Genomic DNA, 57,671 nt, shown 5'->3' on the forward strand with positions numbered 1-57,671 from the left:
GGCCTTCGTAGCGGTGTCCGCCGTCTTTGTCGTCTTTGTCAAAGCGGTGTTCATGGCGGCCTTCGTAGCGGTGTCCGCCGTCTTTGTCGTCTTTGTCAAAGCGGTGTTCATGACGGCCTTCGTAGCGGCGTCCGCCGTCTTTGTCGTCTTTTTCGAAACGGCGCTCATGACGGCCGTTATAGTGATGGCCGCTGCCGTCCCGGGGGCGGTTTCTCATTTCACCGGAGCCCCGGGCAGGCATTTTTTCTGCCTGTCCTTCTTCCTGCATGGGTTTGTGGATGATGGACCCGTCGGAATTTTCTGCATTGATTAATGCGATACGGTAGTCACGGCCTGTGTTTGATACGGGGCCGGCAGGGTCCTTTGCTTCCAGAGAAGCGGCGGATGCGCCATTTCCCAGTGCGGCGCCTGCTGCGGAGAAGGAAATCAAAAGGACTGCGGCGGTGATTGTTTTTTTCAGGTTTCTCATAGGTATGTCCTCCTTTGCTGCGGGAGATGGGGATTACAGGCGGTGCCAGGTGACGCCGTCGTCATCCTCTACGTTCTTCTTTTCAGGATTTCCTTTCTTTGCATCCTGTTCTCTTGCTTCCGGATGCTGTTCATAATATTTTTCTTCCCAGGGCTTCAGTTTCCGCTGGGGGCCCTGAGCCTTTTCTTCCTTCATTTCCTGATGGTGCTTCTTGTCCTTATGAACTTTCTGCTTTCTGTTCTTTTCCACATGCTTCTTTTCCTTGTGAAGCTGCTGGCCGTTTTCCTGCTGGTATCCCTGGTGGGGGCCGTAATCAGTGGCGGAAGCGCTTTCTGCAAAGAAGAATCCGCCGGCCAGAGCCAGACCGGTGATGGATGCGATGATGAGAGCATTTAATTTTTTCATAATGGAACCTTCCTTTCAAAATTCTGGAAATTCTGTCTTCGAGGGAGCTTACCTGAAACTCCCTCATTATATTCTGGGGATATATATAAAATCAATGGCGGAGCTGGTATTCTCCAGGAAAGGGCCGATTCATTCGCTGCCTACATTTATTTTTATAAGCAGACTCTATGAATCAGTGCTTTCCGACCATGATGGACGGCTTACTTATCGGTATCAGGCGCCTGCCGGTTATCAGGCAGGTTCCTTCCCGGGCCCATGGTATTTCTGTCGTGGTGATTTCTCATGTCTTCCTGCATTCTGTCATTGGCAGGTCCGTTTTTGAAATCCTTCCTGTCCTTGGACCATCCTTTGAAATTTTCCATCATTTTGGGGCCGTTGTCCGCCATCCAGCGGTGGTAGGCGGGAAGGTCATTGATGACAAAGGAGAAGGTGCCGATCATGAGGGAGATAATGGCCAGGGCCACGGAGACGATAATTCTTTTCATTGGCTGTCACCGCCTTTGGCAGAGGAGGCTTTGAAGCTGTTTTCAATGGCCTGGCTTCCTTCCCGGGCAATGAGGTAAATGGAAAGAGCGGTAAAGAGACCGAAGCTTCCGATGGAGGCCAGGGTGAGGAAGCTGAACCGAGGCAGGGGAGCCATGCCGTGGAAGGGGGTAAGACTGGTGGAGAAGAGGCCGATGACCAGTCCGGCAGCAGCCAGTACAACGATAGCCATGATGATGCCCGCGGCATTTAAGAGCCGGGCGGTCATACGGGCGGTGGTTTCCGCCGCTCCCGGAAGTTTGGGACTCACTTCCGTCCAGGTTTTAGCAGCCCTATCCTGGGCGTCTTTTGCTATTTTCAGGGCATTGTCTTTCAGCTGGCCGGTCTTTGTCCTTTCATCCACCACCCCTTCCGACTGGTAGGAATCATAAATATCTCTGGGGCTTCCCAGCTCTTTGGCAATCTGCTCTTCCGTAAGGCCCCGCTTCTTTCCTTCCTCGAAATGGGACTCATAATCAGATAATATTTCCTTCACTTCTTCCGGCTTTCCATTGCGGAAATAGTAGCGGAGAAGATCTAAAAATTCTGTTTCATTCATGGATATCGCCTCCTTCGGTGAGTATCTTCTTTACTGCTTTTGTGAATTCTGTCCATTCTCTGAGGGATTCTTTGAATTCCTCCCGCCCGGCGTCGGTAATGCGGTAGTATTTTCGGGGAGGGCCATTGTGGGATTCAGCCAGGTAGGTATCTACCAGGCCGTCCTTCTTGAACCGGTTCAGAAGAGGGTAAATGGTTCCCTCCGACATTTCAATGTATTTTGAAATCTCCGTTACCAGTTCATAGCCATAATAGTCTTTCCGCCTGAGCATGGATAGAACCACGATTTCCATGACGCCTTTCTTCAGCTGGATATTCATGGTGCTTCCTTTCTTAAGGAATCAGAGGTTCTTCTGATGAAATCGGGGCCGGCACTTGAACCGGCAGTCAATTTCCTTGTTGATAACAATATATCACAAAGTACTTTGCAATGCAAGGTACTTTGTGAAGCAAAATGAATATTTACTAAAAGTCATGGAAGGTGCTGTGTATGCCGAATGCGCAATTTTATATTTTTCTGTTGACGGATGGAAGAAGATTAGGTATCATCATATCCATATTCAAACAAGTACATGCTGTGAACGAGAAGGAAACAGACGGGAAGCTTCAGAGAGCCGGCGTATGGTGAAAGCCGGTGCGGAAAATCTGCGGACTATCACTCGTGAGCTTCCTGGTTGAAAGAATTTTCCGTAAATCAGGACGTAAGTCCCCGTTACAGGACAGGCCTTCAGAGTATAATGCAGGGTGGTACCGCGAATTCGCCCCTGTCCCGTGGTGGACAGGGGCTTTTTGATACCCTCTTCTTATACATGGCGGCTGAGAGATAAACCGGAGTGGTACCGCGCGAAGCGCCTCTGTCTGATATGTCAGGCAGAGGCGCTTTTTGTATCAATTCCGGATAGAGTGAAGATTGCACATGTGCTATTTCATCAAAAGGAGGAAAAATGATGGATTGGAAAAAAGGACTTAAACTGGCAGGCCTTGGCCTCATGATGACAGCTGCATGTGCAGGACTTTCCGGCTGCGGCGGAAAGAGTGAAGGTGCGGGAAGCGGGAAGACGGCGAAAGTAGGCTTCATCAACGGCGTTTCCGGCGGCGTAGCTTCCTACGGCCTGGCGGAAAAGGAAGGCTTTGACATGGCGGTGGAGGAAATCAATAAGGAAGGGAAAATCCACATGGATGTGGAAATGGTGGATACCAAGGGCAATGTACAGCAGGCCGTATCCGCCGCCCAGAAACTTATCGCCGCCAAAAAGGTGATTGTGGTGGGACCCCTCATTTCCGGTGAATACAAAGCCGTGGGTCCTCTCTTCCAGCAGGCGAAGATTCCCCTTCTGGGCGTGGCCACCACGGCGGAAGGGCTCATGGATATGGGTGACTACATGTTCCGGAACTGTGTGCCGGAATCGAAGAATATCCCCCAGACCGTAGAGAAAACCCATAAGCTCCTGGGCTACAAGAGGGTGGCGGTGCTCTACTCCAATAATAACGAGCACCAGGTGTCTGCCTATAAGACCTTCAAGAAAGCACTGGAAGATGAGGGCGTGGAAATCGTGGCTACGGAAACTTTCGCCGACAAGGATACGGACTTCTCCGCCCAGCTTACGAAAATCCACAACGTAAATCCTGATGCCGTGGTGGTGGCAGGCTACTACCAGGAAGGGGGACTCATCCTGAAGAAAATGAGGGATATGGGCATGAACCAGCCGGTGCTGGGAGATAACGGTTTCATGTCGCCGGAACTTGTGAAAATCGCAGGCCCCGCCGCAGACAATGTGTACGTCTCCTCCATGTGGTCTCCGGACAGGGACTCCGAAGCAACCAGGAAATTCGTGAAGGACTTCCGGGCCAAATATAACCATGACCCCGACAACTTTGCCGCCTGCGCCTATGTGTCCGCCAAACTGGCAGCAAAGGCCATGGAAAACGCAGGCACCACCACGGACTCCAAAAAGGTGCGGGACGCCCTGGCCAGCATCAAAAACTTTGAAAGCGCCGCCGGCCCCATGACCTTCAATAACTCCGGGGACCCGGAAGTGGATCTGGTGCTGCTGAAGGTGGAAGAGGGAAAATATAAAGCGGTGAAAGTGTAAAGGCTATAAAAGGAGCAGGGAAGAAAGGACGGCTGTTTCTTCCCTGCTCCCTTTTCATGGGGACAGTGATACAATAATGATAAAGATGGAAAGAATAGGAAAGGGGAGGTCATCATGAAAAGAGAAGATATGATAGAGCTCATGAAGGAAGCCAGGAAGGCCGGTGCGGCGGATGTGAAGATGGTGGACGTGACAAAGGTGAAGCGGGGTGTGTGGCCAAGGATGAAATGCCAGTTCGGCTGTCCCCAGTACGGGAAATGCCTCTGCTGTCCGCCTTATACGCCGAATTTGTCACAGATGAATGAATTTCTCAATGAATACACCCTGGGCATCCTGGTGAAGCACACCATGCCCATCAAGCTGGAGGAGTGCAGAGACTGGCAGGAATTTGATATCCGCCTCACCAATGGTCTTCTGGATATTCTTTTGAAGGTGGAAAAGGCGGCCATGATGAAGAACTACTACAAAGCCTTCGCCCTGAAGGCAGGCCGCTGCGGCCTCTGCAAAGTGTGCAACCTGAAACACTGCATCCACCCCGAATCCGCCCGCCCCTCCCTGGAAGCCTGCGGTATCGACGTATTCGCCCTGGCCCGTGACAACGGCTTCGATACCCATGTGCTCACCGGGCCGGTGAAGGAAGTATCGGTGTACGGCATGGTGCTTTTGGAATGATAGAAGGTAAGCGGAGCTGCTGATGATTTGGCTGAAAAAATATAGCATGCCTCTGATGGAAAAAGTCCGAGAAGAAATGTGAATCATTTTTCTCGGACTTTTTCATTACTTATGCACTCTTCTGAAATTATAAGGAAGCACTGATTAATTCGCAGAATCGAATTTCATATGAATTTTTATCCAATGCTTCGGCGTAAGTCTTCTTAAATAGCTCGCTATTCGCGTCGACTTATTCCTTGCATTGAATAAAAATACAAGAATGAAATCCGATAACGATTTAATCAGCGCTTCCTTAAGATGACGGCAGGCTGCCCGCTGCTGTTCTTCGCTCAAAATGACAGAATTCCGTCTGAAGTCTGAAGTCTGATGTCTATCGTCTATCGTCTGATTGTCGGATAGAGCTTCGATTATTCCTTTGCGCCCCTTCTTCCTTTACTATTTCAAAACCATAGTCCAGAAGTTTTGCCGCTTCCGCAAACCGGCTGTCCATATCCCGGGAATGCATGACGATGACAATGAGCTCATGGTTATCCCTGACGGCAGAGGCAGCCAGGCAGCCGCCGGCGGCGCGGGTATAGCCGGTCTTGATGCCTGTGGCACCGGGATAGGTGTAGAGGAGCTCGTTGCTGTTTTGGCAGGTGAAAATTTCTGCAGGACGGATATAGCGGATCTGTTTTCTTTTGGTAGAAACGATGCGGCGGAAGGTTTTATTTTCCATGGCATACCGGGCCAGACGGGCCATGTCCTCGGCGGTGGAATAGTGATTTTCATCAGGCATGCCGTTGGCATTGACGAAATGGGTGCCCTTCATGTCGATTTCCTTTGCCTTTTCATTCATCATGTCCGCAAAGGCAGGAAGATTTCCTGCCACATTTTCCGCAATGGCGGTGGCGGCGCCGTTATCGGAAATCATCATCATCTGGTTTTCCAAATCTCCCAGGGAAAGCCATTCTCCGCCGTTTAAGGCGGTGGATTCCACGTCCGCCGCGTTTCTGCTGACAGTCACCGTTTTGTAGGGATCCCCCCTTTCTATGGCAAGAAGGCAGGTCATCATTTTTGTCATGCTGGCGGGATATTCCTTTTTGGTACCGTTCTTCTCATAGAGAAACCGGCCGCTGGAGGTATCCATAATGACCGCGGCGTCAGCGGTAACATCCGGTGCTGCTGCATGGAGGGCGGGACCGGAAGCAAAGGTCAGACAGAGGGTAAGAAGCAGGAATTTATATTTCATAGGCCTTACCCCTTTGTACCGAAAAGATTGAGAAGGATGCAGCCTGCAATAATGAGGAATATGGCCAATATTCCGGTGGCTGTCAGCTTCTCGCCGAAGAAAAACCAGGAAATCAAAGTGGTGGCCAGGATACCTACGCCGCTCCAGGTGGCGTAGGCCAGAGCCAGATTCAGGGACGTGAGAGCCCGGGAAAAGGAGAAAAAGCAGAGACCGTAGGCCGTAAGGCAGCCCAGGGTTGGCAGAAGGACAGTAAAGCCATGGGACATTTTCAGGAAAGTCGTGCCGGTAAGCTCCATGGCAATGGCAAAGAACATAAGAAAGTAAGCCATAGAGAATGCTCCTTTCAATAAAAAAACCTGCGCCTTCCGGCGCAGGCCTGGGATGATGCAATCAAAGGAAAATATATTTCAGAATGAAAATCACGGTCAGTGCCATCATGAGGACGCTTACCTTGCTCCTGTGTCCGGTGAGGAGGTTAATCAGGGTGTAGGTGATGGTGCCGAAGGAGATACCTTCCGCAATGCTGTAGGCAAAGGGCATGGCAATGATGGTGAAGTAGCAGGGGATGGCTTCGGTGGGATCATTGAAGTCAATGCCCGTGACGGCGGTGAACATGAGGAACCCTACGATAATCAGTGCCGGTGCTGTGGCAAAGGCAGGAATGGCCATGAAAATAGGAGAAAGGAACATGGAAAGGAGGAAGAGCACTGCCACGGTGACGGCGGTGAGGCCGGTGCGGCCGCCTTCGGAAACGCCGGAGGCACTTTCCACATAGGTGGTGGTGGTGGAAACGCCAAGCACGGCGCCTACGGAGGTAGCTACGGCATCAGCCATAAGGGCGCCCTTGATGTGGGGCAGCTTGTTGTTTTCATCCAGCATGTTGGCCTTGGAGGACACGCCGATAAGGGTGCCGATGGTATCGAAAATATCAACGAAGAGGAAAGCAAGAAGCACTACTACGAAATTGAAAGTGCCGATCTGGGAGAAGTCCAGCTGCATGAAAATGGGGGCGATGCTCTTTGGTTCAAAGGAAGCAAGGCCGCCGGAGAAATTAGGCAGTGTGCTGAAAGCGCCTACGGAAGGATCCGGTACGTAGAGGCCGGAGATTTCACAGAGAACCCCCAGGAGCCAGGTGAAAAGGATGCCCCAGAGAATATTGCCTCTTACCTTCTTCACCATAAGGATGGCGGTGAAAAGGACGCCGATAATGGCAATGACTACTGTAATGCCGGTGGTATGGAAGGTTCCGGCGGCCATGGCCTGCTTGAAGGAGAAGAGGGAAATCTTGGTGGCAGGATTGGCCACGATGATCTGGGCGCTGCCCAGGCCGATGAAGGCGATGAAAAGGCCGATGCCGGCGGATACTGCCTTCTTCAGATTAATGGGGATGGCGTTAAAGATGGCCTCACGAACATTGGTCAGGGAGAGAATGATGAAAATGATACCTTCCACAAATACTGCGGCCAGTGCCATTTCCCAGGAATAGCCCATCTGCTTCACCACAGTGAAGGCAAAGAAAGCATTAAGCCCCATGCCCGGTGCCAGGGCAAAGGGGTAATTGGCAAAAATGGCCATGAACATGGTACCTACGAAACCGGCCAGGGCAGTGGCGGTGAGAACGGCTCCCTTGTCCATGCCGGTGGTGCTCATGATACTGGGGTTGACGGCAAGAATATAGGCCATAGTCATAAAAGTGGTAATCCCTGCCATGATTTCGGTCTTTACGGTGGTGTGACTTTCCGAAAGATGGAAAATTCGCTCCATGAGACCTGCATTGTTTTCCATGAATAAGCTCCTTTCGCTTTGCAAAGTATTCCGGCGCCTGGAAAAAGCGCCATAGAACGTTTTTTACGCTTTTATTATATGATTTTTAACAGCTTGAATCAATGAATTTTATCTATTCATGGAATGCGGATATGTCATTCTTTTATGAGAAAAGAACACGTCTTTCCCCCTGTGTTACAATAAAAGCAATGAAGATAAAAGGAGAATCCTATGAGTATATGCAATCTATGCCCCAGGGCATGTAAAATAGAAAGAAAAATATCGGTGAAGGACAAAGGAAATGTGGGATACTGCCGGTCAGCCATGCTGCCTGTCGTTTCAAGAGCCGCCCTTCATCACTGGGAGGAACCCTGCATTGCAGGCACCAGGGGGGCAGGCACGGTGTTCTTTGCAGGCTGCAACCTGTCCTGTGTGTACTGCCAGAACTATGAAATATCGGAAATGCGAAAGGGCATAGAAGTGTCGGTGGAGCGGCTCCGGGAAATCTATTTCGAACTTATCGCCCAGGGCGCCCACAACATCGACCTGGTCACCCCGACTCACTATACCCATGCCATCTTTCAGAGCCTTCGTGAACCTCTTCCTGTGCCGGTGGTGTACAACTGCGGCGGCTACGAAAGCGTGCACACCGTAGCTTTCCTCAGGAAAAAGGTGCAGTGCTGGCTGCCGGACCTGAAATACGCTGACGGCCGAGCTGCCGCCCGCTACAGCGATGCGCCGGACTACTTCGAAAAAGCCACCGCCGCCATTGAGCAGATGTACCGCCAGACAGGACCCTATGAAATGGACAGCAGCGGCATTCTCCAAAAAGGCGTGCTCATCCGCCACCTCATCCTTCCGGGACAGGTGGAAAATACGAAAAGGGTACTGGAATACGTGGCGGAAACCTTCGCTCCCGGTGAAGTGCTCTTCAGCCTCATGCGCCAATACGTCCCTTGCGGCAGGGCGGCGGATTACCCTGAAATCAACCGTCCCATTACGGACGAAGAATACGAAGAATGCGAAAGCTATATGGAAGAACTGGGCATCGAAGACGGCTACGTCCAGCAGAAAGCCAGCTCCGACAAAATGTTCATCCCCGCCTTTGACGGCACAGGAGTGCTGAAGAGGGAATAGTGTACTAGTGGGCTGGTGGGCTGGTGGACTAGTGAGACAGTGAGACAGTGGGACAGTGGGAAGGCTATCCGCTGCCGGCTTCCGGCTGTCCGCTTCCCGCTGGGCACCCATAGGGCCCCTGCATTACAGCTCCCGGAATGATACAAAATCCTTCGGATTATCCGTCCTTTCCCCTATCATTTTTTCCATCCAGATCATGTCGTACCACCGGTGGAATTTATATCCGCAGTGATGGAAGCGGCCTGCTGTCTTAAATCCCATATGCTCATGAAAAAGAGGGCTGTCCTTTGGAAGAAAGGGGTCCTCTTTTTCCGTGAAAGCAATGCAGGCGTAGAGGTTATAGACCTGCTGTTTTTGGAGAATTTCTTTCATTCGGGCATAGAGCTTTTTTCCGATTCCCCGGTGCCGGGCACTGGGAGCGAGATAAATGGAGAGCTCCGCCGAGTGTTCATAGGCTTTTCTGGGATGGAAGGGGCCGGCGTAGGCATAGCCCAGGATACGGCCCTCCTCTTCTGCTATGAGGTAGGGGTATTTTTCCAGCGTGCCGGCGATACGGCTCTGGAATTCTTCCACAGAGGGCACTTCGTATTCAAAGGTGATGGCCGTCTTTTCCACGTAGGGGCCATAAATACGAAGAAGGGCGGCAGCGTCATGGGGAGAGGCGATGCGGATGGAAAGGGACTTACCGATTTTGGCCATTCCTTTTTTCCGCCTTTTCCATAAATTTGGCGCTGTCCACCAGGAAGCGTTCGTGGTCAGCTTCCCCGATATCCCCGTTTTCATCGGCGGCGGTAATATGGAAGGAAATTTTCTTTCCCTTTATGTCCGTCACTGTGGCGGTGACGGTGATGGTATGGCCCGGCAGGGTAGGGGCTTTATGGATAAGGGAAATGGAGCCGCCTACGGTGGTTTCCCCTTCCCCGAGGTGCGGCGCCAGTACCCTGCAGGCCGCTTCTTCCATGGCGGCGGAAAGTACGGGCGTAGCCAGCACGGGCAGGGATCCGCTCCTTACCTTTTCTGCTGTTTCATCCGGCGAAATAGTTCTTGTAAGCTGGGCAGTCATTCCTTTGATAATCATAATTTCCTCCTTTATTATCAGCCCTTCGGCATTACTGCTGAAGGGTCTTTATACAATATGATATAATATAGCATAGTCTTTTAAGGATTAGATTTCCACATTTTACTTCCCTTAAGATTTTTTGAGAGGTGCAATTTGCAAGAAGAAAAGAAAGAAAATTCCGGCGAGCCGGAAAAAGAGCCCTTTTCCTGGAAGAATCTGGGCCGCAGGGAATGGTCCGTCCTTTTTGGTATCATCGCCTTCCTTATCCTCCTTACAGCAGGCGTTTATTTCTATGCCTTTGACCGGGTGGGACTTCATGGCACCGCCCTGGTGGATGTACCCAGAAATTCCACTGGAAGGGATATTGCAGATACCCTGGAAAAGAAGGGCATCATCCGGAGCAGTACCCTGTTTCGGCTCTATTCCCGCATTTTAGGAAGCGGAAAGAGTCTTCAGAGCGGTACATATAAAATGAAACAGGGCCTTACTGTTAAGGAGGCTATGATGGAGCTTCGGTCCGGAAAGACGGAGTCCGTCCTGGTTACGGTGCCGGAGGGATACACGGTTCACCAGATTGCCTCCCTTCTGCAGGAGGCAGGGGTGAAGGGCGCCGGGGATTTTGAAGCGGAAGCCGCTTCCTACGGCCCTTTGAAATACCAGTACGGGCCGCTGCCTGTGACAGTGAAGGCGGAAGGATTCCTGTTCCCCGACACCTATAATATCCCCAAGGAGTATACAGCCCGGCAGATCTGCGATATGATGTACAAGCGTACCGACGCCATGCTGACGCCGGACATCCGCCAAAGGGCTAAAGCAAAGCACATGACCCTTCATGCCCTGGTCACCCTGGCATCCATGGTGGAAAGGGAAGCCCGGTTCAAGGAAGACCAGGTGCCCATTGCATCGGTTATGCTGAAGCGTCTTGAAATCGGCATGCCCCTCCAGATTGACGCCACCATCCAGTATGCTCTGGGAAGTCCGAAGGAAGAGCTCACCATTGCGGACACAAAGATTGATTCCCCCTACAACACCTATACCCATAAAGGCCTCCCGCCGGGACCTATCGGAAGTCCGGGACTGGATGCCATTGAAGCGGTGCTGGAGGCAAAGCCCGGGGAATACCTTTACTATGTGGCCCAGGCAGACGGGCACCATGTGTTCACCAAGTCCTACGAAGAACATCAGGCAGAGACGGAGAATATTTATGGCAAATGACCATGAAGCATTAAAAAGAGAACTGGAGCGGTATGCGGAAGAAAAGGGAGTGCCCATTATCCGGGGACCGGAAAGGGAACTTCTCCTTCAGGCAGCAGCTCTGGCAGAGCCGCTGCGCATTCTGGAAATCGGCACTGCCATCGGCTACTCCGCCCTTCTCATGGCAGAGCGGTTTCCGGCGGCGGAAATCGACACCGTGGAGCTTGATGAAGAACGCCACCGCATGGCGGAAAGGGTGATGGAAAGGGCAGGCTTTGCCGGACGGGTGCACTGTCATCTGGGAGACGCAGGAAATCTGATTTCAACCTTCTCAGGCCCCTACGATTTCCTCTTTCTTGACGGCCCCAAGGGCCAGTACCTCCGGGAACTCACGGCCATAGAGCCGCTTCTTTCTGACAGGGCTGTCATTGCGGCGGACAATGTGCTTTTCCGGGGACTGGTGGAGAGCAGGGAACCTGTGCCTCACCGCTACCGCACCCTGGTTATGAGGCTTCGGGAATATATCGATTATGTAAAAGAAAAATATGAAACCCATATCTATGTAGAAGGAGACGGCCTGGCCGTTTCGATTAGAAAGGAAAATACATGAAGAAAATGGAACTTCTCGCTCCGGCGGGAACAATGGAAAAAATGAAAATGGCCCTTCTCTACGGAGCAGACGCGGTGTACCTGGCAGGCAAGGTTTTCGGCCTTCGCGCCTACGGCGGCAATTTCTCCATGGAAGAACTGAAGGAAGCCGTTTCCTATGCCCACAGCATGGGGAAAAAGGTATATGTCACCGTCAATATCATCCCCCGGAATGAAGACCTGGAAGGACTGGATGATTACCTGAAATATCTGGAATCCATCCATGTGGATGCGGCCCTGATTTCCGACCTGGGCGTATTCGCCCTCTGCCGGGAAGTGGCGCCGAACCTTCCCATCCACGTATCCACCCAGGCCAGCTCCGCCAACTGGCGCACTGTGAAAGCCTGGAAGGACATGGGTGCCGAAAGGGTGGTGCTGGCAAGGGAAGTATCGGTGAAGGAAATGGCGGAAATCCGCAGAAAGGTGGATATCGACCTGGAAGTTTTCGGCCACGGTGCCATGTGCATTTCCTGGTCCGGCCGCTGCCTTCTGTCCAATTTCTTTACCAATGGAAAAAGACAGTCCAACCGGGGCGAATGCATCCAGGCCTGCCGCTTCCGCTACGCCGTCATGGAAGAATCCCGCCCGGGACAGTACTGGCCGGTGGAGGAAGATGAGCACGGCACCTATGTCTTCAACAGCAAGGATCTCTGCATGATCGACCATATCCCCGAACTCATCGAAGGCGGCGCAGCCTCCCTTAAAATCGAAGGCCGCATGAAGAGCGTATACTACGTGGCCGCCGTGGTGGCAGCCTACCGGAAGGCCATCGACGCCTACTACGCCGAAGGCGGCGCCTACAAAGTACGGCCCGAATGGAGAGAGGAACTGGAAAAAGTATCCCATCGTCCCTACACCACTGCCTTTGCCTTCCAGAATCCTGACCACAGCGCCCAGGAATACGTGAAATCCCAGCCGGAGCAGCCCTACGACTTCGTAGGCCTCATCCTTCCGGCCCATAAGGAAGAAGGCACGAACCTTGTGCAGCAGAGGAACCATTTCAAGGTAGGGGAAATCCTGGAATACCTCACCCCGAAGGGGGAAGTGGGCCTGGTCAAGATTATGAAACTGGTGAACGGTGAAGGAGAAGAAGTGGACAAGGCACCCCATCCGCTGGAAGAACTGACCATGACCGGCGATGTAGTCCTGCCTGCCTACTCCATTCTGAGGAGGCGCGCAAAGAAATGACAGAAGATACAAGGGTATACATTGAAATCCCGCCGGAAGAAGTCAACTACATCAACCGCATTATCGAAGGCTACGAATACCTGGGCGTCCTGACCACACTGAATGCCAAAAGGGCCACCTGCCAGATTAACTCCACCAAAGATACCAGGGACATTGTCATCGACGTCCTCACCCACCTGCCGGACGTGAAAGTGAAAATCCTTCCGGACAGGGAAGAAGCGCTGCGGAAAGAGTAGAGAATTTCCCCTCCTTTTCCGACTATATAAACAGAGAAGCGAAGAAACAGGGAATCCTGCTCAGCCATTCCGCCGGGGCCCATCCATGGAAAGCGGAAGAGCAGGGACTGTCTTTTCCTTCTCCATCAGCCGGCTGAAAAATAAAAAACTTCCTGAAATCCTTAAAGGCAATGCAAAGGCAAAGCCTGAAGCGGTATTGACGCGCCCCGCTTTTGGATTTCGGGAAGTTTTTTGCGTGGGGGGATGTTAGTGAGCTGGTGGGCTGGTGTACTAGTGGGCTGGTGGGCTGGTGTACTAGTGGGTTGGTGTACTAGTGGACTGGTGGGCTGGTGGGACAGGGAACGGCTGTCCGCTGCTCCACAGAGGGGGCACTGCCATTGGTGCTATTTGCTGCACGTACCAAGATTCTTCGCTCCGCTCAGAATGACGCGTCCGGAATGGTGAAATATATGTTCTGTAGTTCCCATTCCCCATTCCCCAGTCCCCAATCCCCATCTTGCTTCCTGCCTGCATGAAGATTCCGGTTTAATTTCACTCATGACCTGTGATATGATACAGAAAAAGCTATTCCATTTGTCTTCATCAACCTCCTTTGCACTGGATTGTTAACTACTTATGATGCAAATGAGGGTGAAGACTATGGAATGGCTCTTTTATTGCGCAAGAAGGGTGCCCACCTCCCATGAGCACATCGAACACAACCCTTCTACACAACCTTCCGCCGGCAGGCGGACACAACCTTCGGGGCGAAGCCCCGTCAAACTTTAGAACCTTTCGCACCCAAAGGGGGCGAAACCCTTTCCATTCCCTCTCCCTGCGTGTACAATAATGATAATGAAGTAAAACCAAATGAACGGAGGATTAATGATGGATTCTGTGAAGCTGGTACTGGAATATCTAAGGGAATGCGAAGTGTTTTATATGGCCACCGTGGACGGTATGGCGCCGCGGGTGCGGCCTATGAGCGGAGTGTGCGAGGTGGAGGGAAAGCTCTGTTTCCTTCTGGACCGGTCGTCTCATCTGTATCATGAAATCACGGTGAACCGCCATGTGGAAATCAGTGCGGTGCATCCTGACAAGTCCTGGATTTCCATCCGGGGCTGGCTGAAGGTGGAAGAGGAAAGGGAGACGAGAGACCGCATGCTGAAGGCCTGCCGGGATGACATTGGGGACATGGGCCTGGTGGATGAAAAGGACATGGTTGTCTGCAGCCTTCATGGAGGCAGTGTGTATCTCAGGGACCGGAATGAGGGAAGAGAGAAAGAAATCGCCCTGGGATAGAGTTATCTGCGGCGCCGGTATTTCCGGACTTGCAAAATGCGATTTAATGCGCCGCTAACAGCATAAAGTGGTATAATGAATTCAATCTACCCATTGTCTTGACAATGGAAATATCAGGAAGCGTTGATTCATAGAGACTGCTTTTATAAGGATTTTTATGCACTGCTTCGTTGTGAGGTTCCTTACATAGTGCACTGTTCGCAGCGCCTCATGCCTTGCATTGCAAAAATGAAAGCAGGGAGTGAATGAATCAGCGCTTCCATAAAGGGGGATATTATGGCATCCAATGGACTTGTAACTGATTTGTATCAGCTCACTATGACCAATGCTCTTTTCAAGAAGGGCATGCATGAAAGAAAGGTTGTTTTTGACCGTTTTTACCGGGTGAATCCCTTCAATGGCGGTTACACCGTAGTGGCAGGACTGTCCCACCTGGTGGATTTCGTAAAGAATTTTACCTACAGCGATGAAGATATCGAATATCTGCGGAGTCTTCACATTTTTTATCCTGAATTTCTGGACTACCTGTCTCATTTCCATTTCACCGGAAATATTTATGCCATGCCCGAAGGCACGGTGGCTTTTCCGGGAGAACTGCTTCTCCGGTTTGAGGGCACTACCACAGAAGCCATGCTGCTGGAGACAGGACTTTCCATGATTATGAACCATGAAAGCCTTATTGCCACCAAGTGCCGAAGGGTGCGGACGGTGGCGCCGAAGGACGCGCTCATGGAGTTCGGCCTGCGCCGGGCCCAGGGCCATTCAGCCGGCCTCTGGGGCGCCAGGGCGTCCATGATCGGCGGCTTTAACGGCACCTCCAATGTGGAGGCAGGAAAGCTTTTCGGTATTCCCGTACTGGGCACCATGGCCCACAGCTGGGTTATGAGCTTTGATACGGAGCTGGAGGCCTTCGAGGAATATGTGAAGCAGTACCATGATAACCTCATCCTTCTGGCGGATACCTACAATGTACTGGAGATGGGCGTGCCCCATGCCATTCAGATTTTCAAGGAACTGAAGGCAAAGGGACAGCTTCCGAAGAAATACGGTATCCGCATCGACAGCGGGGATCTGGGGTATCTCTCCCAGGAGGCATCCCGCATGTTCCGGGAAGCCGGTTTCCCGGATGCCATCATTTCCGGCTCCAATGATTTGGACGAGTATCTTATCCAGTCCCTGAAGGAACAGGGCTGCACCGTCACCAGCTGGGGGGTCGGCACGAAAATCATTACTGCCGACGGCACATCCGCCCTGGGCGGGGTCTTCAAGATGAGCGCCCGGGAGAAGAACGGCGATTTTGAACCGGTGATGAAGATTTCCAATGATGTAAGCAAGATGACCAACCCCGGCATCAAGGATGTACGCCGTTTCTACAAGAAGGGCACCGGCAAAATGATTACGGATCTGGTATGCCTGGCAGACGAACCCTTCCCGGACGGCGGCGATTTCACCCTGGTAACGGAGTCCGCCAAATGGCGCAAGAAGGAACTGAAGGCCGGCACCTATACCTGCGTGGATATGTTACAGCCTGTCATCCTTCACGGAGAGGCTGCGCCGCTTCCGAGCCTTGATGAAACCATTGCCTATGCCAACAGACAGATGGAAACCCTTTGGCCGGAATACACCAGGCTCCTGAATCCGAACATTATGGAAGTGAACCTGTCGGACAAGTTGCAGGACCTGAAGAGCCGCATTATTGATGAGGATTTAAAAAAGATATAAGGAAATGGAAATGCCCTTCTTCGGAGGGGCATTTTTTATGTTCACGGGAGTATGTTTCTTCTTAGCCGCCGAAAGCAGTATTTACCCGTAAAATATATGAATTGACTTTAAATGTCTTTAGGTATACATTATGTACCAGTAAAAGCTTACAAATTTAGAATGATTATGATTTGATTTCTGGAATCAGGAAATAGAATTGGCTGGGATAGAGTGAAAAACAGGATGGAACACAGGATATCTTTCATGCAGGCACTGAGTGACCATTTCCCCGGCGGTGTCATGGCATACCGGGATGATGAGAAAAAGGAAATTGTATATGGAAATCAAGAACTTTACTGTATCCTTGGCTGCAGGAATGAAGAGGAATTTCTAACGCTTACCGGCGGAAGACTGCCAGGGCTTCTTAAAAAGGATGATGCGGCGGTGGAAAAGGATATGGCGGACCAGATGCGTGTGTCCGGCGGACGGTTCAGCCTGACCTGTTCTCTTTCCGCAGGAGATGGAAGCCGGCGGCAGGTGGATATGGTGGGCCAGAGGGGAAGGGACGAGGCAGGAAATCCGCTGGTCTTCCTTTTTGTGACGGCGCTGGATGAACGGCTGCCGGCCTATGAGATGGACCACATCACCGGATTTCCCGGCATGCGGCGCTTCCTGGCGGAGGCGGAGAGGATTGTAAAGGACAGCGGCCATCCGGAAAGGTATGCCCTCTTGTTTTTCGATGTGGTTCATTTCAAGCTTTTCAATGTGACCTACGGCATTCCGGAGGGGGACGCATTCCTTCAGCAGATTGGCCATTGCCTCCAGGAAGTGTTTTCGGGCCATGTGATTTCCCGCATTGATGTGGATCATTTCATGGTGCTGGCGGAGAACCGGAATCTGGAGGAAAAAATCAGGGAAGCCCACAGCCGTATCCTCTCCATCCGTCCTTCCGCCAAGGTGGACTGCAAGGCGGGCATTTACCAGCTTGGCCGCTGGGGAGCCGACCCCAGCCAGGCAGTGACCAGGGTGAAGATTGCCTGTGACAGCATCCACGACAGCGCTGACCGTTTCATGGCCTATTACACCGCCGACCTGGACAAGAAGGTGGAGCTGAAGGATTATGTGTCCCGTCATATGGACGAGGCCGTGGAAAAAGGATATATCAAAGCCTATTACCAGCCCATTGTGAGGACCGTTTCCGGCGCCCTCTGCGGTATGGAGGCCCTGGCCCGGTGGGAGGATCCGGAGAAGGGATTTCTCCAGCCGGCGGATTTCATTTCCGCCCTGGAGGACAGCCGGCAGATTCATAAGCTGGATTTGGAAATCATACGGCAGGTGTGTGTGAATTTTGCCCGCTGCATGGATGAGGGACGTCCGGTGGTGCCGGTATCGGTGAACCTGTCCCGCCTGGATTTCCTGCAGTGCGATATTTTCCAGGAAGTGGAGAACCGGGTGCTGGAGTACAATGTGCCCCGGGATATGATTCATATTGAAATCACGGAGAGACTGCTCACTGCCAGGGACGCCCACATACGGCAGGGCCTCCGGCGGTTCCGTGAGGCGGGCTATGAAATCTGGATGGATGATTTCGGCAGCGGCTATTCTTCCCTGAACCTCTTGAAGGACTATTCCTTTGATGTGCTGAAAATCGACATGGCCTTTCTGGGAAGCTCCAGCGAAAGGGCCAGAAACATTATCAGCTCCATCATATCCATGGATAAGAAAATCGGCACCCGCAGTCTGGCGGAGGGGGTGGAGACGAAGGAACAGTTTGAGTTTCTGAAGAACAACGGCTGCGAAAAGGTGCAGGGCTATTTCTTCGGAAAACCCATGCCCTACGAGGAAAGCCTGGACCACTGCATGAAGGAGGGACTGAAGATTGAGACCAGGGCCTGGAAGAGATACTACGATACCATCGGACAGGTCGATTTCCAGACCGATGAAACCATGGCGCTCTTGGCCTATGACGGCCATACCATCCGGTATCTCTTCGCCAATGAAGCCTACCTTGCCATGATCCGCTCCCTGGGGGACCACGACCTGAAGGAGGCGGAGCAGTATATCAATGATCCCACCCTGGAGCTTTCCGCCTCGTTTCGGAAGTGTCTGGACAAATGCGTGGCCGACGGAAAGATGCATGAGATTGTCTACCTTGTGCGGAATCAGTTCATGAAGGCCGCTGGCCGCTGTATTGCCCAGTGCAACGGCGAAGCCTGCGTGAAAATCAGGATGTCCGACATTACCGGAAGCATGACCCATGAAGAGCAGCAGCGGGTGTACCATGTACTTCATAATGTGTATGCCGTGTATGACGGCATTTTCCTCCAGGACCGGGACAAGGACACCCTGGAGCCTCTGGCTGTGAGCGACGGAGACTGGTCGGAGCATGAGAAAATATCCCATGCCCGCCTTTATGACCGCCATTTTGCCCTTAGCTCCATTTATGCCGACGACTATGAAAGGTATCTGGCCTTCATGGATATGGATACCCTGGAAAAGCGTATCCGCCAGGCAAAGACCGGCTTCCTTTCCGGCTTCTTCCGCACCCGGGTGGAGGACGGACGGTTCATCTGGATGATTCACACATTGATTCCCATTCCCCGAACCCATTACGGCCAGGTGCTCCACTGCATTCACCGGATTTCCGGAAATAAGTCCGATTTCCCTGAAGAACTTTGCGGCTCTGCAGTGGAAGAAAGCAGAGGGGAGAAGGATGGTTTCCAGGCAAGGGACCTTTGGGAGGCCGTCATTAACGGCACCAGAAGAGCCTATTTCTGGAAGGACCGGGAAGGCCGCTACCAGGGCGCTAACCGGGCCTTCCTGCAGTATGCCGGCCTTTCCTCCTTGACCGCAGTGAAGGGGAAGACGCCCCAGCAGTTGGGATGGCTCATGGACAGCCACGGCACGGAGGAAATGGAAAAACACGTCCTTTCCGGCGGCGTGGTGGCCAATCAGCCTACGGACCTCATCGTGAAGGGCACAGTAAAAAATGTGGTCTATGGCAAGGCTCCCATTTACAGGGACGGGGAAATCATTGGCACCCTGGGCTGGTTTGAGGATGCGGAACAGCTGGAAAAGGAGACCGGCCGCCAGCCGGTGACGGTGACGGATAAGGTGACCGGCGTCATGAACAGCCGGGGCGTCATTGAGTCCCTCATCGGCTGCCAGGAGGCTTATCGCAGCTTCGGCAGCGACTATGCCATGCTTTTCCTGGCCATTCCCCAGTATCGGCGGATCCTTCACACCTACGGAGAAAAGACGGCCAACGGCCTTTTGAAAGCATCGGCTGATAAAATCCGCGGCATCATGGGCACCAGAGGCACCGTAGGACGCCTGGACGGCGCCGGTTTCGTCATCCTTTTCCACTATGAGGACCAGACAGAAGTGACTGCCCTGTGCCGAAAACTGAGGAGAGCGGTTTCCGACATTCATGAAGTGGAGGGCAACAGCTGCACTGTCACGGCGGAAATCATCATCACCTACGGATCCGACGGCATTACCACCGGCCGCCTTATCCGGGAAGCCGTGGGCATGATGAGGAGCGGAGACGGGGATGGCCATGATAAGATGGACCGGTGGATGGACAAAGAAGCCCTCTTCGATGCCCTGCCGCTTCCCTATGCCCTGCTGGATGCACCGATGGGAGAGGACGGCGGCATATCGGAAATCATCTGCCGGTACCACAACCTGGCCTACAGCCATGCCATTGGTCTTGAAGAAGATGAGAAACTGAGCTCTCATTTTACCTCCCTCCTGAACCAGAAAAATTATACCTGGGGGCAGAAAACCTATGAGGCCGCCTATGAAAAGCACAGGGTTTACGGAGAAAAATATGTACCGGAAATGAAAAAGACCATTTCCTATATCCTGGCACCGGGCCCCTGGCGGGGCAGCTGCGTTCTCATGCTTCTGGAGGATGGCAGCGGGCATGGTATGAAAGATGGGCCTGCTCCTGCTTCCACGGAGCACCAGATTCTCCGGCTCAGCCGCATGCTTATGGCCGCCCCGGACTATGAAGCGTCGGTGAACCGGGTGCTCCGAGAGATCGGCAGCCTTCTGCCCTGTGACAGGGTGTACATTTTTGAAAAGAAGGGAGATCGGATTTCCAATACTTTTGAATGGTGCAGGGAAGGGGTGACGTCGGAAATGGACCATCTCCAGAACCTGAACTACGAAGAATACGTAGGTGTGTGGGACCGGTATCTGAAGACAGACAGCAGCGTCATTATCCCTGATATCGAAGCCATCCGCGACACGGACTCTATTACCTATGACTGCCTGAAGAAGCAGAATATCCACTCCCTCATGGAAGCGCCCATGTACCATGACCATCATCTGTCCGGCTATCTGGGCGTGGACAATTACGGGATATCGGATACCCTGGACCTGAAAGTCCTTTTGGAAAATATGGCGGTATACCTTTCCCTGAAAAAAGATATCCATGATCTTATGGGGCGGCTGCGTTATCTCAGCGAAAATGACATTCTTACCGGTGTCCATAACAGGAACGCCATGAACAGCCGTCTCTCCGCTCTGGAGGCAGGGAACAAGCCTCTGGGCATTATCTACATGGACCTGAACAACCTGAAGAAGACAAATGATACCTACGGCCACAGCGCAGGGGACAGCCGTCTCCGGGACATGACGGCCATGATGAAGTCCGTATGCCCCACCAATGATATCTACCGCCTGGGCGGTGATGAATTTGTAGCTTTTCTGGAGAATATAAGCAAAGAAGATTTCGGAGAAACCTTCGCCCGTCTGAAGGAGAAGGCCAAAGCCCTTTCCATCCACGCCGCCGCCGGCGGCGAATGGATGCCGAATGCCTCCGCCCTGCTGCGGGGCATGAAGGAGGCGGAACACCGCATGTATCGGGAAAAGCGGCGCTCCCATGAAGGAAGGATCGATGGCCTTTCGTGAAATAAAAAGATTGTGAAGAGATGATTCCTTCACAGTCTTTTTATTTTATGAAAGCAGGATAGAAGAAAGCTCCTCCGTGGAAGAAGCGATGGCGTCGGCTCCGGCCTCTTCCAGTTCTTTCCGGCTGCCATAGCCGTAGGTGACGCCGACGGAGGGAAGGTGGTTTTCCTTTGCCCCTTCTATATCGTAGAATGTGTCTCCTATCATCACCGTATTGCCGGCCAGGAAGGAGGAGGAAAATCCCTTCTTTTCCAGAAGGGCGAGGGCCTTTCGTATAATCCGGGCCTTCTGGTCCCTGGTGGCCCGCTTCTTCAGTTCATCTCCTATGTCGCTGCCGCAGATGACGGAGAAATAGGGCGCAAAGCCGAAGTGGGAAATGATTTCCTTCACAAAGGGCTCGGGCTTGCTGGATGCCACGGCCAGGGTGCGGCCCTCTTTCACCGCCTTCGACAGAAGGACATCCAGTCCGGCATAGGGACGGCAGTCCAGAATGCCCTTCGTTTCATAGAGTTCACGGAACCGGTTCACCGCTGTGACAATATCTTCATCACTCATATGGTATAGCTTTTTCATCTGCACATTAAGCGGCGGGCCGATAAAGCTCTGGAGTTTTTCGGGATCCTTTTCATGGATACCCACAAAAGAAAGGCCGTACTGCACGGCCTTCACAATGCCCGGAGCGGATTCGGAAATGGTACCGTCCAGGTCGAAGAGAAAAATAGGATAGGATTTCATAATAACCTTTCGTGAAATAGTGAGCTGGTGGGGACTGGGGAAGCTGTCCGCTGGCGGCTTACCGCTGTCCGATTACCGCCGACTTTGGACTGTATTCCCATAAGCAAGAGGGGGGCGCCCGCCTTAGGCGGGCAGGGGCGACAGCCCAGCGTGTCCACGCGGGCTGAGGGTTGTGTAGAAGGGGGCTCGTTATCTGCCGCCGTAAGGCGGCTATAAATTGCCGCGAAGCGGCCACCGAAACCCTCAGCGCCGCAGGCGCTGTCAAACCTTAGAACCTTGAGAACCTTCGGGGCGAAGCCCCGTCAACCTTCCCCTATGAATCCGGGCCCGCGAAGCGGGCTCTATAATGCGTCGGCAGCCGCCACCACAACCCTCGGGCCCCAAGGCCCGTCAAACCTTAGAACCTTCGGCCCGTAAGGGCCGTCAATCTTAAGAACCCTTCCCCTATGAACCCTCTGAACCCGGGCCCGCAAAGCGGGCTCTATAAAATTGCCGCGAAGCGGCCACCGAAACCCTCAGCGCCGCAGGCGCTGTCAAACCTTAGAACCTTAAGAACCTTCGGGGCGAAGCCCCGTCAAATCTTCCGCACCGGGCGGCGCGGAACCCTACTTCGCTCCCTGCAGGATTTCCTTTAAATACTGGTTTGTTTCCTTCTTTTCGTCCACATTGTCCAGAAGGATGTCTACGTAGCGGTCCAGGGTGTCGGCGTCGGTGTAGCCGGAGATGAAGGAGTTGCTCTTGTTGCTTTCCAGAATGATGGGAAATTCCACGGCGGAGAATATCTGCATGGCTTTGAGTTCCAGATCCTTTTCATTGGTGTAGCCTGTGATTTCCGCCACGTTGCGGATGACCTTTTCCCAGCACTGGCTGTGGAGGAGGGAGAGATAGATGAAGTAGGTGTCCTTGGCGTCTTCGCTGGAGGGGTTGGAAATGGACCGGAAGAGGGCAGGGTGCTGGCGGGCCAGGTGGAAGTAGGCGAGGATGTATTTCTTCAGTCTTTCCCTGGCGGTGAAACGGGTATCATCCAAGTAGGAAACGATGTTTTCCAGATTGCCCATCATGTATTCCAAAGCGCAGCCGATGAGTTCTTCCTTGGAGCCGAAGTAGTAGCGCACGGAGGCGATATTTACGTTGGCCTCCCTGGCTATGGCGCGGACGGTGGCTTTTTTGAAGCCTTGCTGCTGCAGGATATGTACGGTGGTGGCAATCATTTTCTCGCGGACTTTTTCGCCCTTTCCGGTTAACTTTCTTGCGCTCATAATGTGGTGCCCTTTCTCAAGTTCATGGTTTTTCTTACAAATGACAGGTCGTCAGACGTTTCTTTCTTCTCAGTTAATGCGTTCATCATCAGTTTCAGCCGGTTGGCCTGGTTCACTTCGCTGGCGCTGGCGTCGCAGTCCAGAGCCAGGAACACCGCTTCCGGATAGGCGCTGTGAAGTTTGTGAATCATGCCTTCGCCGGTGATGTGGTTCGGCAGGCAGGCAAAGGGCTGGAGGCAGACCACGCCGCGGCATTCATGATAGAGGAGGTCGATCATGTCGGCGGTGAGGAACCAGCCTTCACCGGCCCGGTTGCCCAGGGACAGGTACTGGGAGGCCCGTTTGGCCAGTTTGCCGATACTGGTGATTTCATGGAACCGTTTGGAGTTTTTCACTGCCTTTTCCAGTGGCTTTCTGTACCACTGGATGAGGTAGCGCATGAAGGTGCCCTTCAGGTCGTCCTTGAAGGTGCCGTCCATTTCCTTTCTCTGGAAATGGCTGTCCAGGGAGCCGTAGAGGAAGAAGTCCAGCATGCCGCTTGTTTCCGCTTCGCCGCCGTTGGCTTCGATGGCGTGGACGATGTCGTTGCTGGCAATGGGGCTGAATTTCACGTAGATTTCACCTACAATGCCGATACGGGGACGGCGGGGCACGTCGGCGAGAGGCAGGCGGTCGAAGTCTTTGATAATGGCGGAAATATTCTTCTTGTACTGATGGAAGGATTCTCCCTTCAGAATGGCTTCTGCCGCTTTTTTCTGCCAAGAGCGGTACAGGGTCTCCGCGCTGCCCGGTTCCTTTTCGTAGGGGCGGGTGCGGTAGAGGCACTGCTGCAGGGCGTCGCCGTATACCACCGCCTGTACCAGTTTGATACCCAGGCCCGGGGTGAATTTGAATCCCGGCTGTGGTTCAAAGCCGTGGGTATTGAGGGAAATGACGGGAATCTGGGAGAGGCCTTCTTCGTCCAGCGCTTTATGGATGAAGCCGATGTAGTTGGAGGCGCGGCACATGCCGCCGGTCTGGGACATCATGAGGGCGGTGCGGTTCAGGTCGTATTCCCCGGATTTCAGGGCCCTCATGAGGGAGCCGATGGTGATGATGGCAGGATAGCAGGCGTCGTTGTTCACGCAGGAAAGGCCTTCGTCAATGTCGGCTTTTACCGGCGGAAGGACCTTCACGTTGTATCCTTCACTTCGGGCCGCCGCTTCAATGAGGGGGAAGTGGATGGGGGACATTTCCGGTACCAGGATGGTGAAGTCCTTCTTCATATCTTCCGTAAAAGCGGATTTCGGGTAGAGGATGGGTTCTGCCTTCGTATTTTCTTCCACCCTTTCCTTAATAGCCGATTTCAGGGAGCGCAGACGGATACGCACGGCACCCAGGTTCAGGCTCTGGTCGATCTTGAGGCAGGTGTAGAGGCGGTCCCTCTTGTTCATGATTTCCTGCACCTGGTCGGTGACCACGGCGTCCAGACCGCAGCCGAAGGAGTTGAGCTCCACCAGTTCCAGGTTGGCGTGGCGGGTGACGTAGTCGGCGGCTTTGTAAAGGCGGCTGTGCCAGGTCCACTGGTTCATGACACGGAGGTTCGGGAATTCGCCGCCCACCATGGACACGCCGTCTTCAGAAAGCACGGCCATGCCCAGCTGGTTGATGAGGTCGGGGATGGAGTGGTTCACCGTGGGGTCCACATGGTAGGGACGGCCGGCCAGTACGATGCCGATGAGGTGCTTTTCATTGATTTCTTCCAGAATCCGCTTTGTTTCCTGGTACAGTTCCCGGCGGTAGGTTTCTTCCGCTGCCCGCCCGGCATAAATGGCGGATTCGATTTCACTCCCGGGAACGCCAAGGGGCTTGAAGAATTTCTTCAGCCTGCCGAAGATGGCGTCGGAGTGGAGGGGGAGGAAGGGGTGGTACAGTTTCGCTTTGTACTTGGAAAGCACTTCATCCATATTGGCTTCGATGTTTTCCGGATAGGAAGCCACCATGGGGCAGTTGTAGCTGTTGGTGCTGCCTTCGTCGGGACCCTTGTCGATACAGGGGTACCAGATGAAATCCACATGCTTTTTAGCCAGGTCGTACACATGGGCGTGGGCCAGCTTGGCAGGGAAGCATTCGGAGTAGGACGGAATGGTTTCCATGGCTTCTGTAGGAATGTCCCGGAGCTGTTCGCTGGAAAGGAGGACCCGGTAGCCCAGTTTCGTAAAGAAGGCGTGCCAGAAGGGGTAGTCCTCGTACATGTTCAGGGTGCGGGGAATGCCTACGGTGCCCCTCTTGGCGTCTTTTGGGGACAGGGGGCGGCGGTGCCAGATTTTATCGTATTTCCAGCGGTAAATATTCGGCAGGGTGGAGTGGGGGGCCGTCTTGCCGGTGAGCATGATGGCAGCCCCTCTTTCGCAGCGGTTGCCGGACACAAAGGCGCGGCCGTCGTTAAAGCGGGTGATGGTGATCATGCAGTGATTGCCGCATCCCGGGCAGCGTTTCATTTCATTGGTATAGGAAAGGCTCTTCAGCTCTTCCGGTGTCACCAGGGAGGACACGTGGCCTTCGGGGCAGGAGTCCTTTGTAATGAGGGCAATGCCGTAGGCACCCATAAGGCCCGCCACATCGGGACGGATGACATGGCAGTCCAGAAGTTTTTCCAGTGCCCGGAGGACGGCATCATTATAGAAGGTGCCGCCCTGCACCACCACTTTATCTCCCAGGTCCGATGCCTTGCGGAGGCGGATGACCTTGTAAAGGGCATTTTTGATGACGGAGTAGGAAAGGCCGGCGGAAATATCGGCTACGGAAACGCCGTTCTTCTGGGCCTCCCGGACCCTGGAGTTCATGAATACGGTGCAGCGGGAACCCAGATCCACCGGATGGGGGGCTTTGAGGGCGATACGGGAAAATTCTTTGATGTCCATGCCCAGAGACTGGGCGAAGGTGTCAAGGAAGGAACCGCAGCCCGAAGAGCAGGCTTCGTTCAGAAGGATGTCGTCAACGGCGCCGTCTTTAATGCGGCAGCACTTCATGTCCTGGCCGCCGATATCCAGAATGGTGGTGACATCGGGGAGGAAGTGCTTGGCGCCCCGGTAGTGGGCCATGGTTTCCACTTCGCCCACGTCCGCCTGCAGAGCCCGCTTGATGAGTTCTTCGCCGTAGCCTGTAACGCCGGCGCCGGCAATGGTGACACCCTCCGGTAATTTACTGTACAGGTCAGAGAGAATCTTTCTGGCGCCTGCCAGGGGTGTGCCTTTATTGCTGCTGTAGTATTCGTAAAGAATGCGGCCTTCCCTGTCCAGAAGCACCGCCTTGATGGTGGTGGAGCCGGCGTCAATGCCCAGCCATACGGAACCTTTGGCTTTGGAAATATCGCCCCGGGGCGCATGGAAGCGGCTGTGCCGCTCTGTAAATTCCCGGTATTCCTCTTCATTGGCAAAAAGGGGCGGCAGGGTTTTGGAAGTGCCAAGGTCCACGTCCTTTGCATTTTCCACTTTGGAGAGCCAGCTGTCCAGATCCATGGGACGGTCGTGGCGGGCGGACACGGCGGCGCCGATGGCTACATACAGTTCCCCGTGCTCCGGCACAATCATGTCTTCATCTGCAATGTCCAGGGTTTTCTGGAACCGTTCGCGCAGCATGGGCTGGAACGTGAGGGGGCCGCCAAGGAAGGCAACCTTCCCGTGTACCGGACGGCCGCAGGTGAGACCGGAAATGGTCTGGTTCACCACGGACTGGAAAACGGAAAGGGCGATATCCTCATGGGAAACCCCTTCATTCAGAAGGGCCTGGATATCGGTTTTGGCAAATACGCCGCAGCGGGATGCAATGGGATAAATTCTTTCCGCTTTGGCAGCCAGCTTTCCAAGACCGGCGGCGTCCACGGAAAGAAGAGAGGCCATGCGGTCGATAAAGGCACCGGTGCCGCCGGCGCAGGCGCCGTTCATCCGCTGGTCCACGCCGTTCCGAAGATAGGTAATCTTCTCATCTTCTCCGCCCAGTTCGATAATCACGTCCGTATCAGGATGGAAAGTCTGCACCGCCTTCGTTTCCGCCAAAATCTCCTGACAGAAAGGAAGCCCCATCAGTTTGGCCAGCCCCATGCCGCCGCTGCCGGAAATAGAAGCGGTGATGCGATAGCCCGAAAATTTCTCCTGCAGTTCTTTCAGAAGAGACATGGTAGCGCTTCGGATATCAGACATATGGCGCTGGTACCGCCCGAAAAGAAGCTTCAGGTAAGGCGATAAAGCAGCCACCTTCACTGTGGTGGAGCCCACATCGATTCCTACATGAATGACTGGTTTCATGAAATAACCTCCCTGGGTTCACAGCGTGGTGAACCGTTAAAATTTTGATGGAAGTACTGTGTTACGAAACACAGACTGTTGTTTATAATCATATGATTGATTCGTTCAGTTATATTTTAGCACTCTTCGATAATTCCTACAATCATGGAACTTTAAAACAACCGTTTAAAGTAATAGATTTTTTTGTATGATTCTGTTTGAATTCATAGATAACTGAATAGGGTGCTATGAAAATAAAAGGCGGATTATATCTTTGCAGGTTCCGTGCCATAGAGATTCGGTCATCTTTATCAGATGATTTCAGGAAACGAGAGCGGCAGCCTTGATTGGCAGTCATATTTAGAAATGGTGCTATAATCATTTTTTATAAGATAAGAAACAAAAATACAAATTGACAGCATTTTATTACGAAGAGTATTATTGAAAGAAGCATAAACTGCATTTTAATTGGTCATACTATTTTAATCATAAAATGTAAGTTCTGATGGATGTGCTGATTTCAGAAAAGTAATCCGTTTTTATATTGGGAGAGCAGCATAATGGGGAAAAAGAAACTGGCATGCTGTGTAGGTTTAGGAGTCCTTCTGATAGCGGGGAATGCAGAGGCCTCTGATATTAATCCTATGAAACAGCATCATGAGGCAGTAAAGAAAGAATATTCGGCAGCTGTCGAAAGGCAGATGGACGAGCTGAGCCCTGCAAGGCAGGAACATGCATGGGCTCTTGGGGAAGAACTGGGGATGGCCGGCGCCATTCCGGCTGATGTAAAAAAGAAAATCGGTGATTTGGCCGTAGAGGACGCGGAAGCAAGAGTGATTGACAATATTCCCATCAATCGGGCCAGAGCTGCCCTGTCCAGTGCTGCCGGTGATTATGAAGCACTGAAGGTCCGGTATGGCATGCGGGGAAAAATGCTTCCTGCCTGGGATAAGGAAAAATAGAAAATCCTTTCAAAGCTGTCCGGGGTGAAAAATACAGGTTCTCCGATACCTTTTCAGGAATCAAAATATGAAGAAGTTTATGAAAGGACATATCGGGCAGAGGAGAATATTTACCGCTTTTATAACGGCGCCTTTGATCCCGACTGGATCAAGCCCTATCGGAAGACTGCGGACAAGGCGGAAGCTGAATTTTTAAACGTATCGAAGCAGTATGCCTTTAAGAAGTCCGGCATAACGATGGAACAGGTCAATGACCCGGACGTGGATTCTCTTGCAGAACGGTATGCAAGAACAGACCTGCTGGCCCTCCAGGATAATGTGCAGGTCAAACTCCTGGGAGAAAGACTGAAGAACCAGAAGAAAGAGTATGTCAAAGCGGCCTCGGTTTATGAAAAGCTCTATGCCCGGGAAATCAGCCGCTGCAGTCTGCCTGGCGGTCTGGCCATTGCCGGGATTGCTGAAAAGGGCGGCAGTGTGGCTGCCGGCCAGGCCTATGGAGTATCCGGCATCCTTCCTGCCCATACAAAGGAAGAAAGGGAGGCCATGCGGGATTCCATCCGTCAGCTCATGGCCTCTGTTTCCTCAGAAGATATGGACCGCCTGGCTTCCCGGCGGGCTGAATACGGCAGCGAATTGTCCGCCATGGGCTATTTTGACAGAGAAGCAGCCAAAGATCAGTCTACAGCAGACACGAAGGCACCTGCTATCCAGGATAAGCGCTTTAAAGTGGACGGTGAAATGCGCATGGATTATGGCGCCCATCACGGGGAAGAAGCCATTGGCGACAGGAGCCGTGCCCGCCTTCGGGTTTATGGCGATTACAACATTGATGACAATTGGCATTTTATTTCCATGCTGGAAAATGAAAAAATCCTATCCGGCAGAGGAGATGACAACTGGATGGACCTGGACCGGTACTACCTGACAGGCATGGTCGGCTCCAGTCGGCTTACCGCCGGTGTATTCAGCTCCTATCTGGCAGAAGGAAATATTTATGACAGCAAGTTTAAAGGGATCCGGATTTCCGGGGAAACACCTTTCCGTTACATGGTAGAAGCGGGCACCGTACCCTACGGCGGCATGGCGGCAGCCGGCGAAGTTTCAAAGGAAGCGGGTGATTACACCCTTGGCGCCGGCATCTACCATTTCAATATGGATGATTCTCCTTCCAGAAACATTTACATGCTGAATGTCCGTCGGCCCCTGGGTCTTTACGACGTGGGTCTCATGGGTCTTGTGGGCTCCGATTCCGAAAGAAAGAGCCAGAAGGGCTATGTGGCATCTCTTTCCAGAGGAGAAGAAAGGACCTGGGACACGGGAAATACCTATTATTTCCTGAAATATTACTACCAGCCCTATACCACCTATGTATCCCATACCATGGAAGGCATGGCCGACTACATGCACGGATTCAAGGGGATAGGCGCCGGCGTCCATTATACGGTGGCGCCGAACTGGCTCCTGCAGGCGGAGTACTACAGCCTGAAGGATTTAATCAACGGAGATAAGAATCACACCATCTGGCTGGCACTGAGCTATTATTTTTCCAATTATGAGTCGAATTGAATGCATCTGATGGGGAGGAATTCCTTATGAATGGAAAAATCAGCACTATTGCGGTGGTAGGACTGGGATATGTGGGCCTTCCGCTGGCAGCGGCATTTTCAAAGCATTTTCATGTCATCGGTTATGATGTGAATGAAGAAAAATTAGACCTGTATAAAAAGGGAGTGGATCCCACCGGCGAAATCGGGGAAGCAGGACTGAAGGAATGCACCATCCTTTTTACCTCTGATCCGGAGAAAATCCATGAGGCCGATTTCATTGTGGTAGCCGTGCCTACGCCTATCAACGGAGACAAAACGCCTGATTTACGGCCGGTGGCCTCTTCTTCTGCCACCGTGGGGAGGCATATGAAAAAAGGAGCCATTGTGGTGTATGAATCCACCGTTTATCCCGGTGTTACGGAAAATATCTGCGGCCCCATTCTGGAAAAGGAATCGGGCCTTGTGCTGGGGAAAGATTTCAAAATCGGCTATTCGCCGGAACGGATTAACCCCGGTGACAAGGTGCATGTGCTGAAAAATATTGTAAAAATCGTATCCGGCATGGATGAGGAAACACTGGAAACCATCGCTTCCGTTTACAGTACCATCATTGAAGCCGGCATTTACAGAGCGCCAAACATTCTGGTAGCGGAAGCAGCCAAACTCTGCGAAAATTCCCAGCGGGATATTAATATCGCCTTCATGAATGAACTGTCCCTGGTATTCCACCGCATGGGCATAGATACACTGGAAGTGGTGAAGGCCATGAATACGAAGTGGAATGCCCTGGGCTTTACTCCCGGCCTGGTGGGCGGACACTGCATTGGCGTGGACCCCTACTATTTCATCTATAAAGCGGAACTTTTGGGGTTTCATTCCCATGTGATTACGGCAGGGCGGCATATTAATGATAATATGTCGGCCTTTGTGGTGAAATCTTTGATTCAGGAACTGCTGAAAAGTCATGTGGATACCCGCCATGCCAATATTTATCTTCTGGGCATGACATTCAAGGAAAACTGCCCGGATACAAGAAATTCCAGGGCCATTGACATCTACCGCATGCTGAAGGAATACGGCATGCACATCTATGCCGTGGACCCGGAGGCGGATCCGGTGATGATCAAGAGGGAGTACGGTATAGATCTTATTCCCCTTTCGGAAGTCCATGAGGCAGACTGTGTGGCTGTGCTGGTGGCCCACAGGGAATTCAGGAAAGTTTCCATAGAGAAGCTCACTTCCTTTTATAAAGAGGAAAAGCAGAGGGAAGGGGCGCTGCCGGTACTTCTGGACGTGAAAGGGATTTATGATGCTTCGGAAATGAAAAAGAAAGGCTTTGATTACTGGCGTTTATAAGAGGTTATGATGGGGAAAAAATTCTGGATATTCCTGCTGGTACTGGTTCTTCTGGCAGGCGGCGGATTCTATGCCTGGCACAGGCATGCCCTTTCCGTTTCTGAAGAGAACCGGGATGTGCAGGATTTATCGAATCTGTATGAAGCGGATGAGGAAACGGAAAAGGCAGTCAATCAGTTTCATAAACATCCTGAGGCAAACAAGGCAAAGGTCATTCATCCGCTGGCAGATACGGGAAACCATGTGTATCTTTACTTTGACGGACTGCCGGACCGGGCCATGACGGAGGAAATCCTGAAGGTGCTGGATAAAAAAGACGCCAAGGCCGCCTTTTTCGTAGAAGGGCAGAATGCCGGAGACAGTCCGGAAACCATGAAGGAAATTGCAAAGCACAGGCAGGTCATAGGCAATTACACCTGGCTTGGCAGACCGTCTCTGGAAAAGCTGGATGAAGAAAAGGCCATTCGTTCTCTCTTGAGGACCCAGAAAGCGGTGAATACGCTTACAGGGAAAAGTCCCTCTTTCTTCCGGGCACCTCGCACGGAATACACGGATACCCTGTTGGAAGAGGCAGGGGCTGCAGGTCTTTCCTATGCGGTCCTTTCTAATGTGACTGTGAGAAGGGGAACCCTGGTGGACGAAGAGGCTGCCAGAAAGCTGGCAGCCGGTGTGAAGCCGGGAAGCCTCATCGCCTTTGAAATCAATAAACCCCTGGATATCAGGGCCAGGGAACCGGGGAAATCGGACGAAAGGCCGGCCATCGACAAGAAGCCGACCATAAAGGATGGAGACTATAAGAAAAAAACGGAGAGGAAAGACCATACGGCGGAAGAAGTGGAACGGCTTATTACTGCATTGGAAAATGAAGGATTTGAGCTGTATTCGCTGGACAGTGATGTGCTGCTTTCCGGTCTGAAGTAAAAGAGTGCGGAATATGGATTGGAATCTGGGGGTATGAAAGTGAATCATACGAAGAACCTTGAGGATAAACTGCAGATAGAAAAAGCGGACAGGCGCCTTCTGCCGAATGTGCCTGACCCTTCCGGCCACAGAACCAATGTGGACCGGCGGCAGGGAATGGATGGAGAAATCAGGGATTCGGATTTCAGAGCATACACAGCCAGTGCCGAAGCAGGAAGGCGTTTCAAAGTTCACATCCCTGTCACCGTGACTGCAGGAGCAGGCGGCAGGAAAAGGGTGGTCAAAGGAATCTGCGAGGATATTTCTTCTACCGGCATGCTGCTTACCCTGGCAGAAGGGGAAAAGACGGTAAAAGAAGGGGAAAACATAGACCTGTCTTTCGTGGTCCGTCCCGGAGACATGCCGGAAGGCTATGAAATGAAAGTGAAAAAGCTGAAAGCAGAAGTGGTCCGCCGGTTTGACCGGGATGGCAGGGAAGCCCTGGGTATTCATTTCAAACTGTCCTTGGCGGAATACCACCAGCAGCGGCGGGGACGGTACCTCATTGCGGTCTCTGCTTTCCTCATGCTCTGTATTTCCCTTGTCATCATCCTCATGCGGTCTGAATCAGTGGTATATTTCCGGTTCAATAAATACCTCTATCTATACAGCATCATTACGGCTGCATTTCTTCTTTCCCGTTATTTCTTTGCCATCTTTTACCGGCCGGTAAAGGTAGATATAAATTATACCCCCGGCGTGTCCATTATTATTCCCTGTTTCAATGAGGAAAAGTGGATTCAGCGGACCATCCTTGGCTGCGTGAACCAGGACTATCCGCCGGACAAACTGCAGGTCATCGTGGTGGATGACCATTCTACAGATAAATCCCTTGAAAAAATCAAAGAAATCATAGACCGCATGGAACAGGATGACCGGGACCTTCATATCAAAGACCGGGTCACCTGGTATGAGCAGCCTAAGAACGGTGGCAAGCGGGAGGCCCTGGCGGCTGGCCTGAAACTGGCAAAAAATGAGCTCCTTGTATTCGTGGACTCCGACAGCTTCCTCTCCCCCTTTGCCATAAGAAATGTGGTACAGCCCTTCAAGGACAAGGAAATGGGCGGTGTCTGCGGAAGGACGGACGTGGCTAACACCTATACCAATGGTCTCACCAAAATGCAGGCGGTGCGCTACTACATCGCTTTCCGGGTCATGAAAGCGGCGGAAGGGTTCTTTGATGCGGCCACCTGCCTTTCCGGCCCCCTTTCCTGCTATCGGAAGGATCTGGTGGAAAAATACTGCCACGACTGGGTGCACCAGAAATTTTTAGGCCACAAGGCCACCTTCGGCGATGACAGGAGCCTTACCAATTTCATCCTCAGACACAACAGGACCACCTACCAGGACACGGCGGTGGTGTCCACCATCGTACCAAAGTCCTACCATGTGTTCCTCCGGCAGCAGATGCGGTGGAAACGGTCCTGGCTTCGGGAATCCCTCATTGCCGCAAGGTTCATGTGGAAGAAGGAGCCTTTCATGGCCCTTTCCTTCTACTTCGGCCTGGTGGTGCCCATTGCGGCGCCGGTGGTGGTTATTTACAATTTGATTTATATTCCCCTTATGCACCGCGTATTCCCTTTCACCTTCCTCATCGGCATGGCCCTTATGGCCCTCCTCATGAGCATGGCCCAGCTCTTTCTTCGAAAAAGCTCTACCTGGATTTTCGGCGTGTGGTTCTGCCTTTATTATGAAGCGGTGCTTCTGTGGCAGATGCCGGTGGCCTGGTTTACCTTCTGGAAGGATACCTGGGGCACCCGCATGACACCGGCGGACGTGCGGGAGAAAAAGAAAAAGGAAGAAAAGGAAAGGCTGAAGGCGGAAAAGAAAAAGGCAAAGAAAGCAGGTGATGACCTGTGATACTGGGAGATGAATCGTTTACAAAGCATAAGAACCGGATAAAAAGAATCCGTACATTCTTTGAAATCCTGGCGGTCATAGCGGCACTGGTCAGCCTTTATCTGCTCTTTTTCCATATAAAAACATATCATTCGTTTAAGGAAGAAGATGTGAGCCGGACTACCGATACCGGTTTTGTTGCGCTGTCCTATTTTGGCGTTGACCGTATCGGTGATACATCTACCCTCATCGGGGAAAAACAGCTGAGAGAACATCTGGAAGCACTGAAAGAGCAGGGCTATGTCACCATTACCCATGATGACATCCTGAAATATTATAAGGAAGGGAAGCCCCTGCCGCCGAAATCGCTGTACCTTATGTTTGAAGACGGCAGGCGGGATACCGCTCTTTTTGCCGACGATATTCTGGAAGATTTGAATTTTAAGGGCGTCATGATGACCTATCCCGAAAAATTCAATCATGAGGATACCAAATTCCTGAGGCCCATTGAATTAAAGGATATGGAGGACTCGTCCTACTGGGAAATGGGTACCAACGGCTACCGGCTGGAGTACATCAATGTATTTGACCGGTATCACCATTTCATCGGCGAAATCGACCCGCTGAAATATGCCATGATGCAGAAAAGCCTGGGCCGGGACTACAACCATTACCTCATGGATTTCATCCGTGACAAGGACAGGATTCCGGTGGAAACGGTGGACCACATGAAACGTCGCATCGCCTATGACTACCGGGAGCTTCGGGACATTTACTCTGATAAGCTGGGATATGTGCCGCCGGTGTATGTGCTCATGCATTCCAATACGGGCCATTTCGGCAATGCGCCCAGCGTGTCTGCTGAAAATGAGAAGTGGATACGAAGCCTTTTTGAAATGAATTTCAACCGGGAGGGGTACTGCTTCAACCAGAGAAACAGCAGTCTCTATGATTTAACCCGTATGCAGCCCCAGCCCTACTGGCCTGTGAACCACCTTCTTATGCGTATCAAATACGATACGAACCAGGATCTCCGGTTTAAAACGGGAGATGACCGCATACGCAGCTGGGATATTATAAAAGGGGCCGCCCAGTTCAAGGGGGAAAGCTTTATCGTCACATCCATTCCCGAAAAAGCGGGTATTGTGAAGCTGAAGGGAAGTACCGGAAGGTCTGATGTGGACGTCCATGTGCGGCTGGAGGGGAATTCCTTCGGTGACCAGAAGGTGCTCCTCCGGGGTAATAAGGACCTCACCCGCTGCCTTGCTGTAGGCATATCCCAGGGAAAACTGGAGGTGGAGGAAGTGGACGGAAGCAGCACGAAAAAGCTGTTTTCCGAAAAACTTTCCGTCCTTGACGGCTATCCGCCCATATCGGTGGAAGAGGATGAACACAATGTAAGGGTGAACGAGCTGGAAACCCTGGCCCGCTACGCCGACTCCACTGCCATGGCCAATGAGTACATGAGCCGTCTGGCCAGGGTCAAACAGGAAAAACCGAAAACCATAGAAGAAGGGGGAAAACCTTACGAACCGGTGGAAAGTTTCCATGCAAGGCTGGACCGGACTCTGGATATTTCCCTTGACGGCAGCAGCCTTACGGTTAAACTGGATGGGAAGGAAGCCGCCAAAGTGGACGTGGGCCATTCGGAGGATACGGCCATTGGTCTTTTTGCAGGCTGGGACAGCCGCGCTTTCAGCCAGCGGAATCTGGCTGATGATGTGTATGACGGCGTTTTTGAAAAACTGGTGATTACGAGGCATGGGCAGACCGGCGGAACCCCTCTTTATACCACGGAATTAAAGGGGTTTGAAAAATGGAAATTTGTAATTAACCAGAAATGGGAATCCGTCCTTGGATGGTTCCTGAAACATTTCTGATGGGGGACTTATGAAATATGCAGCTTTGGTACTGGCAGCCGCCTGCCTCTTTCTGGCCTCCGGCTGCAGGGCGGAAAAGCCTTTGGCCGGGGAAAGTCATCCCCTTGTGACCCTCTCTTCCTGGGTGGTTTCCTGGGATAGGGAAAGGGGAATGGAGGAATATGAAAAAACAGCGGATCTCTGGGATGGCATTTCCCTTTTTGCCGCTGATTTTGATGAAAAGGGAAATCTCCATTTTCCTGAAAATCTGGAAAACCTGAGACCTGACGGGAATGTGCCTGTCTATCTTACCGTTGTGAATGACAGGGCCCTTCCCGGCGGGAAAATGGTGGAGAAAGACCGGGAAATCATAACGGAAAAACTGAAAACGGAAGAAAGCCGGTACCGTCATGTGAAAGATATTATCCGTCTGGCAAAGGAAAAGCAGGTAGACGGCATTGAAGTGGATTATGAGAAAATAGGGCAGGACAGGGAACTCATGAATCATTTCTGCGACTTTACCCGCATGCTGGACCTGGAGGCCCAGGCAGCCCATCTTAAAGTGCGCATTATCCTGGAGCCTTCCGCTCCTATGAGCCTTCCTTACAGTGAAGGGCCGGAATATGTGGTGATGATGTACAACCTATACGGTACCCACAGCGGTCCCGGGCCCAAGGCGGACAGGAAGTTCATCGAAAAAATGCTGAAAAAGATGGAATCCCTTCCCCGAAGGAAGGGGGCCGCCTTTTCCACCGGCGGATGCTTGTGGCAGGACAGCCATCTCTTCGGACTCCTTGGCGGAAAGAAAAAATATATTACAGAAAGCGAAGCCATTCGGCTGGCAAAAAACCATCATGCAGCGCCTGAAAGGGACCCGGAAAGCGCGGCCCTTCATTTTTCCTATAAAGAAAACGGGTCTTCCTATGAGGTGTGGTATGGGGACAGGGAAACCATGAACGCATGGATTACGCTGGCAGCCAAAGAGGGCATATCCTCTGTTTCCCTGTGGCGCCTTGGCGGCAGCGTGGATATGAAGGGACTAAGAAAGGAATAGGAGGAGCGGATATGACAGCGTTATGGAAAATCAATCACTTGAAACCCGCTTTTCTTGCGGCAGCCTGCGCGACGGCTCTTCTGGCATCAGCAGGAATCACGGAGGCGGCAGCAGATGGCGGGACGGCTCCCTTATCCGCTGCTCCTGCCCTGGCAGGAAAAGCAGCGGTGCATAAGGCAGCCTACAGCGCAGCGGACAAGGAAAGGTACGATACTCTCCGGCGGGAGAACCAGGGAAGACTGGCTCCGAAGGAAAGGTTTATAACCACTACGGCGCCCGCCATTATTGTGACCTTTGGCGGGCTCACAAGGAAGCAGTCGGTGGATGATATGCTTTCCTATCTGGACAGCAGAGGAATTACCGCCACTTTCTTTGTGACGGAACTGGAACTTCGGAAATACGGAGATACCATAAGGGACATCGTAGACCATGGGCATGAACTGGGGCTGGGACTGAGAACCGGCACGGCCGGCGATTATTATGAAACCTGTGCCCAGATAGAAAGACTGGAACGGAATCTGTCCCGCCGCTTCGGCGTAAGACCTGCCTTTGCACGGCAGATATTCGGAAAGCCGTCGCCGGAAGTGGAAGAGGCCTGCTCCGCCATGGGCATACGGCTTATCGGGCAGACCGTCAATACGGTACAGACAAAGGATAAGGCCGCCAAAACGCCGGAAGATATCTTTTCTCACCTCTTTGGGGCCAAGGTGTATTCCATGGGGAGAGGGCAGATTATTTACACGCGCCTTGATTTCCTTGACAATCCGGTCATGACGTCTGAAGTGCTGGATCTGATCAGGCGGAACAAGATAGATAACATAGCCTATCGCACTCCCACCGATTCACCGGAAAAAAATCGGGCCAACGATTCCTCCTATTATATGACCAGCCTTGGAAAAGTACTGGAAGACAGGAGCCATCTATGGGCCTATCCGGTAGACATGAGTAAAGTTCCCTGGAATCTGCGGCCGGAAAACAGGGGAGTGCAGGTGAATAAGCATAACTTTGAAGAACAGTTTGCCAAAAGGTATATCGGCTCTCCCATGGTTAAAGACAGGGATAATATACGGGGATTCAGTAAGAGTGAAATCAGGCAGATGGACCGCAGCGGCCGCATCCATGGAGTGAAAGACAGGACCATTTTCCTGACCTTTGATGACTGGGGAACAGATGACTCCATCAATAAGCTGATGTATGTGCTCCGTAAGCACCATGCACAGGGGACTTTCTTTGTAATTACATGGAATGTGAAAAATAATCCAAACCTCCTGAGAGCTCTGGCGGAGGAGGGGAATTCCATCGGAAGCCATACCAACAGGCACAGGGCCCTGGTCGCCCAGACAGGAGACTACGGGACCACCCTTCCCATGACGGACGAGGAATATGAAAAAGATATTTCCTCTGCCTACGAAAAACTGGCCTTGACCGTAGGCGATGTGAAAGCAGGGGGGAAGCCGGCGTTAACAAGGCTTTTCCGCCCGCCCACCCTGGCCATCAGCAAGAAGGGGGCCATGGAAATTATGAATGCCGGGTATACTTACATGGTGGCCGGCTATGACAGTACCCATGACTATGCCGCACCGGGGGTTCAGGCTGTTGTAGGCGCCATCAACAATGGTATTTATGATGAAAACGGACAGGTGCGAAGTGGAACCATCATGGTCATGCATATGACTGAAACCGCCAGATATACGGCAGAAGCGCTGGATGATGTACTGACCGTCAATGATGCAAGGGCGGATGATGATCCGAAAAAATTCAGGATAGGCAGACTGGACGATTATCTGAGAGATGACTACAGCCAGAAGGATGATGAAGATCAGATCATACATTCCGTGAAGGGACTGGTCTATAAAGGGAACTGCTGCGGATAAATGAAAAAACCGTGAAAAAATATAAATCATTTCTTCACGGTTTTTATTATGCCAAAGTATGGAGTTTAAGAAAGCAGCTTCATGATTTCCGCAAGGGTTGAGCAGAAATGGATGGGGGAAAGGTCTTCCTTTTCAATGAAACCATTATCCAGCCAGTTTTGGAAGAGAGTCTTCAGCGGGTCATATATCCCGTCTATATTGGCGATGAGGATGGGCGGGCGGCTCTTGGGGGCGGCGTAGATGCGGTAGTGGCTGAAGGTGTCGGCTAGTTCTTCCAGAGTGCCTATGCCGCCGGGGAGGATGATGAAGGCGTCGCCGGATTCGATCATTTTCCGCTTTCTTGTTATCATGTCCGGCACTTCAATGAGCTTAGTAATGCCCCGGTGGGCCTGCTCTTTTTCAATGAATACCTGGGGGATAATGCCGGTGACCCGGCCGCCTGCGGCCATGGCGGCGTCGGCGGCAAGGCCCATGAGACCCACGGTGCCGCCGCCGTAAATCATGTGGAAGCCCCCTTTTCCCAAAGCCTCTCCCAGACGTCCTGCCAGGGAGGCGAAGGCGGGATCATTTCCAAAGTGGGAGCCGCAGTAGACTACGATGTTTGTATATTTCTTCATAAGTTTTCCTTCCCTTTACAATGGGTATATGAAATGCTGCTTACAGGTATTGTATCATACCGGAGGGGAAGAGAGTTTTCGGTTTCCGGCTTCCTGGGAGGCGCTGTAGGCAGTCAGGGAAGGGTAATTTTCAAATAAATGGTACGCCGGGGGCCGTGGTAAAAAAGTTATGCATAAACACGGAGAAAAAAGGCGATAAAAAAGTTTGACATGAAGGTAAAGTGATGGTATAATTCCAATGTTGCGTGGATTTAGTGTGCTGTAAAGCAGGTGAGAATGAATGACACTGGAAGAATTGAAATCCGGCACATTTGTAGTCGGAATGAAAGAGACGGAGCGGGCTATCGAGAAGCAGGAAGCGGCATGTGTATTTATTGCCTCTGACTGTGATGAAAGGATTTCCCAACCCCTTCTGGAAGCCTGCCAGTCGTCAGGAATTCCTGTGGAACAGGGATTCACTAAAAAAGAGATAGGCCGTGCCTGCGGTATCAAAGTGAAGGCCGCATCCGCTGCTCTTCTTAAATCCCGGTAATATCCTTTGGAGCTATGCTCTGGAGGATCAATTATAAATTTACTCTTGAAGAAAGGAGGTGCCCATATTGCCGACAATTAATCAGCTGGTTCGTAAAGGCCGCCAGACTCTGGCTACCAAAGCGAAGACCCCGGCTCTGAAACAGTCCCCACAGAAACGTGGTGTCTGCACCAGAGTTTACACAGCTACCCCGAAGAAGCCGAACTCTGCTCTTCGTAAAGTAGCCCGTGTACGCCTGACCAACGGAATCGAAGTTTCTGCTTACATTCCTGGTGAAGGCCATAACCTGCAGGAACACTCCGTCGTCCTCATCAGAGGCGGCCGTGTTAAGGATCTTCCAGGCGTTCGTTACCACATTATCCGCGGCGCACTCGATACCGTAGGTGTATCCGGTCGTCAGCAGGGCCGTTCCAAATACGGCGCTAAGCGCGAAAAGAAATAATTGATTTACCATTTCACTAATGTGACTAACAAAGAACGTTTTAAGGAGGAAATTAACAATGCCGAGAAAAGGTGCTGTTCCGAAACGTGACGTGCTGCCGGATCCCGTGTATGGAAACAAGACAGTAACCCGTTTCATCAACAAGGTTATGCTGGATGGCAAAAAGGGTGTCGCTGAAAAAATCGTTTATGGCGCATTTGACATCTGCCACAGCAAGCTGAACAAAGAACCGATCGAAATTTTCGAACAGGCTCTCAACAATGTTATGCCGGTTCTGGAAGTTCGTGCCCGCCGTGTAGGCGGCGCCAACTATCAGGTGCCGGTTGAAGTCAGAGCAGACCGCCGTCTGACTCTGGGTATCCGCTGGATGGTCAACTATGCCCGCCAGCGCAGCGAACGTACAATGGAAGAACGTCTTGCAGGAGAACTCATGGACGCTTTCAACAATACGGGCGCAGCAGTAAAGAAGAAAGAAGATACTCATAAAATGGCTGAAGCCAACAAGGCTTTTGCACATTACCGCTGGTAATTTTAATAAGGAGAAACAATCGTGGGCAGAGAATTTCCGCTTGAAAAAACAAGAAACATCGGCATCATGGCACACATTGATGCAGGTAAGACAACAACCACGGAACGAATCCTGTATTATACCGGTGTAAACCATAAGATCGGCGAAGTTCATGATGGCGCAGCTACCATGGACTGGATGGCTCAGGAACAGGAACGCGGTATTACCATTACATCTGCTGCTACCACCTGCCACTGGAAAGGCTATCGTGTCAACATCATCGATACCCCAGGGCACGTAGACTTCACTGTAGAAGTTGAACGTTCCCTGCGCGTACTCGACGGTTCCGTAGCTGTATTCAGTGCAAAAGACGGCGTTCAGACCCAGTCTGAAACCGTTTGGAGACAGGCAGATCATTACCATGTTCCCCGTATTGCATTCATCAACAAGATGGATACAGTAGGTGCAGATTTCCTGCATGCAGTCAAGACCATCGACACCCGTCTTCATGCCAAGGCTGTTGCTATGCAGCTCCCGATCGGCGCTCAGGATACCTTCAAAGGCATCATCGACCTGCTGACCAGAGAAGCTGAAATCTACGACAGCGACGACGGCAAAGAATATCATAAGGAACCTGTTTCCGATGATATGAAAGACATGGTAGAAGAATACCGTGAAAAGATTATCGAAGCTGCCTGCGACGGCGACGATGAACTGGCTGAAAAGTACCTGGAAGGCGAAGAAATTTCCATCGATGAAATCAAAGCGTCCATCCGTAAACAGGTACTGGCATGCAAGCTCTTCCCCGTATTCTGCGGCTCCGCATATAAAAACAAAGGTATCCAGATGCTTCTGGATGCTGTCATTGATTACCTCCCGTCCCCGCTGGATATTCCTCCGGTAAAGGGCACATCCCTTGACGGCGAAGAAGAAGAACGCCCGGTATCCGACAGCGCTCCGCTGGCAGCCCTGGCATTCAAGATCATGGCAGATCCATTCGTTGGCAAACTGGCATACTTCCGCGTATATTCCGGTGAAATGCACCAGGGCACCTACGTTCTCAACTCCACAAAGGACAAAAAAGAACGTGTTGGCCGTATCCTTCTGATGCATGCTAACCACCGTAAGGAAATCGATATCGCTTACACCGGCGACATTGCCGCTGCAGTAGGCTTCAAGGATGTTACCACCGGCGATACACTCTGCGACCCGGACAACCCGATCATCCTCGAAAAGATGGAATTCCCGGATCCCGTTATTTCCGTTGCTGTTGAACCGAAGACCAAAGCTGACCAGGAAAAGATGGGCAATGCCCTTCAGAGACTGGCAGAAGAAGATCCGACCTTCAGAGTACACACCGATCCCGAAACCAACCAGACCATTATTTCCGGTATGGGCGAACTCCATCTGGACATCATCGTCGACCGTATGCGTCGTGAATTCAATGTTGACTGCACCGTAGGCAAACCTCAGGTTGCTTATCGTGAAACCATCCGCAAATCTGTTGAATCCGAAGGTAAATTCATTCGTCAGACCGGTGGTCATGGTCAGTACGGTCACTGCTGGCTCCGTCTTGAACCGATGGAAGCAGGCAAGGGCTTTGAATTCGCAAATGAAGTCGTTGGCGGCGTAATTCCTAAGGAATTCATCAACCCGATTCAGGCCGGCGTCGAAGCTGCTATGCAGGACGGCGTTGTAGCAGGATATCCGATGGTTGATATCAAAGTTACCGTATATGATGGTTCTTACCATGATGTCGACTCCTCTGAAATGGCCTTCAAAGTTGCAGGTTCCATGGCATTCAAAGACGGTGCCAAGAAAGCGGATCCTGTCCTCCTCGAACCATACATGAGCGTAGAAGTCGATGTTCCGGAAGACTACATGGGCGACGTTATCGGCGGCCTCAACTCCCGCCGTGGACGTATCGAAGGTATGGAAACAGAAAACGGCGAATCCAGAATCAAAGGCTTCGTTCCGCTGTCTGAAATGTTCGGTTATGCAACCGCTCTCCGCAGCTCCACCCAGGGCCGTGGTACCTTCACCATGACATTCGATCATTACGAAGAAGTTCCGAAGGCTATTTCCCAGAAGATTACGGAAGAAAGACTCGGAAACAAATAATTTTTAAGGAGAAACCAAAATGGCAAAAGCTCATTACGAAAGAACAAAGCCGCATGTTAACATCGGCACCATCGGCCACGTCGATCACGGCAAAACAACCCTGACCGCTGCTATCACCAAAGTACTGGCTGAAGAAGGCAAAGCAAACTTCCTCGACTATGCTTCCATCGATAAAGCACCGGAAGAAAGAGCTCGTGGTATCACAATCAACACCTCCACCGTTGAATATGAAACCGAAAACCGTCACTATGCACACGTTGACTGCCCAGGGCACGCTGACTATGTAAAGAACATGATCACCGGCGCAGCTCAGATGGACGGCGCTATCCTCGTAGTATCCGCAGCTGACGGCCCGATGCCCCAGACCCGTGAACACATCCTCCTGGCTAAACAGGTAGGCGTTCCTGCTATCGTTGTATTCCTGAACAAAGCTGACCAGGTAGACGATCCGGAACTCATCGACCTCGTAGAAATGGAAATCAGAGACCTCCTCTCCTCCTACGACTATCCGGGCGATGATGTGCCGATTATCGTTGGCTCCGCTCTCGGCGCTCTCAACGGCAACAAGGAAGATGAACAGAAGATTCGCGACCTCATGAAGGCTGTTGACGAATACATCCCGACTCCTCAGCGCGATACCGATAAACCGTTCCTGATGCCTGTGGAAGACGTATTCACCATCACCGGCCGCGGCACCGTTGCTACCGGCAGAGTAGAACGCGGCACCGTTAAAGTGGGCGACGCAGCTGAAATCGTCGGCCTCCAGGATAAACCGACCGAAACCGTTGTAACCGGCGTAGAAATGTTCAGAAAGACTCTGGACCAGGCTATGGCTGGCGACAACATCGGCACCCTGCTCCGCGGCATCGACCGTAAGGACATCGTTCGCGGCCAGGTTCTTGCTAAACCGGGCACCGTTCATCCGCACACCGAATTCACCGCCCAGGTATACGTACTGACCAAAGATGAAGGCGGCCGTCATACCCCGTTCTTCAACGGCTATCGTCCGCAGTTCTTCTTCAGAACCACCGACGTAACCGGCGACATCACCCTGCCGGAAGGCACCGAAATGTGCATGCCTGGCGATAATGTCGAAATGACAGTTAAGCTCATCACCCCGATCGCTATGGAAGAAGGCCAGCGTTTCGCTATCCGCGAAGGCGGCCGTACCGTTGGCGCAGGCGTTGTAGCTAAGATTGCAAAATAATCTTTCGCCAATTTAAAAAGAACTCCCTTCATGGGGGTTCTTTTTTTTACGGTGAAAATAGTATTTATCAGCACTCTTTTGCAGTGAGTGCTATTTTTTATTATGGGGTATTATAAATTTCTATTAATAGAACTGCAGACATCATATAACTTAAAAGCATTATTGAACGGCGATTTATGCATGGCAAAAGAGCAGAAAATTTGGATTTTGAGAATAGAGACCGACTTTTTTCAGATTAATTGAGAAAAAGAAGATAGATACAGCCCGAATTTCAGAGAGAAATCCAAAATAATTGCACAAAAGATTAAAAACGTATTACGGTTACATTGCTGAATGAGAAGAACTATAATAACAGTAGAGAGATGAATGAGCAATGAATTCATGGAAATCATGAAACCTGTGGATTTTCATTCCATCCACCTCGGAAATCTCTTTCATCAAATAGAAAGACCCGGGATAAATGATCGTAGTACAGCAGAGGAGACCTGAGAAAGTATATTACGCAGCACTTCCTCATGTTTCAAAATCGTAGAAAGGAAGGTAATTGTTATGGAACTTACACATGCGGTTCAGAAAAAAGCTGTCAGCGCTATCGTCGATCATGTCATTGCCATCAAGGATCCGGAAGAGCGGAGAAAATCCCTCATCAAGCTGTCCTATATGATTCAAAAAGGTTATGGGGACATGTTTGAAAAAGAGACCTTTGATAAAGTCCGCCTGCTTCTGCAATACAACCATAAATGGTGGAAATACCTGAATCGCGCTCTTGATACACTGAATCCCCACATCATCAAGACCGCCGTCATGGATCTGGGGTTTGAAGCCGCCTTTTATGGAAATAAAAAACGGTGGGAATGCAGAAGGAAATACGGCATCAACATTCCCTGGATTATCCTTTTTGATCCCACCAGTGCCTGCAACTGCCACTGTATAGGCTGCTGGGCTGCCGAATACGGGCACACACTCAACCTGTCCTACGATATTATGAACAAGATTGTTACCCAGGGCAAAAAGCTGGGCATTCATTTCTATATGATGACCGGTGGGGAACCGCTGGTAAGAAAGGACGATATCCTCCGCCTGTGCCGCGAGCATCCGGACTGTGAATTCCATGCCTTTACAAATGGCACACTGATAGATGATGATTTCTGCAAAAAGGTATGTGAGGCAGGAAACCTGTCCTTCTCCATTTCCATCGAAGGGTGGAGGGAAGTAAACGACAGCCGCCGCGGCAAGGGCCATTTTGACAAAGTTATGCATGCCATGGACCTGCTCCATAAATACGGCATTGTCTACGGTACATCCATCTGCTACACCAGAAGAAATATTGAAACCGTAACTTCTGATGATTTCATTGATATGCTTATCAGTAAGGGCGCATGGTATACCTGGTACTTCCATTACATGCCCGTGGGCAAGGGTGCCGATCTGTCACTCCTTCCCACCAGGGAACAGAGAGCCTATATGGTGCACAGAGTCCGCGAAATCCGTGAGCTGGAAACAGGTAAGCCCTTTATGGCTATTGATTTTCAGAACGATGGCCAGTACATCGGCGGCTGCATAGCCGGAGGCAGGAACTACTGCCATATCAATCCAAATGGCGATGTGGAACCCTGCGTATTCATTCATTATTCCAGCGCCAATATCAAGAAAGACGATCTTCTGACATGTCTCTCCCAGCCGCTCTTCAAGGAATACGCCAAAGGGCAGCCTTTCAATAAGAATCATCTTCGTCCTTGCCCCATGCTTGAAAATCCGCCGGCCCTGGCAGAAATGGTTAAACGGAGCGGTGCTGTATCTACTGATCTGCTGGCGCCGGAAAGCGCTGAGGATCTCTGCAGGAAAACCATGCCCTATGCTAAACAGTGGGCACCTATGGCGGAGAAGCTCTGGATGTCCATCAGAAACAACAAAGTGGTTCCCGTTGGACCGGATGTCCATAAAGAAGAACAGACAAAAGGTGCCTGATGATTTTCTGCTGCCGGCCGGTGAAACCTAATGATTCTGTAACGTCAAAATAAAAGAGATGCTCCGAAGCGGGGCACCTCTTTTATTTTGTAAATAGTCATTTGGTATTACGGGCATTCCACCCGTAGAGCCCTGTCCTTTTAAAAACGCCGGACTTGTACATGAATGCAGGGGCAGCTGCCGGTGCTGCAGGCAATACCCGGTGATTCCGGTACGGAATAGATAAAAAAGATAGTATTCCATTTCCTGTCTCTGATTCTTTGGACAGAAGGAACGAGATGCTTTTTCGGTTCTCACTGTTATCCTGTCGGCATGCCGGCCTGCTGATTTCCATAGTCATATATACCTGGAAAATGATATAATATTTTTAATAACCATGCATTGATTAAAGAAAGGTGAAGATATATGAAAATGAAAAAATGGCTGGCGGCTTCCATGACCGCCCTGGCAGTGACGGCAGGAAGCATGGCGGTTTCCGCAGATTCCCTGACCTTGTCCGGCGGGGAAGTGATGGATATGGGATCCTCCGTTTCCGTGTATCCCGGAGAGCGCTCCTTCTTTGGAAGCCAGCTCCATGACTGGCTTCTGGAACCGGATGCGGCCAAGACGGTGGAGAAGGCGCTGGAAGGGGCTGCTGTTTTCCCGAAGGATAAGGATTATTCCAAAGAATTTTCCGAAATGGCTGTTTCCATCCTCCGCACCGGAAAGGTGTACCAGGTGAGAGCAGCGGCAGACGATACCTATTATCAGGGGATGATGGTGTCCCTTTCCGTTTCTGACAGCGATATGTTAAAGCTGGCCATGTACGGCCATACGGCACTTTCGGAAAAGGAGAAAACGAAAGCTGCTGAGACTGCAAAGGACAATTCCGGGAAGGTTCCTGCTGCCAAGGCAGGTGCTTCTGAAAAAGTTCCGGCTGCAGAGGATTCCATGGATAAGGCCCTTTCCCTTCTTCGCGGAGCGGTGCAGGTAGAGGACCATTCCTCCTGGGAAGACAGAAAATCGGACAAGGGACTTTCCTACCGCACGGGAGACGCCCGTCTTGTGCTCAATAAGAATGGTTTCATGATTCCCCTCTATGTGAAAGGGGTTATTACCAGAGGCGAAGGGAAGACTGTGTACACCGTATTTGCGGCGGACCAGGCGTCAGGCCGGTATTTCCAGCCCCTTCTGGATAAAGCATTGAAGGAAGCAAAGAAATGAAAATCAAGAAAATGGCAGTCCTCCTGACCCTTTCTCTTATGATGGCGGGAGGCAGCGCAGGGGCTGCAGACCTTTCTCATGCGGATGGAAATAGCACCCCCGGAGACATGAGCGCTCTTGCCCCGGTGTTCCCGGGAGTAGGGCCAGTGCTGGGCGGCAGCGTATCATCGCCCCTTTCCGATTCCGTCAAAAAGGCGGGGGCTGTGCCGGTGTCTGAAATGGGCGAAATCTTCCTGAACCATGCAGCTTTGCCGAAGAATGTTTACTATGAGCCCCTGGCCAGGGGAGACTCTGTCTTTGCCCGCCACATGGGTACCATGACGGTAAAAGGAAAGAAATATACCGCCGGCGCCCTGGCTGTGGGCGCAGATTTCAAGGGAAAAGAGTCCGATGACTTTTTCGGCGGCATGTTTCTCCCCAAGGGCCACAGTCCGGCGGCGGGGGCACGGATGCTGGCCTTCAATGTGGCGCTCCTGAAACTGGAGAGTACCATGAACGAAGTATTTCTTCATGCAGTGGATGAAGTGAGAAGGGACACGGGAGAAAAACTGCCCTATGATTTTCTTACGGCGGATATGGTGCATGTGGAACAGCTCCATACACTGAAGGGGAGCCCTAAAACCTACAGCTTTTCCATCCGGCCCGTATTCTCTGCCGACGGCTGGATGGTGCCTCTTTTCATTCGCGGTTTTGCAGCCAAAGTGGACGACAGCTACCGCTTCCTCTTCCTGGCAGCGCCGGACAGTGAAAGGGATATGGTTGAAAGAGCAGGTCTGGATCTTATCCATCAGCCCATGAAGAAAGAGATAAAGAAATGATGTAAAAGACCTTCTCCCGGAGGAAGCGCTGTGATTAATCAGTGCTTCCATGCTGGGGGAAGGCCTTTTTGTGCTGCAGGTTTCCGGAAAATGATATAATAAATCAAACGATTCATTACGATTAAAATCATCCACAGGAGGCATGACCATGATTTTTTCCATTTTTATCCTTGCGGTTCTATTCCTTCTTCTGTCTGCAGGGGCGGTGAGGGCAGAGGAGAGAAAGCCATCGGTCCATCTTCTGGCCACCGGCGGTACCATTGCAGGAAAGGCCTCTTCTGAAACCGCCACCACCGGCTATGAAGCCGGCGCCCTAAGAGTGGAGGATCTTCTTTCCGCCCTGCCGGAGGTGAAGGATTATGCCCATGTGACAGGAGAGGAAATATGCGGTATTGACAGCAAGGATATGACCGATGCCATCTGGCTCACTCTTGCAGAAAGGGTGAACGAACTGGCAGGTAAAAAGGACGGGCTTGTCGTCATCCATGGCACCGACACCATGGAAGAAACTGCCTGGTTCCTCCAGCTCACCGTAAATCCTTCCATCCCCCTGGTACTTACCGGCGCTATGCGTCCTGCTACCGCCCTCAGCGCCGACGGCCCCATGAACCTTTTAAATGCTGCCCGTCTGGCGGCGCATCCTTCCGCCAAGGGAAAAGGGGTGCTTGTCATGATGAATGACACTATCTTTGCTGCCAGAAACGTGACAAAGGGAAATACCCTTTCTCTTGACACCTTCCGCTCTCCCGACGGCCCCCTGGGTTATATGAATGATGGCACTCCCTCCTGGTGCGCCCTGCCGGTGCGCCTGCCAAAAGGGAAGGCCCCCTTTGATGTGAAGGGGCTGAAAGGCCTTCCTAAAGTCTACATTGTCTACGGCCACGCCGGCGCCGACGGCGCCATGGTAAGAGCCGCTGTTTCCATGGGCGCTGAAGGTATCATCTATGCGGGCACCGGAAACGGCAGCGTCCATAAAGAAGACGAAAAGGCACTGGCAGAGGCGGTAGCAAAAGGTATTCCGGTGGTGAGAAGCTCCCATGCCGGAAGCGGCTCCGTCATTTCCGCCGAACCCTCCTACGATGAAGAAGGCTTCATCCACGGCGGCTCCCTCTCCCCCCAGAAAGCAAGAATTCTTTTGCAGCTGGCCCTGACAAGGACAAAGGATTTTGGGGAAATCGGGGAGATGTTTGAGAGGTATTAGTGGGGGAGTGGGCTGGTGTACTAGTGTGCTAGGGTGCTAGTGTACTAGTGTACTGGTGGGCTGGTAAAACCTTGGGGCTGCTGTCCGCTGTTGCCTTACCCGGTACTCTTTAGTGTGCTGATTCCCACATTGCCCTTGCGAGAGGGCCGCGAAGTGGCACGGGGGTGTACGACAGTGCATGTCGAGAATGATACTCCCTGCCGGCGTGAACGCCGGCAGGCGGCTTTTATACTCATCGCCGCCTGTGGCGGCGATACCTGAACCCTCAGCGGCGAAGCCGCTGTCAAACCTGAGAACCCTTGGGCCGTTAGGCCCATTAAACTTCGGCCCGAAGGGCCGTCCACCTTCCCCTTTGAACCTTTTGAGCCCTCACGCCGCAGGCGGGGGACAATAGGGAAGGCGGTGCCCAAAGGGCGCGAATCCATTACAAATTCTATTTGACATCCGCTATCAATGGTGATACTATAATGACAACCGAATACGAAAAGACAGGTGCCCGAAGGGCTTAATAGGGAAGACCGGTGAAATACCGGCACGGTCCCGCCACTGTAATGCGGAGCGAATCCAGGAAAGTCACTGAGAAATCGGGAAGACGGATAAGCAAGGAAGCAGAGTCAGGAGAACTGCCTGCCTTATATCACCGTTTGAACCCACGAGCGATGGGAAGGGGATGTCTTAGATGTCTCTTTACGCTTGTGTAAAGAGCTTTTTTCATGGTTTGAACATTCGGTTACTGAGGAGAATAATTTCATAAGTGAAACAGGTGCCTGTAAGGGCTTAATAGGGAAGACCGGTGAGATGCCGGCACGGTCCCGCCACTGTAATGCGGAGCGAATCCAACAAAAGTCACTGAGGATATTGGGAAGGCTGGAGGAGCGAGGAAGCAGAGTCAGGAGAACTGCCTGTTTTTGTCATACCGTTTGACCTACGAGCGATGGGAAGGTGTGTACTCATAGAACCTGTTTTGGCGTTCATTGAATCCACCTTGTCTTCGGAAAAGGTGGATTTTATTTTATATCATGGAAGATAGGGAGATAATGACAGGGAACATCAGCCTCCCACTTCCCACCTGTGGTGTGACGCCTCCTGAGGCTTTACATATAGGGAAACTTACTTGAGTGAGTTTCCTGGACTATGGATTTCTCCATGGTTCACATCCTTCCGGGGTGATGGTAGTAAAAGGGAAATACGATCATCACCCTCCCCTGGTTACCAAATCTTCTTTATGAAGTTCCTATATATCGGGTGCTCTGCACCACTCTGATACAGGGGCTGCCCCTGTGGTTCATCTCCCTTTGGCGATGGTCATAAAAGGGAAATATGATCATCGCCTTCTTTCTCCAAACCCTTCCTGCAAGGAAGTTTCCATACATGACTGCCCTTTCAGGTGGCAGTCATTCGGGAAAGTGATTTCCGCTTTCTCCCTGCGTGATGGTGGCAGCAGGGAATACTATCATCACGTTTTCTCTTTTGGTAATAACATTCCGAAAGGGTGTTATTATACAGGTTCTCATAGGAGCTTTGCGCTCCAACCCCTTTTGAAGCGGCCAGTGACCGCTTCTTCTTTTTTTACTTGCATATTTCGATGAAGTTCGATATAATAGAAACGTCAGATAGAGAATTATCGTTTTGGTTATATCTGCTGCATGGCAGCAGGGAAATGATTTCATTTCATGGAGGTACCATATGAACGTTTATGATTTCAAAGCAGTGAATGGAAAGGGCCAGGAAATTTCCCTGTCCGACTATAAAGGCAAAGTCCTTCTCATCGTGAATACAGCCAGCAAGTGCGGATTCACGCCCCAGTTTGAAGGACTGGAAAAGCTGTACAATGCCTACAAGGATAAAGGCTTCGTAGTGCTGGGTTTCCCCTGCAACCAGTTTGCAGAGCAGGATCCCGGAAGCGACGGTGAAATCCAGGAATTCTGCCGCCTGAACTACGGCGTCACATTCCCCATGTTCCGTAAAGGCAATGTACGCGGCGATGATGCCCAGCCCCTCTTCAAGTACCTCACAAAGGAAAAGGGCTTCCAGGGCCTGGACATGGACCATCCCAATGCAAAGGTCCTTCTGGACTTCATCAAAAAGAACTATCCCCATTTCCTGGACGACGATTCCATTAAATGGAACTTCACTAAATTCCTCATCGATAGAGAAGGAAATGTGGCAGCACGCTTCGAACCCACCAAGACACCGGAAGCCATGGCTCCGGAAATCGAAAAACTGCTGTAATGACCATTGAAAAGGGCAGTGAAGGAATGATGACCATTTCTTTACTGCCCTTTTTACTTATGTCCGAAGAGCACTGTCACGATTTTTGAGGGGAAGGCAACGCCCACCTTCTCGCCCACCGGTATTTACTGTCCTTCATCTCAACGGCGCCATGTACCGAGGCTCTTTGCTGACGCTCGGAAAATGACTGTGACCGGCGGGAAGGGCTATGAATCGGTGAGCAGGCCGAAGAAAGGCATTTAAGCCATAACCTGCCGCGAAGCGGCGCCCCTTCACGGCGGACTCGTTTCATATGAACCTTCTGAACCCTTTGAACCCTCTGCCCCATATGGTACTATAATAAGAAAAGAACGCATCAACCGGAAGAGGAGGCAGAGGATGAAGAAATATTTCTTTTTTGATATCGACGGTACACTTACCACGCCGCTGACGGCGGATTATCCGGAAAGTACCAGGGAAGCGGTAACAGAACTCATCCGCCGGGGCCACTTCGTATCTCTTGCCACCGGACGCATGCAGGCGGATGCACTGGAAGTGGCAAAGACCCTTGGCATTCCTGCCCTGGTCTCCGACGGCGGCAATGCGGTTACCATCGATGGGAAAATCCTCTACGACGAGGGCCTTCCCCTGGACGCCTGCATCCGCACCCTTTCGGAAATGGATGAAGAAAAGCACCCCTGGGCGGCAGCTCCCTACAACAGGAAATACCGCATTACCCGGACGCCCCTCTATCTGGAAAAAGTGAAGGACAGGTACTATGAAACGGAAGTGAATCCATCCTTCGATTTCCGAAAAGTCTCTGCCATCCACAAGATTTTTGTAGCCTGCAAAAAGAAAGAAAAGGATGACATCCCCCTCTACACCCTGCCCCATGTGTGGTTCAGCGCCGACACCATGCTCATCGAATCGGTACATAAGGAAAGGGGCATTATGGAGCTGCAGAAGCGGTTCCACATCCCCGATAGGGACATCGTGGTTTTCGGAGACGGCATGAACGACCGCACCATGTTCCGCAAAGAATGGCTCCGTATCGCCATGGGCAACGCCAAGCCGGAGCTGAAGGCCCTGGCCAGCTACATCACCGACAGGGCCGACGAAGACGGCATCTACAACGCCTGCCGCCACTTCGGGTGGATTTAAGGTCCCATGACCGGAAACGAGGAGGCCGTTTCACATGGTAAAATTTGAAAATTTCTGCAAAACGCTAAAGAATCTGGAAGAAATCAACCGCATAAGTCCTCCCTATGATGTAGTGGTCACTGCAGGGCTCTGCTCCCTTTTCGCCCAGTGCTTTGAACAGGCATGGCGCGCCATGAAGGAGTATCTCACGCAGAAGGGATGGAAAGAGGCGGAAACCGCTTCTCCCAGACAGATATTAAAGATTGCCTCTGAAGCGGGTTTGATTGAGGATGAAGCAAACTGGCTGAAGGCCTTGAAAGATAGAAGTCTTGAGCTTTATGTTTTCCGTCAGGAAGTGGCGGACACCCTGATTGCTGATACACGGAATATTTTTCTTCCCATGTTTCATGGGCTAATGACAGAACTAAAAAAACGATATGAAATGTAAAGAGGCGGGGCGTCTGCCCTGCTGCTTTGTTGATTGGATAAAGGTGGATTCCAAGGTATGATAAAACCGGCTGAACAGAAAAAGGCGGCAAAGGCTTTTGCTGCGGAATGGGCCAGAGACTGCAAGGAAGATGGAAATACAGCGCCTTTCTGGCTGTCCCTGCTTCGTGATGTATATGGCGTGGAACATCCGGAACAGGTCATTTCTTTTGAGGATACGGTGAAACATGAAGAAAAGGGAAACTCTCTTTTCGTAGACGCCTGGATTCCGTCCATGCGGGTAATCATTGAGCAGAAGAATGCCGATGCACCGCTGGATAAGAAATATCCAAGGCACGGAAGGATGCTTACACCCTATGAGCAGGCCTTTGAATACGACCAGACCCAGCCGGTGGACCGGAGGGCCAGATATATCGTTGCCTGTAATTTCCATGAATTCTGGATTTACGACATGAATGAGCCGGAAGCTTTCCGAAAGGCCATCAAGCTTCGATTAAGTGACCTGCCAGACCACTATGACCAGCTGAATTTTCTTGTGAATACCAATTACAAACCTACGGACATGGAAGAAGTAAAAGTGTCCGTCAAGGCGGGAGAGCTGGTAGGTAAGCTTTACGATGCCTTTGCCAAAGTCTATCGGGAGTACCAGCCTGCTGATTATACAGAGGAAGATAAGAAAAAAGACATGCACGACCTGAATGTCCTCTGTGTCCGCATTGTGTTCTGCCTGTATGCGGAGGATTCAGGACTTTTCGGCGCGCCGGACGCTTTCCGCCACTACCTTGGTACATGGAAGATAGAAAATACCAAGGAAGCGCTGGAAAAGCTCTTTGCCGTTCTTGATACCAAAATAGAAGAACGCCCCAGGTTTCTGGACAGCAAGCTTTCTTCTTTCCCCTATGTGAATGGCGGACTGTTTCATGATGATACCATTGAAATCCCGCCTATCAATAAGGAAATCTATGACATTATCTATGAAGATATGTCCAAAGGCTTCGACTGGAGTGCCATCAGTCCCACCATCTTTGGAGCCGTCTTTGAAAGCACATTGAATCCGGAAACCCGGCGTTCCGGCGGCATGCACTACACTTCCATCGAAAATATCCACAAAGTCATCGACCCCCTCTTTCTGGACGACTTGAAGAAAGAATTCAATACCCTGGTTTCTATTCCTGATTCCGAAAAATTCAGCACAAGACGAAAAGAAACAGCCCTGAAATGGGAATACCGGAAGAAATTGGAGGATTTCCAGAATAAACTGGCTTCTCTCACTTTCCTGGACCCTGCCTGCGGATCCGGAAATTTTTTGACGGAAACATTCATCTGCCTGCGCCGGCTGGAGAACCGGGTCATCCGGGAGCTCACCGGCGGACAGGGATTCCTTGACCTGTATAATCCCATCAAAGTGTCCATCAAACAGTTTTACGGCATTGAAATCAATGATTTTGCCGTCACCGTGGCAAAAACGGCTCTCTGGATTGCAGAATCCCAGATGATGCAGGAAACGGAAGACATCATCGTTCGGGAAATCAATTTCCTGCCTTTGAAAACGAATGCCTATATCCACGAAGGAAATGCGCTGCACATGGACTGGAATGATGTGATTCCGGCGTCAAAAATATCATACGTCATGGGGAACCCGCCTTTCCGCGGGTACAGCCTGCAAAGCAGGAAGCAGAAAGAGGACATCCTTTCTATTTACAAAGATGAGAATGGACAAACATATAAAGCCGCAGGGAAAATAGACTATGTAGCCGGATGGTACTTCAAAGCAGCTCAATATATGACTCACACAGCAATCAAAGCTGCTTTTGTATCTACGAACAGCATTACCCAGGGAGAGCAGGCTGCCGCTGTCTGGAAACCAATAGTAGAACGATTTGGCACGCACATTGACTTTGCCTGGAGAACGTTCATCTGGAGCAGTGAAGCATCTGATAATGCGGCGGTTCATTGTGTGATTATGGGATTCAGTGATACTCTCAGCTTGAGAGATAAAATCATATTTGATGGCAATGGCATGAAGCGAGTGGCGAATATCAGTCCGTATCTGACAGATTCTCCAACTGTATTTATCAGTGCCCGTAATAAACCTATAGCGTCAGATGTGCCTTTTATGACCAATGGAGGAAAGCCCGCCGAAGGAGGAAATCTTATATTAACAGCAGAAGAAAAAGAAAATCTACTCAAAAAGGAACCGCAGGCAGAACCATTAATCCGGCCTTTTATGATGGGCTATGATTTTATTCATAGAAAACCAAGATATTGCTTATGGCTTGCTGGCGCAAGTCCCGCAGCTTTAAGAAAGTGCCCGGAAGTTTTAATGCGCATTGAAAAAGTAAGAAAATATCGTCTTCAGAGCAAAAAAGCAGCAACAAGACGAAAAGCGGAAACCCCGCAGTTGTTTGACGAAATCAAGCAAAGCAATACCTCATATATCGCGCTGCCTAAGGTGTCTTCAGAAAATCGCAGATATATTCCTATGGATTACTTGTGTCCTGACGTGATAGCTGGCGACCAGTTATTTATGATTCTTAATGCTAATTTATATCATTTTGGGATACTTGAAAGTAATGTTCATATGGCTTGGACAAGAACAGTGTGTGGGCGGTTAAAGAGTGACTACAGATACTCTAATACTGTTGTCTATAACAATTTCCCATGGCCAAATCCTACGCTAGAGCAGAAAGCCCGAATTGAAAAGTCTGCCCAGGGTATTTTGGACGCCCGTAAGTTATATCCGGACGCGTCTCTGGCAGACCTCTATGACCCGTTGACCATGCCGCCGAAACTTCGCAAGGCCCATCAGGAAAACGACAAGGCCGTCATGGAAGCCTATGGCTTCAACTGGCACACCATGACAGAATCGGAATGCGTGGCAGAGCTGATGAAAATGTATCAGAAACTGACAGAAGCAGAAGAGGGGAAAAAGTAAAGTACCGTCACGGGAACAAAGAAACCATTAGTAATTTTTCCTGCCCACACGATTGTAAACAGATAAAACTACATAAATTGACAAAAGGACTGCCGCTGATTATTATATAAAAGACAGTCCTTTTTATTGACGGAGAAAGGACTTGTCTGCTATCATAAAGTATCGTTGTTTATTTGATTTCTGATATAAAAGAGGAAACATGGAGAAAGAAAGTATGAAGGATGGGAAGAATGGGGACATTCTTTTTGACATCCGTCATTTAAGTCATACCTTTGAAACGGAGGAGGGAAAGAAGTTTGACGCTCTTTCCGACGTGACCGCTTCCATCAGGAAGGGGTCCTTTACGGCCATCATCGGTACCAACGGCAGCGGTAAGTCTACCCTGGCCAGGCACCTGAATGCCCTGCTCATTCCTACGGACGGGGAAATCTATGTGGAGGGCATGAAGACCTCCGATTTCTCACACATCTGGGATATCCGCCAGAAGGTGGGCATGGTGTTCCAGAATCCGGATAACCAGCTGGTGGCTGCCATCGTGGAGGAGGATGTGGCCTTCGGCCCGGAAAATCTGGGGATTCCGCCTGATGAAATCAGGAAGCGGGTGGACGTGGCTCTGGAGAAGGTGGGCATGACGGCCTATCGTACCCATTCTCCGGCCATGCTGTCCGGCGGGCAGAAGCAGCGTATTGCCATTGCAGGCATTCTGGCCATGCATCCCGACTGCATCGTGCTGGATGAACCGACTGCCATGCTTGACCCCCAGGGCCGCAGGGAGGTCATGGATACGGTGCATGAGCTGAATGAAAAGGAAGGCATTACCATCGTGCTCATTACCCATTTCATGGAAGAGGCGGTAACCGCGGACCATGTGATGGTGATTGACAAGGGCCATCTGAAAATGGAAGGCACAGCCCGGGAGGTTTTCTCCCAGGCGGAGAAGCTGACGGCTCTGGGACTGGATGTGCCGGTGGCGGCGGATCTGGCCCATGGCCTTCGAAAGAAGGGCTTCAAGGTGCCGGAGGATTGTTTGACAGATGAGGAGCTGGGAGAAGCATTATGTCCATATGTGTCGAAAATGTAAGCTGTGTGTACAGCAAGGGTTCTCCCTTTGAAAAGGTGGCGCTGGAGAATATCAATCTCACCATCGAACCGGGAGAATTTATCGGAATCATCGGCCATACGGGCAGCGGTAAATCCACCCTCATCCAGCACCTGAACGGCCTCATCCATCCCACTTCCGGAAAGGTAACCATCGACGGTGTGGATTTGGCGGCTAAGACGAAGGAAGCGGTGGCGAAGCGCCATTCTGTGGGCATGGTTTTCCAGTACCCGGAGCACCAGCTTTTTGAAGAGACCGTGGCCAAGGATATTGCCTTCGGTCCGAAGAATCTGGGCTGCAATGAGGAGGAAACGGAAAAAAGGGTGAAGAGCGCCATGAAATTTGCGGGCCTTGACTATGACACCTTCGGCGGCCGTTCGCCTTTCCGCCTTTCCGGCGGCCAGCAGCGGCGCGTGGCCATTGCCGGGGTCAT

The 57,671-nt window shown here is 51.5% G+C and carries 47 protein-coding genes, 2 riboswitches and 1 other annotated feature (1 of these 50 running past the window's edge); of the genes, 33 read left to right on the forward strand and 14 right to left on the reverse strand.

Annotated features, from left to right (window positions below; all coding sequences use genetic code 11):
- From Q0482_RS09410 to Q0482_RS09430, 5 genes are all read right to left on the reverse strand, one after another.
- The coding region (locus Q0482_RS09410) for a hypothetical protein (RefSeq protein WP_299145751.1) at window positions 1-469 on the reverse strand (469 nt) is incomplete at its 3' end.
- A 33-nt stretch (window positions 470-502) separates the two neighbouring features.
- Complete coding sequence (locus Q0482_RS09415; protein WP_299145752.1) at window positions 503-874, reverse strand: hypothetical protein; 372 nt, start codon at window positions 872-874, stop codon at window positions 503-505.
- 200 nt (window positions 875-1,074) lie between these two features.
- Entirely contained in the window at window positions 1,075-1,359 is a 285-nt protein-coding gene (locus Q0482_RS09420; RefSeq protein WP_299145754.1) for a hypothetical protein, read from the reverse strand.
- Window positions 1,356-1,955 (reverse strand): DUF1700 domain-containing protein, encoded by a 600-nt coding sequence (locus Q0482_RS09425; RefSeq protein WP_299145755.1) that lies wholly within the window; start codon window positions 1,953-1,955, stop codon window positions 1,356-1,358. Before Q0482_RS09425 ends, Q0482_RS09420 begins: the two co-directional genes overlap by 4 nt.
- Entirely contained in the window at window positions 1,948-2,274 is a 327-nt protein-coding gene (locus Q0482_RS09430; protein ID WP_288269272.1) for a PadR family transcriptional regulator, read from the reverse strand. The genes Q0482_RS09425 and Q0482_RS09430 overlap by 8 nt, the downstream gene beginning before the upstream one ends.
- Before the next feature lie 248 nt (window positions 2,275-2,522).
- Window positions 2,523-2,723: a binding site (T-box leader), on the forward strand.
- A gap of 175 nt (window positions 2,724-2,898) precedes the next feature.
- Here Q0482_RS09430 and Q0482_RS09435 point away from each other — a divergent pair.
- Window positions 2,899-4,047: an ABC transporter substrate-binding protein gene (locus Q0482_RS09435; protein WP_299145757.1), complete on the forward strand. Its 1,149-nt coding sequence runs from the start codon at window positions 2,899-2,901 to the stop codon at window positions 4,045-4,047.
- Window positions 4,048-4,161: 114 nt separating this feature from the next.
- Entirely contained in the window at window positions 4,162-4,719 is a 558-nt protein-coding gene (locus Q0482_RS09440) for a DUF2284 domain-containing protein (protein WP_299145759.1), read from the forward strand.
- Between the two features lie 370 nt (window positions 4,720-5,089).
- On the opposite strand, the gene Q0482_RS09445 is transcribed toward Q0482_RS09440, so the two are convergent.
- The 3 genes from Q0482_RS09445 to Q0482_RS09455 form a co-directional block, all read right to left on the reverse strand.
- Complete coding sequence (locus Q0482_RS09445) at window positions 5,090-5,950, reverse strand: D-alanyl-D-alanine carboxypeptidase family protein (RefSeq protein ID WP_299145760.1); 861 nt, start codon at window positions 5,948-5,950, stop codon at window positions 5,090-5,092.
- A 5-nt stretch (window positions 5,951-5,955) separates the two neighbouring features.
- Complete coding sequence (locus Q0482_RS09450; protein ID WP_299145762.1) at window positions 5,956-6,279, reverse strand: multidrug efflux SMR transporter; 324 nt, start codon at window positions 6,277-6,279, stop codon at window positions 5,956-5,958.
- A 61-nt stretch (window positions 6,280-6,340) separates the two neighbouring features.
- A complete protein-coding gene (locus tag Q0482_RS09455) occupies window positions 6,341-7,735 on the reverse strand; it encodes an NCS2 family permease (protein WP_299145763.1) in 1,395 nt (464 codons plus the stop codon).
- Between the two features lie 210 nt (window positions 7,736-7,945).
- Between Q0482_RS09455 and Q0482_RS09460 the strand changes: the two genes are divergently transcribed.
- The gene (locus Q0482_RS09460) at window positions 7,946-8,851 is read left to right on the forward strand and encodes a radical SAM protein (protein WP_299145765.1); all 906 of its coding nucleotides are present in this window, start codon (window positions 7,946-7,948) and stop codon (window positions 8,849-8,851) included.
- Window positions 8,852-8,974: 123 nt separating this feature from the next.
- On the opposite strand, the gene Q0482_RS09465 is transcribed toward Q0482_RS09460, so the two are convergent.
- The gene (locus tag Q0482_RS09465) at window positions 8,975-9,550 is read right to left on the reverse strand and encodes a GNAT family N-acetyltransferase (RefSeq protein ID WP_299145766.1); all 576 of its coding nucleotides are present in this window, start codon (window positions 9,548-9,550) and stop codon (window positions 8,975-8,977) included.
- Window positions 9,534-9,929: a thioesterase family protein gene (locus Q0482_RS09470; RefSeq protein WP_299145768.1), complete on the reverse strand. Its 396-nt coding sequence runs from the start codon at window positions 9,927-9,929 to the stop codon at window positions 9,534-9,536. The genes Q0482_RS09465 and Q0482_RS09470 overlap by 17 nt, the downstream gene beginning before the upstream one ends.
- 135 nt (window positions 9,930-10,064) lie before the next feature.
- Between Q0482_RS09470 and mltG the strand changes: the two genes are divergently transcribed.
- The 7 genes from mltG (at window position 10,065) to Q0482_RS09505 (ending at window position 21,079) form a co-directional block, all read left to right on the forward strand.
- The gene (mltG, locus tag Q0482_RS09475; protein WP_299145769.1) at window positions 10,065-11,126 is read left to right on the forward strand and encodes an endolytic transglycosylase MltG; all 1,062 of its coding nucleotides are present in this window, start codon (window positions 10,065-10,067) and stop codon (window positions 11,124-11,126) included.
- On the forward strand, window positions 11,116-11,715 hold the full coding sequence (locus Q0482_RS09480; protein WP_299145771.1) for an O-methyltransferase: 600 nt from the start codon (window positions 11,116-11,118) through the stop codon (window positions 11,713-11,715). Before mltG ends, Q0482_RS09480 begins: the two co-directional genes overlap by 11 nt.
- A complete protein-coding gene (locus Q0482_RS09485) occupies window positions 11,712-12,941 on the forward strand; it encodes a U32 family peptidase (protein ID WP_299145773.1) in 1,230 nt (409 codons plus the stop codon). The genes Q0482_RS09480 and Q0482_RS09485 overlap by 4 nt, the downstream gene beginning before the upstream one ends.
- Entirely contained in the window at window positions 12,938-13,177 is a 240-nt protein-coding gene (locus Q0482_RS09490; protein WP_299145775.1) for a DUF4911 domain-containing protein, read from the forward strand. The genes Q0482_RS09485 and Q0482_RS09490 overlap by 4 nt, the downstream gene beginning before the upstream one ends.
- Before the next feature lie 849 nt (window positions 13,178-14,026).
- On the forward strand, window positions 14,027-14,458 hold the full coding sequence (locus tag Q0482_RS09495) for a pyridoxamine 5'-phosphate oxidase family protein (RefSeq protein WP_299145778.1): 432 nt from the start codon (window positions 14,027-14,029) through the stop codon (window positions 14,456-14,458).
- Between the two features lie 276 nt (window positions 14,459-14,734).
- On the forward strand, window positions 14,735-16,180 hold the full coding sequence (locus Q0482_RS09500) for a nicotinate phosphoribosyltransferase (RefSeq protein WP_299145779.1): 1,446 nt from the start codon (window positions 14,735-14,737) through the stop codon (window positions 16,178-16,180).
- 243 nt (window positions 16,181-16,423) lie between these two features.
- A complete protein-coding gene (locus Q0482_RS09505; RefSeq protein ID WP_299145781.1) occupies window positions 16,424-21,079 on the forward strand; it encodes an EAL domain-containing protein in 4,656 nt (1,551 codons plus the stop codon).
- Window positions 21,080-21,124: 45 nt separating this feature from the next.
- Here the strand turns inward: Q0482_RS09505 and Q0482_RS09510 are convergent, their stop codons facing one another.
- From Q0482_RS09510 to Q0482_RS09520, 3 genes are all read right to left on the reverse strand, one after another.
- On the reverse strand, window positions 21,125-21,814 hold the full coding sequence (locus Q0482_RS09510; protein ID WP_299145783.1) for an HAD hydrolase-like protein: 690 nt from the start codon (window positions 21,812-21,814) through the stop codon (window positions 21,125-21,127).
- A 605-nt stretch (window positions 21,815-22,419) separates the two neighbouring features.
- On the reverse strand, window positions 22,420-23,073 hold the full coding sequence (locus tag Q0482_RS09515; RefSeq protein ID WP_291055007.1) for a TetR/AcrR family transcriptional regulator: 654 nt from the start codon (window positions 23,071-23,073) through the stop codon (window positions 22,420-22,422).
- Window positions 23,070-27,359 carry an acyl-CoA dehydratase activase gene (locus Q0482_RS09520; protein ID WP_299145786.1) on the reverse strand — a complete coding sequence of 1,430 codons (4,290 nt, stop codon included), beginning with the start codon at window positions 27,357-27,359 and terminating at the stop codon, window positions 23,070-23,072. The genes Q0482_RS09515 and Q0482_RS09520 overlap by 4 nt, the downstream gene beginning before the upstream one ends.
- A 623-nt stretch (window positions 27,360-27,982) precedes the next feature.
- Here Q0482_RS09520 and Q0482_RS09525 point away from each other — a divergent pair.
- Genes Q0482_RS09525 through Q0482_RS09560 form a run of 8 tightly spaced genes read left to right on the forward strand, consistent with a single transcriptional unit; the run spans window position 27,983 to window position 38,789 of the window.
- A complete protein-coding gene (locus tag Q0482_RS09525; protein WP_299145788.1) occupies window positions 27,983-28,300 on the forward strand; it encodes a hypothetical protein in 318 nt (105 codons plus the stop codon).
- A 24-nt stretch (window positions 28,301-28,324) separates the two neighbouring features.
- Complete coding sequence (locus Q0482_RS09530) at window positions 28,325-29,866, forward strand: hypothetical protein (protein WP_299145790.1); 1,542 nt, start codon at window positions 28,325-28,327, stop codon at window positions 29,864-29,866.
- Between the two features lie 26 nt (window positions 29,867-29,892).
- Complete coding sequence (locus Q0482_RS09535) at window positions 29,893-31,203, forward strand: nucleotide sugar dehydrogenase (protein ID WP_299145792.1); 1,311 nt, start codon at window positions 29,893-29,895, stop codon at window positions 31,201-31,203.
- Between the two features lie 6 nt (window positions 31,204-31,209).
- On the forward strand, window positions 31,210-32,124 hold the full coding sequence (locus tag Q0482_RS09540) for a polysaccharide deacetylase family protein (protein ID WP_299145794.1): 915 nt from the start codon (window positions 31,210-31,212) through the stop codon (window positions 32,122-32,124).
- A gap of 33 nt (window positions 32,125-32,157) precedes the next feature.
- Window positions 32,158-34,023 carry a glycosyltransferase gene (locus Q0482_RS09545; protein WP_299145796.1) on the forward strand — a complete coding sequence of 622 codons (1,866 nt, stop codon included), beginning with the start codon at window positions 32,158-32,160 and terminating at the stop codon, window positions 34,021-34,023.
- Window positions 34,020-35,882: a hypothetical protein gene (locus Q0482_RS09550; protein WP_299145797.1), complete on the forward strand. Its 1,863-nt coding sequence runs from the start codon at window positions 34,020-34,022 to the stop codon at window positions 35,880-35,882. The genes Q0482_RS09545 and Q0482_RS09550 overlap by 4 nt, the downstream gene beginning before the upstream one ends.
- A gap of 10 nt (window positions 35,883-35,892) precedes the next feature.
- Window positions 35,893-36,915: a glycosyl hydrolase family 18 protein gene (locus tag Q0482_RS09555; protein ID WP_299145799.1), complete on the forward strand. Its 1,023-nt coding sequence runs from the start codon at window positions 35,893-35,895 to the stop codon at window positions 36,913-36,915.
- An 11-nt stretch (window positions 36,916-36,926) separates the two neighbouring features.
- Window positions 36,927-38,789: a polysaccharide deacetylase family protein gene (locus tag Q0482_RS09560; protein WP_299145801.1), complete on the forward strand. Its 1,863-nt coding sequence runs from the start codon at window positions 36,927-36,929 to the stop codon at window positions 38,787-38,789.
- A 65-nt stretch (window positions 38,790-38,854) separates the two neighbouring features.
- Here the strand turns inward: Q0482_RS09560 and Q0482_RS09565 are convergent, their stop codons facing one another.
- On the reverse strand, window positions 38,855-39,406 hold the full coding sequence (locus tag Q0482_RS09565; protein ID WP_299145803.1) for a TIGR00730 family Rossman fold protein: 552 nt from the start codon (window positions 39,404-39,406) through the stop codon (window positions 38,855-38,857).
- A gap of 280 nt (window positions 39,407-39,686) precedes the next feature.
- Between Q0482_RS09565 and Q0482_RS09570 the strand changes: the two genes are divergently transcribed.
- The 15 genes from Q0482_RS09570 to Q0482_RS09640 form a co-directional block, all read left to right on the forward strand.
- Window positions 39,687-39,938 carry a ribosomal L7Ae/L30e/S12e/Gadd45 family protein gene (locus tag Q0482_RS09570; protein WP_299145805.1) on the forward strand — a complete coding sequence of 84 codons (252 nt, stop codon included), beginning with the start codon at window positions 39,687-39,689 and terminating at the stop codon, window positions 39,936-39,938.
- A 67-nt stretch (window positions 39,939-40,005) separates the two neighbouring features.
- Complete coding sequence (rpsL, locus tag Q0482_RS09575) at window positions 40,006-40,380, forward strand: 30S ribosomal protein S12 (RefSeq protein WP_008860286.1); 375 nt, start codon at window positions 40,006-40,008, stop codon at window positions 40,378-40,380.
- A gap of 58 nt (window positions 40,381-40,438) precedes the next feature.
- Window positions 40,439-40,909: a 30S ribosomal protein S7 gene (gene rpsG / locus Q0482_RS09580; protein ID WP_008860287.1), complete on the forward strand. Its 471-nt coding sequence runs from the start codon at window positions 40,439-40,441 to the stop codon at window positions 40,907-40,909.
- Window positions 40,910-40,930: 21 nt separating this feature from the next.
- The gene (fusA, locus tag Q0482_RS09585) at window positions 40,931-43,009 is read left to right on the forward strand and encodes an elongation factor G (RefSeq protein WP_299145807.1); all 2,079 of its coding nucleotides are present in this window, start codon (window positions 40,931-40,933) and stop codon (window positions 43,007-43,009) included.
- A 19-nt stretch (window positions 43,010-43,028) separates the two neighbouring features.
- Entirely contained in the window at window positions 43,029-44,216 is a 1,188-nt protein-coding gene (gene tuf, locus Q0482_RS09590) for an elongation factor Tu (protein WP_299145809.1), read from the forward strand.
- A 549-nt stretch (window positions 44,217-44,765) separates the two neighbouring features.
- On the forward strand, window positions 44,766-46,184 hold the full coding sequence (locus tag Q0482_RS09595; protein ID WP_299145811.1) for a radical SAM protein: 1,419 nt from the start codon (window positions 44,766-44,768) through the stop codon (window positions 46,182-46,184).
- Between the two features lie 405 nt (window positions 46,185-46,589).
- A complete protein-coding gene (locus Q0482_RS09600) occupies window positions 46,590-47,387 on the forward strand; it encodes a hypothetical protein (protein ID WP_299145822.1) in 798 nt (265 codons plus the stop codon).
- Window positions 47,384-48,205 (forward strand): hypothetical protein, encoded by an 822-nt coding sequence (locus tag Q0482_RS09605; RefSeq protein WP_299145824.1) that lies wholly within the window; start codon window positions 47,384-47,386, stop codon window positions 48,203-48,205. The genes Q0482_RS09600 and Q0482_RS09605 overlap by 4 nt, the downstream gene beginning before the upstream one ends.
- Before the next feature lie 148 nt (window positions 48,206-48,353).
- Window positions 48,354-49,406: an asparaginase gene (locus Q0482_RS09610; protein ID WP_299145826.1), complete on the forward strand. Its 1,053-nt coding sequence runs from the start codon at window positions 48,354-48,356 to the stop codon at window positions 49,404-49,406.
- Window positions 49,407-49,879: 473 nt separating this feature from the next.
- Window positions 49,880-50,052, forward strand: a riboswitch (cobalamin riboswitch).
- A 98-nt stretch (window positions 50,053-50,150) separates the two neighbouring features.
- A riboswitch (cobalamin riboswitch) is annotated at window positions 50,151-50,327 on the forward strand.
- 765 nt (window positions 50,328-51,092) lie between these two features.
- Complete coding sequence (locus Q0482_RS09615) at window positions 51,093-51,638, forward strand: glutathione peroxidase (RefSeq protein ID WP_299145827.1); 546 nt, start codon at window positions 51,093-51,095, stop codon at window positions 51,636-51,638.
- Window positions 51,639-52,016: 378 nt separating this feature from the next.
- The gene (locus Q0482_RS09620) at window positions 52,017-52,778 is read left to right on the forward strand and encodes an HAD-IIB family hydrolase (RefSeq protein WP_299145829.1); all 762 of its coding nucleotides are present in this window, start codon (window positions 52,017-52,019) and stop codon (window positions 52,776-52,778) included.
- A gap of 34 nt (window positions 52,779-52,812) precedes the next feature.
- Entirely contained in the window at window positions 52,813-53,205 is a 393-nt protein-coding gene (locus tag Q0482_RS09625) for an HI0074 family nucleotidyltransferase substrate-binding subunit (RefSeq protein ID WP_299145831.1), read from the forward strand.
- 57 nt (window positions 53,206-53,262) lie between these two features.
- Window positions 53,263-56,139, forward strand: coding sequence for a DNA methyltransferase (locus Q0482_RS09630; RefSeq protein ID WP_299145833.1), 2,877 nt, complete (start codon window positions 53,263-53,265; stop codon window positions 56,137-56,139).
- Between the two features lie 199 nt (window positions 56,140-56,338).
- Window positions 56,339-57,220 (forward strand): energy-coupling factor transporter ATPase, encoded by an 882-nt coding sequence (locus Q0482_RS09635; RefSeq protein WP_299145835.1) that lies wholly within the window; start codon window positions 56,339-56,341, stop codon window positions 57,218-57,220.
- A protein-coding gene (locus tag Q0482_RS09640) for an energy-coupling factor transporter ATPase (RefSeq protein ID WP_299145837.1) crosses the window boundary here: on the forward strand, window positions 57,196-57,671 show its 5' portion. It continues 391 nt past the right edge of the window; only the first 476 of its 867 coding nucleotides appear in the window; the start codon lies at window positions 57,196-57,198; its stop codon lies off the right edge, out of view. Before Q0482_RS09635 ends, Q0482_RS09640 begins: the two co-directional genes overlap by 25 nt.

Origin of the sequence: uncultured Dialister sp., assembly GCF_937959425.1 — a bacterium.
GTDB lineage: Bacteria > Bacillota > Negativicutes > Veillonellales > Dialisteraceae > Dialister.

Coding starts and splice junctions, on each gene's coding strand:
- Q0482_RS09415 (WP_299145752.1), bottom strand. CDS start 874: ATGAAAAAATTAAATGCTCTCATCATCGCATCCATCACCGGTCTGGCT.
- Q0482_RS09420 (WP_299145754.1), bottom strand. CDS start 1,359: ATGAAAAGAATTATCGTCTCCGTGGCCCTGGCCATTATCTCCCTCATG.
- Q0482_RS09425 (WP_299145755.1), bottom strand. CDS start 1,955: ATGAATGAAACAGAATTTTTAGATCTTCTCCGCTACTATTTCCGCAAT.
- Q0482_RS09430 (WP_288269272.1), bottom strand. CDS start 2,274: ATGAATATCCAGCTGAAGAAAGGCGTCATGGAAATCGTGGTTCTATCC.
- Q0482_RS09435 (WP_299145757.1), top strand. CDS start 2,899: ATGATGGATTGGAAAAAAGGACTTAAACTGGCAGGCCTTGGCCTCATG.
- Q0482_RS09440 (WP_299145759.1), top strand. CDS start 4,162: ATGAAAAGAGAAGATATGATAGAGCTCATGAAGGAAGCCAGGAAGGCC.
- Q0482_RS09445 (WP_299145760.1), bottom strand. CDS start 5,950: ATGAAATATAAATTCCTGCTTCTTACCCTCTGTCTGACCTTTGCTTCC.
- Q0482_RS09450 (WP_299145762.1), bottom strand. CDS start 6,279: ATGGCTTACTTTCTTATGTTCTTTGCCATTGCCATGGAGCTTACCGGC.
- Q0482_RS09455 (WP_299145763.1), bottom strand. CDS start 7,735: ATGGAAAACAATGCAGGTCTCATGGAGCGAATTTTCCATCTTTCGGAA.
- Q0482_RS09460 (WP_299145765.1), top strand. CDS start 7,946: ATGAGTATATGCAATCTATGCCCCAGGGCATGTAAAATAGAAAGAAAA.
- Q0482_RS09465 (WP_299145766.1), bottom strand. CDS start 9,550: ATGGCCAAAATCGGTAAGTCCCTTTCCATCCGCATCGCCTCTCCCCAT.
- Q0482_RS09470 (WP_299145768.1), bottom strand. CDS start 9,929: ATGATTATCAAAGGAATGACTGCCCAGCTTACAAGAACTATTTCGCCG.
- Q0482_RS09480 (WP_299145771.1), top strand. CDS start 11,116: ATGGCAAATGACCATGAAGCATTAAAAAGAGAACTGGAGCGGTATGCG.
- Q0482_RS09485 (WP_299145773.1), top strand. CDS start 11,712: ATGAAGAAAATGGAACTTCTCGCTCCGGCGGGAACAATGGAAAAAATG.
- Q0482_RS09490 (WP_299145775.1), top strand. CDS start 12,938: ATGACAGAAGATACAAGGGTATACATTGAAATCCCGCCGGAAGAAGTC.
- Q0482_RS09495 (WP_299145778.1), top strand. CDS start 14,027: ATGAACGGAGGATTAATGATGGATTCTGTGAAGCTGGTACTGGAATAT.
- Q0482_RS09500 (WP_299145779.1), top strand. CDS start 14,735: ATGGCATCCAATGGACTTGTAACTGATTTGTATCAGCTCACTATGACC.
- Q0482_RS09505 (WP_299145781.1), top strand. CDS start 16,424: ATGCAGGCACTGAGTGACCATTTCCCCGGCGGTGTCATGGCATACCGG.
- Q0482_RS09510 (WP_299145783.1), bottom strand. CDS start 21,814: ATGAAATCCTATCCTATTTTTCTCTTCGACCTGGACGGTACCATTTCC.
- Q0482_RS09515 (WP_291055007.1), bottom strand. CDS start 23,073: ATGAGCGCAAGAAAGTTAACCGGAAAGGGCGAAAAAGTCCGCGAGAAA.
- Q0482_RS09520 (WP_299145786.1), bottom strand. CDS start 27,359: ATGAAACCAGTCATTCATGTAGGAATCGATGTGGGCTCCACCACAGTG.
- Q0482_RS09525 (WP_299145788.1), top strand. CDS start 27,983: ATGAAACAGCATCATGAGGCAGTAAAGAAAGAATATTCGGCAGCTGTC.
- Q0482_RS09535 (WP_299145792.1), top strand. CDS start 29,893: ATGAATGGAAAAATCAGCACTATTGCGGTGGTAGGACTGGGATATGTG.
- Q0482_RS09540 (WP_299145794.1), top strand. CDS start 31,210: ATGATGGGGAAAAAATTCTGGATATTCCTGCTGGTACTGGTTCTTCTG.
- Q0482_RS09545 (WP_299145796.1), top strand. CDS start 32,158: ATGAAAGTGAATCATACGAAGAACCTTGAGGATAAACTGCAGATAGAA.
- Q0482_RS09555 (WP_299145799.1), top strand. CDS start 35,893: ATGAAATATGCAGCTTTGGTACTGGCAGCCGCCTGCCTCTTTCTGGCC.
- Q0482_RS09560 (WP_299145801.1), top strand. CDS start 36,927: ATGACAGCGTTATGGAAAATCAATCACTTGAAACCCGCTTTTCTTGCG.
- Q0482_RS09565 (WP_299145803.1), bottom strand. CDS start 39,406: ATGAAGAAATATACAAACATCGTAGTCTACTGCGGCTCCCACTTTGGA.
- Q0482_RS09570 (WP_299145805.1), top strand. CDS start 39,687: ATGACACTGGAAGAATTGAAATCCGGCACATTTGTAGTCGGAATGAAA.
- rpsG (WP_008860287.1), top strand. CDS start 40,439: ATGCCGAGAAAAGGTGCTGTTCCGAAACGTGACGTGCTGCCGGATCCC.
- tuf (WP_299145809.1), top strand. CDS start 43,029: ATGGCAAAAGCTCATTACGAAAGAACAAAGCCGCATGTTAACATCGGC.
- Q0482_RS09595 (WP_299145811.1), top strand. CDS start 44,766: ATGGAACTTACACATGCGGTTCAGAAAAAAGCTGTCAGCGCTATCGTC.
- Q0482_RS09600 (WP_299145822.1), top strand. CDS start 46,590: ATGAAAATGAAAAAATGGCTGGCGGCTTCCATGACCGCCCTGGCAGTG.
- Q0482_RS09605 (WP_299145824.1), top strand. CDS start 47,384: ATGAAAATCAAGAAAATGGCAGTCCTCCTGACCCTTTCTCTTATGATG.
- Q0482_RS09610 (WP_299145826.1), top strand. CDS start 48,354: ATGATTTTTTCCATTTTTATCCTTGCGGTTCTATTCCTTCTTCTGTCT.
- Q0482_RS09615 (WP_299145827.1), top strand. CDS start 51,093: ATGAACGTTTATGATTTCAAAGCAGTGAATGGAAAGGGCCAGGAAATT.
- Q0482_RS09620 (WP_299145829.1), top strand. CDS start 52,017: ATGAAGAAATATTTCTTTTTTGATATCGACGGTACACTTACCACGCCG.
- Q0482_RS09625 (WP_299145831.1), top strand. CDS start 52,813: ATGGTAAAATTTGAAAATTTCTGCAAAACGCTAAAGAATCTGGAAGAA.
- Q0482_RS09630 (WP_299145833.1), top strand. CDS start 53,263: ATGATAAAACCGGCTGAACAGAAAAAGGCGGCAAAGGCTTTTGCTGCG.
- Q0482_RS09635 (WP_299145835.1), top strand. CDS start 56,339: ATGGAGAAAGAAAGTATGAAGGATGGGAAGAATGGGGACATTCTTTTT.